Annotated in this window: 53 protein-coding genes and 1 pseudogene; 29 read left to right on the forward strand and 25 right to left on the reverse strand. The window is 71.1% G+C overall.

Annotated features, from left to right (window positions below; all coding sequences use genetic code 11):
- Positions 1 to 117: 117 nt before the first annotated feature.
- The 4 genes from ACFXBC_RS18970 to ACFXBC_RS18985 all read right to left on the reverse strand — a co-directional run bounded on the left by ACFXBC_RS18970 (position 118) and on the right by ACFXBC_RS18985 (position 2,999).
- Positions 118 to 273 (reverse strand): DUF6131 family protein, encoded by a 156-nt coding sequence (locus tag ACFXBC_RS18970; RefSeq protein WP_385025283.1) that lies wholly within the window; start codon positions 271 to 273, stop codon positions 118 to 120.
- Positions 274 to 533: 260 nt separating this feature from the next.
- Positions 534 to 884 carry an STAS domain-containing protein gene (locus ACFXBC_RS18975; RefSeq protein ID WP_385025286.1) on the reverse strand — a complete coding sequence of 117 codons (351 nt, stop codon included), beginning with the start codon at positions 882 to 884 and terminating at the stop codon, positions 534 to 536.
- Position 885: 1 nt separating this feature from the next.
- Positions 886 to 2,196, reverse strand: coding sequence for a PP2C family protein-serine/threonine phosphatase (locus ACFXBC_RS18980; RefSeq protein WP_385025138.1), 1,311 nt, complete (start codon positions 2,194 to 2,196; stop codon positions 886 to 888).
- Complete coding sequence (locus tag ACFXBC_RS18985; RefSeq protein WP_385025141.1) at positions 2,196 to 2,999, reverse strand: alpha/beta fold hydrolase; 804 nt, start codon at positions 2,997 to 2,999, stop codon at positions 2,196 to 2,198. Before ACFXBC_RS18985 ends, ACFXBC_RS18980 begins: the two co-directional genes overlap by 1 nt.
- Positions 3,000 to 3,166: 167 nt before the next feature.
- Between ACFXBC_RS18985 and ACFXBC_RS18990 the strand changes: the two genes are divergently transcribed.
- On the forward strand, positions 3,167 to 3,409 hold the full coding sequence (locus tag ACFXBC_RS18990) for a DUF5133 domain-containing protein (protein ID WP_385025144.1): 243 nt from the start codon (positions 3,167 to 3,169) through the stop codon (positions 3,407 to 3,409).
- 118 nt (positions 3,410 to 3,527) lie between these two features.
- Here ACFXBC_RS18990 and ACFXBC_RS18995 read toward each other — a convergent pair whose 3' ends face one another.
- Positions 3,528 to 4,106 carry a GNAT family N-acetyltransferase gene (locus ACFXBC_RS18995; RefSeq protein WP_385025147.1) on the reverse strand — a complete coding sequence of 193 codons (579 nt, stop codon included), beginning with the start codon at positions 4,104 to 4,106 and terminating at the stop codon, positions 3,528 to 3,530.
- 355 nt (positions 4,107 to 4,461) lie between these two features.
- Between ACFXBC_RS18995 and ACFXBC_RS19000 the strand changes: the two genes are divergently transcribed.
- The 4 genes from ACFXBC_RS19000 to leuE all read left to right on the forward strand — a co-directional run bounded on the left by ACFXBC_RS19000 (position 4,462) and on the right by leuE (position 9,364).
- Positions 4,462 to 5,967 carry an ATP-binding protein gene (locus tag ACFXBC_RS19000; RefSeq protein WP_385025150.1) on the forward strand — a complete coding sequence of 502 codons (1,506 nt, stop codon included), beginning with the start codon at positions 4,462 to 4,464 and terminating at the stop codon, positions 5,965 to 5,967.
- 476 nt (positions 5,968 to 6,443) lie between these two features.
- Positions 6,444 to 7,100: an RNA polymerase sigma factor gene (locus tag ACFXBC_RS19005; RefSeq protein ID WP_385025153.1), complete on the forward strand. Its 657-nt coding sequence runs from the start codon at positions 6,444 to 6,446 to the stop codon at positions 7,098 to 7,100.
- Positions 7,100 to 8,275 carry a hypothetical protein gene (locus ACFXBC_RS19010; protein ID WP_385025156.1) on the forward strand — a complete coding sequence of 392 codons (1,176 nt, stop codon included), beginning with the start codon at positions 7,100 to 7,102 and terminating at the stop codon, positions 8,273 to 8,275. The genes ACFXBC_RS19005 and ACFXBC_RS19010 overlap by 1 nt, the downstream gene beginning before the upstream one ends.
- Before the next feature lie 366 nt (positions 8,276 to 8,641).
- Positions 8,642 to 9,364 (forward strand): leucine efflux protein LeuE, encoded by a 723-nt coding sequence (gene leuE, locus ACFXBC_RS19015; protein ID WP_385025158.1) that lies wholly within the window; start codon positions 8,642 to 8,644, stop codon positions 9,362 to 9,364.
- On the opposite strand, the gene ACFXBC_RS19020 is transcribed toward leuE, so the two are convergent.
- Entirely contained in the window at positions 9,351 to 10,820 is a 1,470-nt protein-coding gene (locus ACFXBC_RS19020) for an FAD-dependent oxidoreductase (protein WP_385025161.1), read from the reverse strand. The genes leuE and ACFXBC_RS19020 overlap by 14 nt on opposite strands.
- 38 nt (positions 10,821 to 10,858) lie before the next feature.
- On the opposite strand from ACFXBC_RS19020, the gene ACFXBC_RS19025 reads away from it, so the two are divergent.
- Positions 10,859 to 11,521, forward strand: a complete 663-nt coding sequence (locus tag ACFXBC_RS19025; RefSeq protein ID WP_385025164.1) for a TetR/AcrR family transcriptional regulator C-terminal domain-containing protein — start codon at positions 10,859 to 10,861, stop codon at positions 11,519 to 11,521.
- 336 nt (positions 11,522 to 11,857) lie between these two features.
- Here ACFXBC_RS19025 and ACFXBC_RS19030 read toward each other — a convergent pair whose 3' ends face one another.
- The 4 genes from ACFXBC_RS19030 to ACFXBC_RS19045 all read right to left on the reverse strand — a co-directional run bounded on the left by ACFXBC_RS19030 (position 11,858) and on the right by ACFXBC_RS19045 (position 16,974).
- Positions 11,858 to 12,976 carry a hypothetical protein gene (locus tag ACFXBC_RS19030; protein WP_385025168.1) on the reverse strand — a complete coding sequence of 373 codons (1,119 nt, stop codon included), beginning with the start codon at positions 12,974 to 12,976 and terminating at the stop codon, positions 11,858 to 11,860.
- A 289-nt stretch (positions 12,977 to 13,265) separates the two neighbouring features.
- Complete coding sequence (locus tag ACFXBC_RS19035) at positions 13,266 to 14,609, reverse strand: acyltransferase family protein (protein WP_385025171.1); 1,344 nt, start codon at positions 14,607 to 14,609, stop codon at positions 13,266 to 13,268.
- Entirely contained in the window at positions 14,606 to 15,994 is a 1,389-nt protein-coding gene (locus ACFXBC_RS19040) for an alpha-2,8-polysialyltransferase family protein (protein WP_385025174.1), read from the reverse strand. Before ACFXBC_RS19040 ends, ACFXBC_RS19035 begins: the two co-directional genes overlap by 4 nt.
- Positions 15,991 to 16,974: a glycosyltransferase family 2 protein gene (locus tag ACFXBC_RS19045; protein ID WP_385025177.1), complete on the reverse strand. Its 984-nt coding sequence runs from the start codon at positions 16,972 to 16,974 to the stop codon at positions 15,991 to 15,993. Before ACFXBC_RS19045 ends, ACFXBC_RS19040 begins: the two co-directional genes overlap by 4 nt.
- 187 nt (positions 16,975 to 17,161) lie before the next feature.
- Between ACFXBC_RS19045 and ACFXBC_RS19050 the strand changes: the two genes are divergently transcribed.
- The 6 genes from ACFXBC_RS19050 (at position 17,162) to ACFXBC_RS19075 (ending at position 24,863) form a co-directional block, all read left to right on the forward strand.
- Positions 17,162 to 18,508 carry a DUF6716 putative glycosyltransferase gene (locus ACFXBC_RS19050; RefSeq protein ID WP_385025180.1) on the forward strand — a complete coding sequence of 449 codons (1,347 nt, stop codon included), beginning with the start codon at positions 17,162 to 17,164 and terminating at the stop codon, positions 18,506 to 18,508.
- Complete coding sequence (locus ACFXBC_RS19055; RefSeq protein ID WP_385025183.1) at positions 18,508 to 19,800, forward strand: cytidylyltransferase domain-containing protein; 1,293 nt, start codon at positions 18,508 to 18,510, stop codon at positions 19,798 to 19,800. Before ACFXBC_RS19050 ends, ACFXBC_RS19055 begins: the two co-directional genes overlap by 1 nt.
- Before the next feature lie 11 nt (positions 19,801 to 19,811).
- A complete protein-coding gene (locus ACFXBC_RS19060) occupies positions 19,812 to 20,735 on the forward strand; it encodes an N-acetylneuraminate synthase family protein (RefSeq protein WP_385025186.1) in 924 nt (307 codons plus the stop codon).
- A 192-nt stretch (positions 20,736 to 20,927) separates the two neighbouring features.
- Positions 20,928 to 21,962: a hypothetical protein gene (locus ACFXBC_RS19065; protein ID WP_385025188.1), complete on the forward strand. Its 1,035-nt coding sequence runs from the start codon at positions 20,928 to 20,930 to the stop codon at positions 21,960 to 21,962.
- 233 nt (positions 21,963 to 22,195) lie between these two features.
- Positions 22,196 to 24,007, forward strand: a complete 1,812-nt coding sequence (locus ACFXBC_RS19070; protein ID WP_385025191.1) for a LamG domain-containing protein — start codon at positions 22,196 to 22,198, stop codon at positions 24,005 to 24,007.
- Positions 24,008 to 24,263: 256 nt separating this feature from the next.
- Positions 24,264 to 24,863, forward strand: a complete 600-nt coding sequence (locus tag ACFXBC_RS19075) for an RDD family protein (RefSeq protein WP_385025194.1) — start codon at positions 24,264 to 24,266, stop codon at positions 24,861 to 24,863.
- Between the two features lie 109 nt (positions 24,864 to 24,972).
- Here ACFXBC_RS19075 and lspA read toward each other — a convergent pair whose 3' ends face one another.
- From lspA to ACFXBC_RS19090, 3 genes are all read right to left on the reverse strand, one after another.
- Positions 24,973 to 25,584 carry a signal peptidase II gene (gene lspA, locus ACFXBC_RS19080; RefSeq protein ID WP_385025197.1) on the reverse strand — a complete coding sequence of 204 codons (612 nt, stop codon included), beginning with the start codon at positions 25,582 to 25,584 and terminating at the stop codon, positions 24,973 to 24,975.
- 70 nt (positions 25,585 to 25,654) lie between these two features.
- Entirely contained in the window at positions 25,655 to 25,960 is a 306-nt protein-coding gene (locus tag ACFXBC_RS19085; RefSeq protein WP_385025200.1) for a helix-turn-helix domain-containing protein, read from the reverse strand.
- Entirely contained in the window at positions 25,957 to 26,310 is a 354-nt protein-coding gene (locus ACFXBC_RS19090; RefSeq protein WP_385025203.1) for a type II toxin-antitoxin system RelE/ParE family toxin, read from the reverse strand. The genes ACFXBC_RS19085 and ACFXBC_RS19090 overlap by 4 nt, the downstream gene beginning before the upstream one ends.
- Before the next feature lie 277 nt (positions 26,311 to 26,587).
- Here ACFXBC_RS19090 and ACFXBC_RS19095 point away from each other — a divergent pair, with 277 nt between their 5' ends.
- The 9 genes and pseudogenes from ACFXBC_RS19095 (at position 26,588) to ACFXBC_RS19135 (ending at position 36,723) form a co-directional block, all read left to right on the forward strand.
- On the forward strand, positions 26,588 to 27,910 hold the full coding sequence (locus tag ACFXBC_RS19095) for an amidohydrolase (protein ID WP_385025289.1): 1,323 nt from the start codon (positions 26,588 to 26,590) through the stop codon (positions 27,908 to 27,910).
- 151 nt (positions 27,911 to 28,061) lie between these two features.
- A complete protein-coding gene (locus tag ACFXBC_RS19100; protein ID WP_385025206.1) occupies positions 28,062 to 29,120 on the forward strand; it encodes a BMP family protein in 1,059 nt (352 codons plus the stop codon).
- Between the two features lie 221 nt (positions 29,121 to 29,341).
- Positions 29,342 to 30,904, forward strand: a pseudogene (locus tag ACFXBC_RS19105) (ABC transporter ATP-binding protein); the annotation flags it as partial.
- A gap of 293 nt (positions 30,905 to 31,197) precedes the next feature.
- A complete protein-coding gene (locus ACFXBC_RS19110; protein ID WP_385025209.1) occupies positions 31,198 to 32,328 on the forward strand; it encodes an ABC transporter permease in 1,131 nt (376 codons plus the stop codon).
- Positions 32,325 to 33,614 carry an ABC transporter permease gene (locus ACFXBC_RS19115; RefSeq protein ID WP_385025213.1) on the forward strand — a complete coding sequence of 430 codons (1,290 nt, stop codon included), beginning with the start codon at positions 32,325 to 32,327 and terminating at the stop codon, positions 33,612 to 33,614. The genes ACFXBC_RS19110 and ACFXBC_RS19115 overlap by 4 nt, the downstream gene beginning before the upstream one ends.
- A complete protein-coding gene (locus ACFXBC_RS19120) occupies positions 33,611 to 34,000 on the forward strand; it encodes a cytidine deaminase (protein WP_385025217.1) in 390 nt (129 codons plus the stop codon). Before ACFXBC_RS19115 ends, ACFXBC_RS19120 begins: the two co-directional genes overlap by 4 nt.
- A gap of 124 nt (positions 34,001 to 34,124) precedes the next feature.
- Positions 34,125 to 35,402 (forward strand): thymidine phosphorylase, encoded by a 1,278-nt coding sequence (locus tag ACFXBC_RS19125; RefSeq protein WP_385025220.1) that lies wholly within the window; start codon positions 34,125 to 34,127, stop codon positions 35,400 to 35,402.
- A 201-nt stretch (positions 35,403 to 35,603) separates the two neighbouring features.
- The gene (locus ACFXBC_RS19130; protein ID WP_385025223.1) at positions 35,604 to 35,930 is read left to right on the forward strand and encodes an STAS domain-containing protein; all 327 of its coding nucleotides are present in this window, start codon (positions 35,604 to 35,606) and stop codon (positions 35,928 to 35,930) included.
- Positions 35,931 to 36,087: 157 nt separating this feature from the next.
- On the forward strand, positions 36,088 to 36,723 hold the full coding sequence (locus ACFXBC_RS19135; protein ID WP_385025226.1) for a hypothetical protein: 636 nt from the start codon (positions 36,088 to 36,090) through the stop codon (positions 36,721 to 36,723).
- A 74-nt stretch (positions 36,724 to 36,797) separates the two neighbouring features.
- Here ACFXBC_RS19135 and ACFXBC_RS19140 read toward each other — a convergent pair whose 3' ends face one another.
- Both ACFXBC_RS19140 and ACFXBC_RS19145 read right to left on the reverse strand, forming a co-directional pair.
- Positions 36,798 to 37,838, reverse strand: coding sequence for a sigma-70 family RNA polymerase sigma factor (locus ACFXBC_RS19140; RefSeq protein WP_385025292.1), 1,041 nt, complete (start codon positions 37,836 to 37,838; stop codon positions 36,798 to 36,800).
- A gap of 180 nt (positions 37,839 to 38,018) precedes the next feature.
- The gene (locus tag ACFXBC_RS19145) at positions 38,019 to 39,290 is read right to left on the reverse strand and encodes an MFS transporter (RefSeq protein ID WP_385025229.1); all 1,272 of its coding nucleotides are present in this window, start codon (positions 39,288 to 39,290) and stop codon (positions 38,019 to 38,021) included.
- Positions 39,291 to 39,352: 62 nt separating this feature from the next.
- Here ACFXBC_RS19145 and ACFXBC_RS19150 point away from each other — a divergent pair, with 62 nt between their 5' ends.
- On the forward strand, positions 39,353 to 40,306 hold the full coding sequence (locus ACFXBC_RS19150; RefSeq protein WP_385025232.1) for a LysR family transcriptional regulator: 954 nt from the start codon (positions 39,353 to 39,355) through the stop codon (positions 40,304 to 40,306).
- Positions 40,307 to 40,530: 224 nt separating this feature from the next.
- On the opposite strand, the gene ACFXBC_RS19155 is transcribed toward ACFXBC_RS19150, so the two are convergent.
- Positions 40,531 to 41,373 (reverse strand): NAD(P)H-binding protein, encoded by an 843-nt coding sequence (locus ACFXBC_RS19155; protein WP_385025235.1) that lies wholly within the window; start codon positions 41,371 to 41,373, stop codon positions 40,531 to 40,533.
- A 76-nt stretch (positions 41,374 to 41,449) separates the two neighbouring features.
- Between ACFXBC_RS19155 and ACFXBC_RS19160 the strand changes: the two genes are divergently transcribed.
- The gene (locus tag ACFXBC_RS19160) at positions 41,450 to 42,190 is read left to right on the forward strand and encodes a helix-turn-helix domain-containing protein (RefSeq protein ID WP_385025295.1); all 741 of its coding nucleotides are present in this window, start codon (positions 41,450 to 41,452) and stop codon (positions 42,188 to 42,190) included.
- 43 nt (positions 42,191 to 42,233) lie between these two features.
- On the opposite strand, the gene ACFXBC_RS19165 is transcribed toward ACFXBC_RS19160, so the two are convergent.
- Complete coding sequence (locus ACFXBC_RS19165) at positions 42,234 to 43,391, reverse strand: nuclear transport factor 2 family protein (protein WP_385025238.1); 1,158 nt, start codon at positions 43,389 to 43,391, stop codon at positions 42,234 to 42,236.
- 95 nt (positions 43,392 to 43,486) lie between these two features.
- Between ACFXBC_RS19165 and ACFXBC_RS19170 the strand changes: the two genes are divergently transcribed.
- Positions 43,487 to 44,398, forward strand: coding sequence for a LysR family transcriptional regulator (locus ACFXBC_RS19170; RefSeq protein WP_385025241.1), 912 nt, complete (start codon positions 43,487 to 43,489; stop codon positions 44,396 to 44,398).
- A gap of 9 nt (positions 44,399 to 44,407) precedes the next feature.
- On the opposite strand, the gene ACFXBC_RS19175 is transcribed toward ACFXBC_RS19170, so the two are convergent.
- Entirely contained in the window at positions 44,408 to 45,169 is a 762-nt protein-coding gene (locus ACFXBC_RS19175; protein WP_385025244.1) for an alpha/beta hydrolase, read from the reverse strand.
- A 103-nt stretch (positions 45,170 to 45,272) separates the two neighbouring features.
- Here ACFXBC_RS19175 and ACFXBC_RS19180 point away from each other — a divergent pair, with 103 nt between their 5' ends.
- Complete coding sequence (locus ACFXBC_RS19180) at positions 45,273 to 46,427, forward strand: adenosine deaminase (protein WP_385025247.1); 1,155 nt, start codon at positions 45,273 to 45,275, stop codon at positions 46,425 to 46,427.
- Between the two features lie 127 nt (positions 46,428 to 46,554).
- Complete coding sequence (locus ACFXBC_RS19185) at positions 46,555 to 46,884, forward strand: ATP-binding protein (RefSeq protein WP_385025250.1); 330 nt, start codon at positions 46,555 to 46,557, stop codon at positions 46,882 to 46,884.
- 113 nt (positions 46,885 to 46,997) lie between these two features.
- On the opposite strand, the gene ACFXBC_RS19190 is transcribed toward ACFXBC_RS19185, so the two are convergent.
- The 5 genes from ACFXBC_RS19190 to afsQ1 all read right to left on the reverse strand — a co-directional run bounded on the left by ACFXBC_RS19190 (position 46,998) and on the right by afsQ1 (position 50,783).
- Positions 46,998 to 47,198 carry a PspC domain-containing protein gene (locus ACFXBC_RS19190; RefSeq protein ID WP_385025253.1) on the reverse strand — a complete coding sequence of 67 codons (201 nt, stop codon included), beginning with the start codon at positions 47,196 to 47,198 and terminating at the stop codon, positions 46,998 to 47,000.
- A gap of 58 nt (positions 47,199 to 47,256) precedes the next feature.
- Complete coding sequence (locus tag ACFXBC_RS19195) at positions 47,257 to 47,838, reverse strand: VanZ family protein (protein WP_385025256.1); 582 nt, start codon at positions 47,836 to 47,838, stop codon at positions 47,257 to 47,259.
- 163 nt (positions 47,839 to 48,001) lie between these two features.
- Entirely contained in the window at positions 48,002 to 48,613 is a 612-nt protein-coding gene (locus ACFXBC_RS19200) for a hypothetical protein (protein WP_385025258.1), read from the reverse strand.
- Positions 48,610 to 50,109, reverse strand: coding sequence for an ATP-binding protein (locus ACFXBC_RS19205; RefSeq protein WP_385025261.1), 1,500 nt, complete (start codon positions 50,107 to 50,109; stop codon positions 48,610 to 48,612). Before ACFXBC_RS19205 ends, ACFXBC_RS19200 begins: the two co-directional genes overlap by 4 nt.
- On the reverse strand, positions 50,106 to 50,783 hold the full coding sequence (gene afsQ1 / locus ACFXBC_RS19210) for a two-component system response regulator AfsQ1 (protein ID WP_385025264.1): 678 nt from the start codon (positions 50,781 to 50,783) through the stop codon (positions 50,106 to 50,108). Before afsQ1 ends, ACFXBC_RS19205 begins: the two co-directional genes overlap by 4 nt.
- Positions 50,784 to 51,045: 262 nt before the next feature.
- Between afsQ1 and ACFXBC_RS19215 the strand changes: the two genes are divergently transcribed.
- Complete coding sequence (locus tag ACFXBC_RS19215; protein ID WP_385025267.1) at positions 51,046 to 51,804, forward strand: SigE family RNA polymerase sigma factor; 759 nt, start codon at positions 51,046 to 51,048, stop codon at positions 51,802 to 51,804.
- A 219-nt stretch (positions 51,805 to 52,023) separates the two neighbouring features.
- Here ACFXBC_RS19215 and ACFXBC_RS19220 read toward each other — a convergent pair whose 3' ends face one another.
- Positions 52,024 to 52,935, reverse strand: coding sequence for a DUF5753 domain-containing protein (locus tag ACFXBC_RS19220; RefSeq protein WP_385025270.1), 912 nt, complete (start codon positions 52,933 to 52,935; stop codon positions 52,024 to 52,026).
- Between the two features lie 101 nt (positions 52,936 to 53,036).
- A complete protein-coding gene (locus ACFXBC_RS19225) occupies positions 53,037 to 53,273 on the reverse strand; it encodes a DUF397 domain-containing protein (RefSeq protein WP_385025273.1) in 237 nt (78 codons plus the stop codon).
- A gap of 191 nt (positions 53,274 to 53,464) precedes the next feature.
- Here ACFXBC_RS19225 and ACFXBC_RS19230 point away from each other — a divergent pair, with 191 nt between their 5' ends.
- Positions 53,465 to 54,085, forward strand: a complete 621-nt coding sequence (locus ACFXBC_RS19230) for an ATP-binding protein (RefSeq protein ID WP_385025276.1) — start codon at positions 53,465 to 53,467, stop codon at positions 54,083 to 54,085.
- Between the two features lie 77 nt (positions 54,086 to 54,162).
- The gene (locus tag ACFXBC_RS19235) at positions 54,163 to 55,122 is read left to right on the forward strand and encodes an SAM-dependent methyltransferase (protein ID WP_385025279.1); all 960 of its coding nucleotides are present in this window, start codon (positions 54,163 to 54,165) and stop codon (positions 55,120 to 55,122) included.
- Positions 55,123 to 55,402: the final 280 nt, after the last annotated feature.

The raw sequence follows: 55,402 nt of genomic DNA on the forward strand, positions 1-55,402 counted from the left end.
GCCGGGTCCTGCGGAGGATCATTGTCCGCAGGACCCGGCCGCAACTGGGTCGGGGGTGCGTTCGCATGGGCGAGCACGCACGTTTTTCCGCCGAATCCTGAAAGTTTCACCGACTACTCAGAAGTAGTGCTTACGTCCACCGACCGCGCGTCCACTCGCGCCGAGAATCCACAGCAGTGCGCCGACCACGAGGAGAATCCCGCCGACCGTCGACAGCAACGGGACTCCGACAAACAGTCCGATAAGGAGCAGGATGACGCCGAGGATGATCATTATGATTCCGATCTTCAAGTCTCTTCGTGCGCGCAGGATTCCCTGTATCGGACCTGCGGCACGCTTGCCGGTCTACTGCGTAATTCGGACCGGGTGAAATTCCGGCTGACCGCGCTTCCGGCGGTTTCTTGATTCCGTCTTGCACCCACCATGTGCCCCGGACTTCCCTGGGCATGCGCGTGAATCTCATCGACCTCCCGGATTCATGAGCCGGGCACGGGGATGCCCGCATTCGGGGGTCGTGCGCTTCAGGGGCCCGATCAGCAGGCGGCGTCCCGGGAGGTGGCCGCTGAGGCGTACGGGTGGATGGTGAAGACCCGGTCCAGGCCCACGACGCGCAGGACGCGGGCGGTGTTGGCGGGAATCGCGGCCAGGGCGATCTCCGCTCCCTGTTCGATGGCCAGGTTGCGGGCCGCCAGCAGAGCGGTGATGCCGCTGGAGTCGCAGAACTCCAGGCCGGCCAGATCCAGGACCAGCACCTGACCCGCGTCCAGCGTGAGGTCGTCCAGGAGCGTGCGGAGCTCGGATGCCGTCACGTGGTCGAGGTCACCGGCGATCTCCAGTACGGGTCCGGTGGCGGCGTCGCGGGAGGTGATCGTCAGCGGGGCCATCTCAGGTTTCACTCACGGGAACGGGAACGGGAACGGGAACGGGAACGGGAGCGGAGGCCGGAGGCGGGGCGGGTACGCCGAGCGCCAGCAGCGCGGTGTCGTCGTCGAGTCCGTCGCCGAACCCGGCGATCAGTGCGGTCAGGGCGGCGATCAGGGCCTGGGGCCCGGCGGGCGGCCGGCCGGCGGTGAAGGCGCGCAGGGCGTCGTCGCCGTACAGCTCGCGCTCGGGCCCGGTACGGGCTTCGGTAAGGCCGTCGGTATAGAGGAGCAGGGTGTCGCCGGGCAGCAACTGGGTGCGGGCGGCGCTGAACTCGGCCTGGGGAAGGATGCCGATGAGCATCCCGCCCGGGGTGGGGAGGTAGTCGGCGGTACCGTCCGCGCGCTGGATCAGTGCCGAGGGGTGTCCGCCGGAGGCCAGGTGTACGCCGACACCGTCGCTGCCGGGTTCCAGGACACCGAATATGGCCGTGCAGTAGCGGGGGTCGCCGCTGGTGTACCGCTCGTGCAGCACCGTGTTCAGGGTGGTCAGCACCGTGACGGGGTCGGGATCGTGCAGGGCGGCGGTGCGCAGGGTGTAGCGGGTCAGCGAGGTGACGGCGGCGGCTCGTGGGCCCTTGCCGCACACGTCGCCGAGGAAGAACGCCCATCGGTTCGCGCCCAGCGGGAACAGGTCGTAGAAGTCTCCGCCCAGCAGGTCGGGGGAGGCCGTGTGGTAGTACGAGTCGGCCTCCAGGCCCGGAATCGCGGGCAGTTCGGCGGGCAGCAGATTCTGCTGGAGGACGGCGAGGGCCTCCTGGAGCCGTTCGCGGTCGGCCTCGGCCTGCCGGCGTGCCTCCTCCGCCGCCTTGCGGCCGCGCAGCAGCTCGGCCTCGTAGGCACGGCGGTCACGGGCGTCGAAGACCGAAGTGCGGATGAGCAGCGGCTCGCCGTCCGCACTCACCTTCACCTTCGACGTGACCAGCACCGGCATGCGCTCTCCGCCGGCCCTGAGGTCCAGGGCGATACCGCTGGCCTCGCCCTTCATCTGCAGCAGCGGCGCGAAGTGGGTCTCGTGGTAGAGCCTGCCTCCCACGGTGAGCAGATCGGTGAACCGCTTTCGCCCGACCACCTGGGACCGCTCCAGGCCCAGCCAGTCCAGCAGAGTCTCGTTGATCTTCGCGATGGTGCCGTCCATCAGCGTCGACAGATAGCCGCACGGCGCCTGCTCGTACAGCTCCTCGGCGCTGTCCTCAAGGAGTGAGGTGAACGCCGCGTCCATGGCGGCCTTCCCCCGCTCCTGGCCGGGCTCGGGTGCCTGATCCGTGCGGCACATCACCGGCCTGCTCCGGTGAAGTCGATCACCGCTGCGGCGGTGGCCTGCGGTGCGCTGAGCTGCGGGCAGTGCCCCGTCGCCTCCAGAGTGACCAGCCGGCTGCCGGGGATCGCGGCGTGGACATAGGCGCCGACCTCGCGGGGTGCGATCACGTCCTGCGCGCACTCCAGCACGAGCGTCGGTACGGCCACGGTGCCGAGGTCCTCCCGGCTGTCGGACAGGAACGTCGTGCGGGCGAAGACCCGGGCCATGTCCGGGTCGGTCGCGCAGAAGGAGGCCGTCAGCTCCTCGCCGAGCTCCGGGCGGTCCGCGTTGCCCATGATGACCGGGGCCATCGCCGCCGACCAGCCCAGATAGTTCGAGTCCAGGGACTCCAGCAGCTCATCGATGTCGTCGGCGCTGAACCCGCCCCGGTACCCGTCCTCGTCGATGTACCGGGGTGACGGAGCCACCATGACCATGCGGGAGAAGCGTTCCGGCGCCCTGGCCGCCGCGAGCACCCCGACCATGGCGCTGACCGAGTGCCCCATGAAGATCACGTCCCGCAGATCCAGCTCCTCGCAGACATCCAGCACATCGCTGGCGTACCCCTCCAGCGAGCTGTAGCGCCGCTCGTTCCAGGCCGACACGTCCGAACGGCCGGATCCCACATAGTCGAAGAGAACCACCCGGAAGTGTGCGGACAGCGCCGGGACCACCAGGCGCCACATGTTCTGATCACATCCGAACCCGTGCGCCAGCAGAAGCACGGGCCCGTCCGTACGGCCCGTGACAGCGACGTTGTTCCGGCTGCGGATATCCATGTCCGGCAGTCTCCCACCACCCTCCGCCGAGCGGAGAGGGCGTCCGGCGCCCGGCCGGAGCGCCCACGGCTCCCTGTGGCTCTCGCGGGTGGCCGAATGCGGTGCGATTGGTCTACGCCTTCGGGGGCACGAGGACGGTGACACCCCATAAATCGAGAGGGACTTCTGTGTTGATCGCGCACCCCATGGTCCTGCGGAACCTCGTCGACCGGTACGAGGCGCTCCAGCTTCTTCCGTCCGAGCGGCGCACACCGCAGACGGAGCAGGAGAGGGAGGACGTGTCCTACACGCTGTGCGTGACCACCGGCACCCGCACCGTCGAGGACGCGCTCGTGGCCGCGGAGCAGCAGTTGCGCGCCTCGTCGGCCGACCCGGCTGCCACTGCCCCGGACGTACGGCTCACGGCCTGACGCCGACCGACGCGGTCCACGCGGGCGTCGGCTGACGCCTCCCGGTGGCGGGTGGCGCCGACGAGGCCGGTGACCCAGTGGACGGGAAGGCGGCTCAGCGGGTGGGAGGGAAGGCGGCTCAGCGGGCGGGAACCGGCTCGGACGACGGCTGCCACTCCCGCCCGATCAGCCCGAAGACCCATGAGTCGGAGACCTCGCCGTTCACCACACAGTCTTCCCGCAGCGTCCCTTCCCGCACGAAGCCGAGCTTCTCCAGCACGCGGGCGGAGGCCACGTTGCGTGTATCGGTCTCGGCCTGGACGCGATTGAGGTCCAGTGTGCCGAATGCCCACCGCAGCAGAGCCCGCGCGGTTTCGGTCGCGTAGCCGTGTCCCCACGCCGCGGCGTCGAAGCAGTAGCCGAGTGACGCGCTGCGGTACTCCGGATTCCATCTGCTCAGGCCGCACCAGCCGATGAACGCTCCGTCGGAGACACGATCGACGGCCAGCCGCGCCCCGGTGCCCTCCTGCGCCATCTGCCGGCAGGCCGTGATGAACCTCTCGGCGCGCACGCTTTCGGTCCACGGTGGCGCGTCCCAGTAGCGCAGCACGTGGGCGTTGCTGTGCAGGGCGAAGAGGCCGTCCGCATCCGTGTCCTCGAAGGGGCGCAGCCGAAGGCGGGCGGTGTGCAACAAGGGGGTGGGCAGCAGTGTGTTCATGTTTCCCCGGTGATCGGCGACCGGTCAATCAGACATCCGATGCGGGCCACTCGCAACGGGCTTTCCCGGCGGGCCCGCAGACGTGTCCGCTCAGCCGACGTGTCCACTGACCGGCGCGGTACCGCACCCCTCAGCAGGTGTACGAGTACCAGGGTCGCCGCCCCTGGCCGGTTCGGCCGTAAAGCTCCTCTGGCCAGGCGCTTTACGGCGTGGGTGCCAGATCTCGTCATCCTGTCTGCCAGAACATCACGCCGGATCCGCTCGCTCGGGCGCCACGGGAGCCAAATCGAGTAGGACGCATTCTGTCGAAGTAGACTTAGACACATTCCGTTGCCCACAGCACGTAGGAGCGTGAGTGGTGAAAAGCCTGCCGTCCAAGCCGGACGACGTGGTCGACCGCGACCGGGAGTGGGGTCTGCTCGCGGAGTTCCTTACGGATCCGGACCCGGCGATGCGGCTCGGCATCGTGTCGGGGCGGCGAAGGCACGGGAAGTCGTACCTTCTGCAGGCCCTTTCCGAGCAGGTCGGCGGCCTCTACGTCACAGCGGTCCGGGAGGAGGGGCGGCTGCCCGCGATCCAGCGGTTCAGTGACGCTGTCGCCGTCCACGCCGGCCTCCGGCCTGGGAGCCTGCGTCTGACCGACTGGCGTGACGTCCTGTCCAATGCCCTTGATGTGACCGCCCGTTCGGCCCGCCCGCTCCTGGTGATCGACGAGTTGCCGTACCTGCTTCAGCACTCGCCTGAAGTCCCGGGGCTACTGCAGCAGCTCTACGACGAACGTCAGCGGGGTGCCCGTTCCGGTGCCGGGCCGGGGCCGAGGCTGATCCTGTGCGGCTCCGCGATGAGTGTCATGCACGAATTGCTCTCGGGTACCAAGCCGCTGCGGGGGCGTGCGGTGGTCGATCTGCGGCTGGGTGCCTTCAACTACCGTGACAGCCGGACCTTCTGGCAGATCGCCGATCCGCTGACCGCGCTGAAGGTGCACGCCGTCCTGGGCGGAGCCCCGGGCTACCGACCGGTGGCTGCCCGGCCGCACCCGGACGACGGCTTCGACACCTGGCTCACCCGGACGCTGCTCGACCCGGGGCGAGCGGTGTACTCGCGTACCGAAACCGAGTACCTGCTGCGCGAGGACCCCAGGATCACGCAGCACACGCTGTACTACGACATCCTCACCGCGATCGCGCAGGGCGCCTCCACCCCCAGCAAGATCGGTGCCGCCCTGGAACGTCCGCGCAATGCCGTCGCCCACCCGCTCGGAGTGCTGGAATCCACTGGCTACATCCGGCGGGATCAGGACATCCTCCGCTCCCGGCACCCCGTCATCACGCTCGCCGACCCCGTGATCCGCTTCAATCAGCTCATCACTCTCCCGCAAGCCGCCGCAGTGGAGCAGGGGTTCGCCGAGCAAGTGTGGCGGCAGGCCGCTCCGACCTTCAACTCCAAGATCCTTGGACCGCACTTCGAGGATCTGGCCCGCGACTTCACCCGCCGCTACGCCCACACTCTGTTGCCTGACGGAGTGCCTGGCCCAGTCGGCACCACCGAGGTTGCCGACCAGGCTGCCCGGACCAAGCACGAGGTCGATGTCATCGCCCTGGCCGCTGGTGAGCGCCCGCAGGCTCCTCGCGCAAGGATCGCGCTGCTGGGCGAGGCCAAGGCGACGGCTGCCCGCCGCGGGACCGGCGATCTGGAGCGCTTGGAGCGTATCCGTGCTCTGCTTGCCGACCAGGGGTACGACACCGCTGCCACCACTCTGGCCCTGTACTCCCTGCACGGGTTCTACCCCGACCTGATCGATCTGGCAGATCGTCGTGATGACCTCCTTCTGGTCGATCTGGCCGCCCTCTACGGTGACTGAAACCAAGAGAGCGGCCGGTCTCCGCGGGAGGGGGGCAAGGATCACCGCAGCAGCCGGTAGGGAGGTACGCCCTGGTGGCTCGGGCGGCGTGCCCGGGGCGGGCGGGGCCTCTTCCGTACGTTGAGGGGCCGACGCGGTGCGCGCGTCGCTTCGAGCGACGCGTTGGTCATGCGGAAACCCTGTGTGCCGCGTATCGCAGGCGGAGCCAGGAGCGACGGGGCGACGACCGGGGCCGCCACCCCCCACAGGAGAGGCCCCGGTCGCCGTCCGCGGGAGCCGCGGTACGGCCCCGTATCTCTCTCAGCGCCGGGCGTGCGTTTTCTGTCACACCGCGCAGAGTCAGCGCGTTGTCGCAGGTCGTACAAGACATGGACGCGGGCGGGCGCAGGCCGTAGCGTGACGGACTGCGCACAGTGGCGCGGCAGTGGCGACCAGTTGCACAGCGGGGGTGCGGTGCGGCGGGACAGGTTAGGGAAGTGCTGGGGGACGACGCGGAGCTGACCACCGCGGTGCTCGCGGCGCAGGACGGAGACGAGGACGCCTTCCGGACTGTGTACCGCGCGGTGCACCCGCGACTGCTCGGGTATGTGCGGACGCTGGTCGGCGATCCGGACGCCGAGGACGTCACGTCCGAGGCGTGGCTGCAGATCGCCCGCGATCTCCAGCGGTTCAGCGGCGACGCGGACCGGTTCCGCGGCTGGGCGGCCCGGATCGCCCGTAACCGTGCGCTCGACCACATACGGATGCGGGGCAGGCGCCCCGCGGGCGGCGGCGACGAGTCCGAACTGGCCGCGGAGCCGGGCGAATCGGACACCGCGGGAGAAGCCATCGAGGCTCTGGCCACCGGCCGCACGATGCGGCTCATCGCCCAGCTCCCGCAGGACCAGGCCGAAGCGGTGGTGCTGCGGGTCGTCGTCGGGCTCGACGCGAAGAGCGCGGCCAGGACGCTCGGCAAGCGGCCCGGTGCGGTACGGACCGCGGCGCACCGGGGGCTGAAAAGACTCGCCGAACTGCTCGGCCCCGAAGCGGGTCCGCACGGACTCGACGCCGTCCCGTCGCAGCGCTCGCGCGAGGGGGCGGAAGCCGCGGTCGGTGTGACGCATTCGCGTCCCTCGACGCAGAAGGACATGTGATGGCCGACGAGCAGTGCGAATGGCTTGACAAGGACACCGCGGACCGGTTGCTGAGCGGTGGGCCTGTCGGTGCCGTCGACGGTCACGCGAGGGCGCAGGCTGCCCGGCTGCGCGCCGCGCTGGACGGTGCCGTCCCCTCGGCCGGCTGGTCCGATGACAGTGAACTGCCCGGCGAGAAAGCGGCGTTGGAGGCATTCCGGCTGGCCAGGGACGGCAGCGACGCCGAGCCTCTCGTGGCGGCGCTCGGTACGGAGGGGACGGCCCCGGGTGCGGAGCGGCGGGTGTTCGGTACGGGCCCTTCGGTGCGTGGTACGGGCCGGTCGGTGTTCGGTACGCGTCGGGCGGTGTTCGGTACGCGTCGGTCGGTGTTCGGTACGCGTCGGGCGGTGCGCGGTACGGAGGGGACGCCCGGCGCCGGACGGTGGGGGCGGCCGGTGCGGTTCAGCGTCGCCGCCGTGGTGGCGGGCTGTGCGCTGAGCGGGGTGGCGGTCGCCGCGGGCGCCGGCATGCTGCCCTCGCCCTTCGGCAGCAGCGAACCGATGCCCGCCTCGTCCGTGTCGTCCGCCGCGACGCCGCGTCCGCTCGCCTCCGGATCCCCCTCCGGTACGCCCGGCAGCGCCTCGCCGGGACCGGACGGCCGTACCCCCGCCGATGTGACGCCCGGCCCCGGCGCGCGCAGTCCGCGGATGTCGCCCCCGGCGAGCGAGGCCGGCGGCGACGTCGGCGACCGCGACAGCGACCGGGGGCGGAGCAGCGGGGAGGGCGGCGCGGACCGGCAGCCGACAGCGGGCGCGGGGGCCGGTGCCGGGAGCCAGGACAGGCCGACGCCGTCCGGCCACGATCGCCGCTCGGCCGCCGATGTGCTCCGCAAGGTGACCGCCGCCTGCCGTGACTACCGCGCGGGCCGGATCGTCGGTGAGCGCAGACGGAGTCTGGAGGCGAAGGCCGGAGGCGCGGAGAACATCGAGAAGTTCTGCGGCCGGGTGCTGGGCAGCAGCGGCTCCGACGGCAACCACCGCATCTCCTTCGTACCCTCGTCCCCTCTTCGCCCGGCTTCCCCCGCCGGACCCTCGCCCTCGCGGTCGGCCGGTGCCTCGCCTTCGCCGTCGCTCAACTCGCCCGCGTCGCCGTCACCGGACGCGGGGAACGGCGCCGCGACAGGTGTGGACGGCTGAGATGTCCGCCCGGATCCGGCCTCGTCCGGTGGCTGCGGCGTGGGTGTGACACTTTCCGGGGGCCCGGCGCAGTAGAGAGTGAGCCGACTGGTCATCGGCCGCGCGTGAGCCGGGGTTCCCCCCGTACCTTCGGCTCCGCGCACCGGCGCGGGTGGGTTACGTTCCCCCGGACCCACCCGCGCCCCCTTCACTTCACCCTCCCGTGGCTCTCTCCGGGGGACACCGCGTAGCCTCCGGACTCGGTCCCGGGCCGCCCCCGCGTGCTGAGGTCCGGGCACTGAGGTCTGGGCGCCGAGGTCTGGGCGCCGAGGGCGGGGTGCCCAGGGTCACCCCCTGAGTGTCGTACCCGCGTGCGAGACTCGGTCCATGCTCGGTGTCACGGATCTCCCGACCTATCTCGCCGGCCTGGTGCTGATCGTTCTGCTGCCGGGCCCCAATTCGCTGTACGTGCTCTCGGTCGCCGCCCGGCGCGGCGTACGCACCGGATACAAGGCGGCCGCCGGGGTGTTCTGCGGGGACACCGTGCTGATGACGCTCTCCGCCGCGGGGGTCGCCTCGCTGCTCCAGGCCAACCCGCTGCTGTTCGGCCTGGTGAAGTACGCGGGAGCCGGCTATCTCACCTATCTGGCGTTCGGCATGGTCCGCACCGCCCGGGCGCTCTGGCGTGACCGCAGTGACCGCAGTGACCGCAGTGACGGGGGCGAGCGTGGCGACCGGACCGCGGAGAGCACCGGCGGGGCGGCGGGCGGTGCGGTCGGCGGGGCCGCCGGAGAGCCGGCGTCGCCGCCGGAGCGGCCCTACCGACGGGCCCTGGTGGTCAGCCTGTTCAACCCGAAGGCGATCCTCTTCTTCATCTCGTTCTTCGTGCAGTTCGTCGACCCGCACTACGCCTACCCGGCGCTCTCCTTCGTGGTGCTCGGCGCGATGGCGCAGCTGCTGAGCTTCCTCTATCTCACCCTGCTGATATTCGGCGGCACCCGCCTCGCTGCCGCCTTCCGCCGCCGCAGGCGCCTCTCGGCCGGGGTGACGACAGCGGCGGGTGCGCTCTTCCTGGGCTTCGCGGTGAAGCTCTCGCTCAGCAGCGTGTGAGGTAGCCGGCCAGCCCGGTGGCGTCGTCGCCCGCCCAGCCGATGTACCCGTCCGGCCTGACGAGGAACAGCCCCTTGCCGTACGGCTCATAGGCGTCGAGCCGGTGGACGTGCACCGTACCGGCGTCCAGGGGCGGCAGTTCGGCGTCGGTGCCCACCACGAGCAGGGTGAAGTGCGGGCCCCGGAAGGCGTCGAAGAGCCGCCCGCCGTCCGGCCGCCCGCTGTCCAGCGGTCCGCCGTCCAGCGGTCCGTCGGGTGCGCGGTCGCCCGACTCCAGTGCGCCCGCCGCCCCTTCGGAGAGCGGCCCGCCGCGGTAGCCGATGCCCAGCTGCTGGGTGGCGGCGCCGCGCCGCTGCTCGCCGCGGTGGACCCGGGTGGAGAGGTTCAGCATCTCGGCCGCGTTGGGCCGCCGCTCCTCCTCGTACGAGTCGAGCAGCGCGGCGGGCGCTCCGCCGCGCAGCACCCGGCCGAGCTTCCACCCCAGGTTGTAGGCGTCCTGGATGCTGGTGTTGAGCCCCTGCCCGCCGGCCGGTGAGTGGACATGGGCGGCGTCGCCCGCCAGGAAGATCCGGCCGTCGCGGAACCGGTCGGCGAGGGCCGCGCGCGGGCGGAAGTCCGAGGCCCAGAGCACCTCGGTGACATCGGCCGCTTCGAGATGCGTGCGGGCGGCGATCAGGGCGCGTACGGCGTCGGGGGAGAGATCGGGGCGCTCCCCGTCGGGGAAGCGCGCGGCCAGCTGGAAGTCCTGGCTGCCGGGCAGCGGACAGAGCACCAGGAATCCCTCGTCGACCGGGAAGACATGCCAGTTCAGCCGGTCCAGGGCCGGGATGCGCACATCGGCGACCAGCATGGACGAGGGGTCGACGGACTCACCGGTCATGGTGATGGAGAGCGCGGCGCGGACCGTGCTGCGGCCCCCGTCGGCCGCGACCGCGTACGCCGCGCGGACGGTGGCCCCGGTGGAGAGCGTCGCGGTGACCCCGGACGCGTCCTGGGTGAGGGAGGTCAGTGCGGTGTCGAACGAGACTCCGCCGCCCAGTTCGGTCAGCCGCTCGTACAGGATCTCCTGGGTGCGCCACTGCGGGAGGATGCGCGGCAGTCCCGCGTACGGCGCCGCCGGGGTGGACTCGACCGGGTCGACCATGAGGTGCTCGCCCTGCCGCTCCCCGTCCTTCCAGATCATCTGGACCGGGATGGGCCCGCTCGCCGCGAGCACCGCGTCGATCACCCCGAGGTCGTCGAAGACCTCAAGCGTGCGGGGCTGGAGGCCCTTGCCGCGTGAGCCGCGGAAGAGCCGGTCCGTCTTCTCGACCACGACCGTGCGCACTCCGCGCCTGGCCAGATCGGTGGCCAGCGCGAGCCCGGTGGGGCCCGCGCCGACGATCAGCACATCGGTCTCCCGCACGCCGCTGGTCTCCATCACACCGCCAACTTCCTTAACGCTGTTAAGTTCCATGGTTCCGAGCCTGCCCTTAACGCTGTTAAATTGTCAAGGTGGGTACAACGAAGATCGACCGGGCGCGCGTCGCGGAGACCGCGCTGCGGCTGTTGAACGAGGTCGGGCTCGACGGGCTGTCGCTGCGCGCCATCGCCAGGGAGCTGGACGTCAAGGCGCCCGCGCTCTACTGGCACTTCAAGGACAAGCAGTCGCTGCTGGACGAGATGGCGACGCTGATGTACGGGCGGATGCTCGCCGGTCACCTGCCGGACGGCGGCGGTGAACAGGGCCGCCGGAGCTGGCAGGAGGAGCTGGTCGCCCAGCAACGGGCCCTGCGCGCCATGCTGTTGCGCCACCGCGACGGCGCCAGGGTCTACAGCGGCGCGCGGTTCACCGGTACCGACCACGCGGAATCGCTGGAACGGCATCTGGGCGGGATGACCTCACGCGGGTTCGAGCTGACGCAGGCGGTCCAGGCGGGCACCACCGCGTACGCGTACACGGTGGGGTTCGTCATCGAGGAGCAGGGCGTCCAGCCCATGCCGGGCGAACGCCGCGAGGGGTACGAGATCGAGGAGCGCGCCCGGCGGTTCGCCGACTACCCGCTCACGGCGGCGGCGGGCTGGGAGATCTTCACCGACTACGACCGGCGCTTCGACGAGGGGCTGCGGCTGATCGTCGCGGGGATCGAGGCGGTGTACGGGCCGCGCGGCGGATGAAGCGGAAGGGACCGGCCGCGAGGCGGAAGGGTCGGCCGCGAGGCGGAAGGGGCCGGCCGCGCCGGTCCGGCTGGCCCGAACCGGCCCGGCTGGCCCGAACCGGTCCGGCCAGACCGCATCGGTCCGGGATGATTCAGGCTGGTTCTGGCTGTTTCTGACTGGTTCTGGCTGGTTCGGCCCCATCCAGGCCGGCCCCATCCAGGCCGGCCCCATCCAGGCCGGCCCCCTCCAGGCCGGTCCCGGCCCGTCCGGGCCGCGCCTCCTGTTCCTCCCGGTCAACGCGTCCGCCCTGCCCGTGCGGGCGTGGGTCACCGTTCCGTACCCGCCGGCCTCCGGTCACGCGATCGACGGGTCCGACTCCTCGTTCACCGTCCAGGCAGGGCCGGTCGGGAGGGCCTGGCTCGCCACTCCGACCCCCTTCAGTGCGGACATGGCGACCGCGACCGCGGCCAGCGCGCAGAGGAGCCAGTCGAGCGCGGTCGGCAGATTCTCCTGGCCCCAGTAGAGAACGGGGGAGGCCAGCAGCGCGGCGAGCAGGGCGCCGCCGAGGATCGGACCGTGCACGGGCGCGGAGAACTTGGCGGTGCGGGGCACCCGCCGGACGGTGCGGGACCGGCGCCGGCCGCCGGAACGCAGCGGCTCGGTGCCGCTCAGATAGCGGCGTGCCTCATCCGGGTCCGAGAGCCCCAGGAACACCTCGCCGCTGTCGGCGACGAAGGCGGCAGGCAGTTCCGCCTCGATCAGCTTCCACCGCAGCGGCCAGCAGATCCATCCCTCCTGGCCCGCGAAGCGCGCCGCCGCCCGGCCCACATCGCCGGGAGGACCGGACAGCCTGATCTCGTGGTCACCGTCCCGGAGCACGAGCCAGTGGAACTGCGTGACGTCCTGCTCGCCCGGCTTGTCGCCCCGCTCCAGGAACCGCATCCGGACGGGCTCTCCCGCCACGACGCGCGCGGCGTGCAGTTCACCCCCGGCGGCATCGGCGGCCAGCACCCGCAACTTGCTGTGCGCCTCGGCCTCGCTCGCCTGCCGACGGGCGAAGAGCAGCGCTTTCAGTGTCGCCAGGATGACCAGGAGCATCACGATCCCGCCGAGCACGCCGCCGGAATCGGCGACCAGCCGGGCGAGCGACACCGGGGTCAGCAGGAGGACGACCGCCCCGATCGTACGGCCCCTGTCACGGGCCGGAAGCGGGAGCCTGCCCGGCAACGGGGGTATCGGGGAAGGCTGTTGCGCCGCAGAGGGCGATGCGAAGGGCGCCGCGGTGAGGCGGGGTGCCACGCGGCAGGCAAGTGCCCATCCTCCGGCGGCGACAGCGGCCGCCCCGAGCGCCGACAGGATGTCCCAGCGCGGGGCGGGCGCGTCGAAACGTACGAAGACCAGAGCCAGGGCCAGAGCCGCGCAGGCCAGGGCCGTGCTGCCGAGAGCACGGGTGATCAGGGTGGAGCGTCGCATGGGTGTCCTCACCGGGGCGGGGGAGCCGGGGTGGGGACCGTCTCGCGGAACGCGCCTCCGTACGGACCGGCGGCTTCCACGGTGGAACGTGGGGCGGCACACGTGCGCCGGGCCGAACAAGGCGTATCAGTTTCACCTGTGTTCCCGGATAAGTAAAGGCGCGTCTCCGGCCACCCGAGCAGCGTGCCGGTCCGCGCCCCGACAGACCGGCCGGGGTGCCCAACCAGCCTGTCGGAGAGCGCTGTTGACGGAGCGTTCGCCGTACGGCGCCCCGGGCCTCGCCGACCCGTCACCGGCTCCCGGACACCCCGGCCCTTCCGGACAGGGCGCCGCGCAGCAGAGGCGTCAGCCTGTTCTCGACGCAGCGGTTGAGCAGCTGGGCGAGGCCGAGCATCAGCACGACGGTCAGTACGAGCGTCCCGTACGAGGGGATGCCGAGCTTCCGGTGGAGCACCGCCACCACCACCCAGCCCAGATGCTCATGGACCAGATAGAACGGATACGTCAGCGCTCCGGCGACCGTCAGCCAGCGCCAGTCGGCCCAGCGGAAGAGGCCGAGTGCCACCGCGCCCACCAGGACGAAGCCCAGCGTGACCACGGCGATGATCACCGAGGTGTGCCGGTAGGAGAAGAACGCCGGATCGGCCCGGTGCCACAGGCCGGTGACCGCGTAGTGCTGCCCGATCGCCCAGCTGACCCCGACCACACCCCAGGCGGTGGCGTCGCGCCGGTCGCGGTGCAGGAGGTAGAGACCGATCCCGCCGACAAAGAACGGCGCGTACTCCGGCATCAGCACCATGCTCAGCATCGGCTGGTGCACCGCGTCGGTGATCGCGGCGGCCAGCGTCCAGACCCCGCAGAAGACCAGTACACGCTGCCGGTTGGCGCCGGGCAGGACCACACAGAGGGCGAAGAGCGCGTAGAAGCGCAACTCGGCCCAGAGGGTCCAGCACACGCCGAGGACCCGGTCGGCGCCGATCGGCTGCTGGAGCATGGTGAGGTTCACCAGCGCGTCGCTGGGCGAGACCGTCCGGTACGCGACCCAGGGCAGCGCGAACGTCACCGTGACGATCACGATGGCCGCCCAGTACGCCGGGTAGAGGCGGGAGACCCGGGACGCGAAGAAGGAGCGCAGCGGCCGGCCCCAGCCGCTCATACAGATCACGAAACCGCTGATGACGAAGAAGATCTGCACACCGAGGCAGCCGTAGGCGAACCACTCGGAGAGCGTCGGGAACTGGTGGCGGGCCGACCCGCCCCAGGCCGCGCTGATGTCGCCGCCCCGGCCGCCGTAGTGGTACGCGGCGACCATCAGGGCGGCGACCAGCCGCAGCCCGTCGAGCGCACGCAGCCGGCCGCCTGTGCGTGCCGGGCCGCCCGTATGCGCCGCGCCCCTCGCGCGTACGGGCCGTCCCGCCCCCGTACGCGCGTCGGATATCGGCAGCGGCGGTGCGTCGGCCGCCTCGGACCCGCCCGAGCCGCCCGGGGCGCCCGAGCCGCCCGGGACAGACGGGGCGCCCGGGACGGACGGGGTGAGCGGGGCAGCCGGGGCAGAAGAGACGGCCGGCGGGACAGGAGAGACGGCCGGCGGGGCCGGTGCGGTGGCCCGTGGGGTAACCCCTGGGGCGGTCATCCCAGGGCAACTCTCTTGAGGGTGCGGGCCCGCCGGGCCACCCGCCGTACCGTCGCGTTGCGCGGGATGAAGGCGAGCTGCGCGGGCAGCGCACCCGGCAGCCCCAGCACGGTCAGCCGTCGGCGCTTGAAGTAGCGCCAGGTGTGGGCGTCCAGACGGCGGGTCAGGTATGCCTCGGCCGCCGGGCGCAGATCGGCTCGCAGCTGCGGCTGCATCGCGAAGCCCACGGCGGCGACGAGCCCCGGCAGATCATCGGCGGGCGCGCTCCCGGCACCCTCCAGATCCGGCAGCAGCGCGTCTACGAGGGTGACCGGGACGCGGTTGCTGTTCTGGTACGGGGCGAGCCGGTCGAGCAGCAGCTCCGTACCGGTGCGGGCGACCGGGATCCCGTAGAAGGCGTGCGCCGTCAGCAGCGCGGTCGAGAAGCAGCCGACCACCAGCGCGGGGCGCATCCGCTCGTACAGCGTCTCGGCGAGCAACGGCTTCTCCACCACGGTCAGTTCGGCGCCCAGCGCCTCCGCCTCCCGTTCCAGCAGCCGCGACCAGCGGGCCGGGGCCGTCGGGTGCGGCTTGAACACGACCGTGCGGTGGCCGAGCGCGACCGCACCCCGCAGCATCCGCACATGCAGCTCCTCCTCTTCCTGCGGGGTGAGGATCTCCAGCGCCGAGAGGTACTGGCCGAGCAGCAGCGCCGGGGGCTCCGCACACGCGGGCAGCCCGTCCGCCGACGCGGCCACCTCGCCCAGCACCCGCCGGAAGGCGGCATCCGGCACCACCTCCGGCACGGCCCCGAACTCGGCGAGCAGCAGCGGCTTCAGCCCCGGCACCAGATCCAGATGGAGCAGCCGCCGGATCCGGGTGCCGACCAGCGGATCGATCTTGTTGCGGGTCGGGCCGTACGACATCAGCCCGTCGGCGTACACCGTGACCGGCGCGTCCTGGAAGAGCAGCGCGAGCGCCTGCGCCGGGTTGACCTGCACGGACTCGACCGCCAGCTCGATCAGGTCGTCACCGAGATCCCAGAGCAGCCGCAACTGCCGCTCCCACAGCGGGATGTCGTCGGTGCGCGGCGACCAGCCGCCCGGGTGCAGCGGGGCGATGGTGTCGTTCCACGAGAGCACTCCGTCGAACCGGTCGCGCAGCGGTGCGAAGCCCGGCATCGCGTCCAGCGCCGGGGTGGTCTCCGGGATCGCCGCGTTGTTGCTGACCAGCAGCAGCCGCCGGTCGGCCGCCCCGAAGCAGCCGCTGTCGATCGCGGCGGCCAGCGTGGCGGCCCCGTACAGCGTGGAGGCGTAGAAGATCTGCGTCGTACGGGGTGCGCTCGACGCAGTGGATGCGGCGGGCGTGAGGGGCGCAAGGGCGTCGGGGGCGGGCGGCGGTGTCACGCTGCGGCCTCCGTCGTCAGCGGGGCCGGGCGGCGGCGCAACCGCCGCAGCCGCGATGCGCGCGGGGTGTCCATCGAGTCGAGCGCGTCGCTCAGCAGATCCTGCGGCATCCGTTTCAGCGCGGCCGCGCTGAGCGTCCGCAATTTACGTGCCACGGCAGGTTCGAACCTTTCGATGGAGCCCAGATGGTGCGAAATGATCGCGCAATAGGTGCGCACGGCCTTGGGCAGAAGAAGATCGGCTTCCGGGTCTTTCGATGTCTCATCGATAACCTGGTCGAATGCGCGGATGAAATCGAGCTGGCGTACATCGCCGATCTGTGTGAGGGACGAGGCGACACCACGCCGGTAGAAAATTCCGAGCAGGCCGAGCACGGCGAAGGAATCCGCTTCCCTGTGCAGCCGCCAGATCCACGGGCGGTCCTCCGCGGTGCGCAGCCCATGGGTGAAGTGCAGCAGCCCCCGGTCCAGCAGTCTGCGGTGGTACATACCGGCCCAGGCGTACGCGTAGTCGACAGGTGTGGAGCGGTCGGCGGGCAGGATCACCTCACGCGGACGGATCACCTGGCCCCTTCTGCCGTACGGGACCCGGTGGACCGTACGGGTGCTGCCGGTGCACTGCACATGGTCGGTACGGACGAAGTCGCAGCCCAGGGCCTCCATGCCGGCGAGCAGCCGCTCGTAGTGGCCGGGGGCGAGCCAGTCGTCGCCGTCGAGGAAGGTGAGGTATTCGCCGTTCGCCGCTTCGAGCCCGGTGTTGCGGGCGGTGGCGAGTCCTCCGTTCTCCCGGTGTCTCAGCAGGACGGCCCCGGGAAGCTCGCGCGCCGCACGTTCGAGGATCTCCGGAGTCCCGTCCGTCGAACAGTCGTCGACGAGCAGGAACTCGAAGTCGTCGCGTGCGTTCGCGCGCAGGCTTCTGAGGGTGTCGGGGGCGTATGTCTGCACGTTGTAGAACGGCACGATGACGGAGAGCTTGACCACCTGCGCGACGCTAAAAGGCTCCCCGGCATTCGCCCTGAAGGGCGGTGGGATGGCAGGTGAACTGAGTATGGCGGAATGGTGAACCGGTCGGCCCCGCGTACCGCTTCTCTCTTCGTCGGCCCGCTGTTAACCCTTTGTTGCGGCTGAGTTGGGCCGCCGAACGGAATGCCTTTCTACCTTCGTCGGTGTGCCAGCAAGTACCAGCGATGTTCTCCGCGTAGCCGTGATCGCCGATTCCGACACCCGTTGGAAATGGGGCGCGCTCACCGCACGCCGTCTCTCCGTCGGGGACACCCGGCTCAGCGGCTTTCTGCTGCGAGGCCGGGCCACCCCCACCCCGCGCCAGCTCGCCGAGGCCGGGTCCGGCGTGGACCCGGGCGCCGTCCGGGAGGTGACCGGGGCGGAATTCCTGCGGGCCGTCGAGAGCGACGGTTACGACGTGGTGGTCCTCGCCCTCGTCGGCGGCGCTGTCCAGGCGATGCTGCACGGCCTCGCCGCACTGGGACAGGGTCTGTCCGGCCCGGGACGACGGCCCGTCGTCGTCACCGGCTATGTCGGCGTGGTCTACGAGAAGCTGGCCGACGGCCTCCTGCTGCGGCACGGCGCCGATGTGGTCCTCGCCAACTCGCTGCACGACGCGGAACGTTTCCGCGCGGTGTACGAGGGGGTGGGCGCCGACGCGTCCGCCGTGACCGGGGCCGCGCTGCCCTTCCTCGGCGGGGCGCCGTACGCCGGGGGAGCGCTGCGGACCGTGGTCTTCGCCGCCCAGCCCTCGGTCCCCGCATCCCGCGAGGGCCGTACCTACCTCCTGCGCCGTCTGGCCGAGCACGCCCGGCTGCACCCGGACCGCGAGGTGCTGCTCAAGCTCCGCTCGCAGCCCGGCGAGCACACCACGCACATCGAGGAGCTGCCGTACCAGAAGCTGGCCGAGAAGCTCCCCGGCGGACTGCCCGCCAACCTCCGTCTGGTGTACGGGCACATGGGCGAGGTGCTGGACCGCACGGACCTGCTGGTCACCGTCTCGTCGACGGCCGCCCTGGAGTCCCTGCACCGCCGCATCCCCACCGCCGTCCTCACCGACCTCGGCATCCGCGAGGCGCTCGGCAACCACCACTTCCTCGGCTCGGGCTGCCTCGTCTCCTGGGACCAGCTGGACTCCGGTACGAGCCCGGAGCCCGACCCCGCCTGGCTGGCCCGGCAGGGGGTGGCGGCGGGGGGCCCCGCCGCGGCGGGAGATTCGTACGGTTCCGCGGGCGCTTCGTACGACACGGCCTTCGACGCCGTACGCGAACGGGTCGCACGGCTCCTCCTGGACCCCCGGCTGCCACCGATCGAGCCCTACTACACCCTCACCACCGCGCCCGGGTACCTCCCCGGCATCCTCGCCCGCTACCGCCTGGACGCGGCCCCGGCCGCGGAGCCCGGCGGCGTGCGGCGGGTGGTGCGCGACGCCGTACGGGACGCGGCGCGCGGGGCGTACCGCCACGGCGTCCAGCGCGTGGCCCCCGTCATCCGCCGTATGGGAGAACTGTGATGCCCACCGAGGCCACCGACCGGACCACCACCACCGAAGTCACCACCGGAACCGCACCGGCCGGAGCCACCGCGACCGCCGCCGGGTCCGCCCCTGCCGGAGCCGCCCGTACCCCCCGGGTGCTGGCCGTGATCCCGGCCCGGGGCGGATCCAAGGGCGTCCCCGCCAAGAACCTCGAAGCGGTCGGCGGTGTACCGCTGGTGGCCCGTGCGGTCCGCGCCTGCCGGGGCGCGCGCCAGGTCACCGACATCGCCGTCTCCACGGACGACGAGCGGATCGCGACGGCGGCCCGCGAGGCCGGCGCCGATGTGGTGCTGCGCCCCGCCGAGATCGCCGGGGACACGGCGACCAGCGAGGCCGCCGTGCTGCACGCGCTCGACGCCTACCCCGGAACGGATGTCGTCCTCCTCGTCCAGTGCACCAGCCCCTTCCTGACCAGCGAGGAGATCGACGGCGTCGCGGACGCGGTCGCATCCGGCGGCGCCGACACCGCGCTCACCGTCGCCCCCACCCACGGCTTCGTCTGGCGCGAGGAACAGCGCGCCGACGCCGACGGCGGCGGTACGGACACCATGGGCGTCAACCACGACAAGGCGTTCCGCCCCCGCCGCCAGGACCGGCCGCAGGACTACCTGGAGACCGGCGCGGCCTACGCCATGGACGCCCGGGGCTTCCGTGCCGTCCGGCACCGCTTCTTCGGTGAGACCGCGCTGGTCCGTACCGACCCGGCCCGGGTCCTGGAGATCGACGACCCGCACGACCTGGCCCGCGCCCGCGCCCTCGCACCGCTCCTGGACGTCCGTACGCTGCCCACCCGCGACGAAGTCGACGCCGTCGTCCTCGACTTCGACGGCACCCAGACCGACGACCGTGTCCTCATCGACTCGGACGGCCGCGAACTCGTCGCCGTCCACCGCGGCGACGGCCTGGGCATCGCGGCGCTCCGCGACTCCACGGACCTGAAGCTCCTCATCCTCTCCACCGAACAGAACCCGGTCGTCGCGGCCCGCGCCCGCAAGCTGCGGATCCCCGTGCTGCACGGCATCGACCGCAAGGACCTCGCACTCAAGCAGTGGTGCGAAGAACAGGGTGTCGCGCCCGAGCGCGTGCTCTACGTCGGCAACGACGTGAACGACCTGCCGTGCTTCGGCCTCGTCGGGTGGCCCGTCGCGGTCGCCCAGGCCCACGACGCCGTACGCGGCGCCGCACGCGCGGTCACCACCACCCCCGGCGGCGAGGGCGCGATCCGCGAGATCGCCGCCTGGCTCCTGGGCCCCACCCTCAACAAGTAAGGAACCCCCTCATGAGCACCACCCGCCTCCGTACGCTCGGCGCCAAGACCGCGGGCCCCGGCCACCCCGTCTACATCACCGGCGAGATCGGCATCAACCACAACGGCGAGCTGGACAACGCGCTCGCCCTGATCGACATCGCCGCCGAAGCGGGCTGCGACGCGGTCAAGTTCCAGAAGCGCACCCCGGAGATCTGCACCCCGCGCGACCAGTGGGACATCGAGCGCGACACCCCCTGGGGCCGGATGACGTACATCGACTACCGGCACCGCGTCGAGTTCGGCGAGGACGAGTACCGGGCGATCGGCGAGCACTGCGCCCTGCGCGGCATCGACTGGTTCGCGTCGCCGTGGGACACCGAGGCCGTCGCGTTCCTGGAGAAGTTCGACGTACCGGCGCACAAGGTCGCCTCCGCCTCGCTCACCGACGACGAGCTGCTGCGCGCCCTGCGCGCCACCGGCCGTACGGTGATCCTCTCCACCGGTATGTCGACGCCGAAGCAGATCCGGCACGCGGTCGAGGTGCTCGGCAGCGACAACATCCTGCTCTGCCACGCCACTTCGACGTACCCGGCCAAGGCCGACGAGCTGAACCTGCGCGTCATCAACACGCTCCAGGGTGAGTACCCGAACGTCCCGATCGGCTACAGCGGCCACGAGACCGGCCTCCAGACCACCCTCGCCGCCGTCGCGCTCGGCGCGTCCTTCGTCGAGCGCCACATCACCCTGGACCGCGCCATGTGGGGCTCCGACCAGGCGGCGTCCGTCGAGCCGCAGGGTCTTCAGCGGCTGGTGCGAGACATCCGCACCATCGAGGCGTCGCTCGGTGACGGCGTCAAGAAGGTCTACGAGTCGGAGCTGGCCCCGATGAAGAAGCTGCGCCGGGTCGCCGGTGTCGTGGCCGAGGGCGCGGACCGCGAGCCGGCGTCCGTCTGATCCCCGCGCCCAGGACCGGGCCCAGGGCCGGAGTTCTGTGAACCGGAGTTCTGTGAAACGGAGTCCCGTGAAACGGAGTCCCGCGAAACGGAGTTCCAGCACCCCGGAGGCCCCTGACCCGGAGCCCGGCGACCGGAGTCCCGTAGCCCGGAGTCCCGTAGCCCGGAGAACCGAGACCGGAGAACCGCCACTGTGAAGAGCGCCCCCACCACGCTCGCCTTCGTGGAGAGCCCCGTCCAGCTGCTCAACCTGCTGGAGTGGGCCCACACGACGACCATGGACCTGACCGTGGTCGTCCTCTCACCGCTCGACCCCATGTCCCGCGGCCAGCTGCGCCGGATGGCCGAACTGGCCCGGGGCGAGGGCGTCACGGTGCGCTGGGAGGAGGCGCGTGGCGGGATGGCGGCGCCGTTCCAGACCATCGGCGGCCTCGCACCCCTGCTGCGCAGGGCGGACCGGATCGTCATCGGCGACCCGTTCTCACGGTACGTACAGCTCCTCCTCGCCCTGACCGGCGCCCGCGACCTGACGGTGGTGGACGACGGCACCGCCACCATGGAGTTCATCGCCCAACTCGCCTCCGGTACACCCCTGGTCCGCTGGCACCGGCGTGGCCGCCGGGGCCCCCGCGATCTGCTCTTCGCCCCCATGGCCTCCGTGGCCCGCCGCCGCCTCACCCCGTCCGGCCGGCGCGCGGTCGAGGTCTTCAGCTCGATGCCGGTGACGGACGCGCCGCCCGGACTGACCGTCACCGCCAACGACTTCGCCTGGACCCGCGCCCGCTTCGGCCCGCCGAGGATCACCCGCACATCGGACCTGGTGGGCACCTCACTCGTGGAGACGGGGGTGGTGGACCAGGACCGCTATATCGCGGCGGTGGCAGGGCTGGCCCGTACCCACCAGGTCACGCGGTACTTCGCCCACCGCCGCGAGTCCACCGAGAAGCTCCACCGCCTGCACGCGGAGACGGGCCTGGAGATCGTCCGCCCCGACCTCCCCCTGGAACTGATCGCCCGCCGCGGCCCGATCGGCCGCACGATCGTGAGCTTCCCGTCCACGGTCGTCCACACCCTCCCGCTCGCCCTGACGGGTACGGAGGTCCGCGTCGCGGTCTGCGACATCGACCCGGCCTGGCTCACGGAGACGGCGTCCCCGCGGGCGCAGGGATTCCTGGCGGGGGTGACGGGGACGGCACGTGACGTGCAGCGGCTGGCGCCCGGAGTGTGAGCGTCCTGCGCACACCGCGCACCAGATGTGAAGTCCGGTCACATTCAGACCTTATTACCTTCACATGATCTTTTCTTGGTCATTTCCTTGCCCTGCCACTGACGAAGCCCTGACAAGATCCAGAGGCGATAGCTGTGGGGGCCAACTAGCTTGGCGTACAGGGGTGGAGCGGGGCTGTGGGGAAATCCGGACGCGATGACAGACAGGGGTCCGCACGGACCAGATGCGCGTGGTTGCTGAGTGCCGCACTGCTGGTGAGCGGCCTCGGGGCCACACCGGCGTTCGCGGGCACGGGAGGCACCGCGCACGCGTCCCACCCCACCGTGACCGCACGAAAGGGCCGAGCCGGTGTCACGCTCGACACCCCGAGGGTCACGTCCACCGACTACCCGGAGTGCGGGGCCGACGACTGCACCGCACACGGGAGCGTCGGCGCACCCGGTGTGTTCACCGTGACGACCACGTCCGCTGACGTCGTGAAGCTCACCTATACGCTCAACTCCGGTACGCAGCACACCAGAACGGTTCCGCCCGGGGCCACCGCCACCGACCTCTCGCTCGTACCGGACGGGCGCGGTGTCAACCATCTGGTGGTGACGGCATGGGATGCGGCGGGCCACACGTCGGCCGGCGCGACCTACAACTTCAACGTCGCGCCACCCAGCCCGCCGACCGGCGTCTGGTCGTTCGACGAGGGCAAGGGCAACGCGGCGGCGGACAGCGCGGGTTCGCACCCCGCGACCCTCCTCGGCGGAGCAGGCTGGTCCAGCCGTGCCCGGCTCGGCAAGGCGCTGGACACGGATGGCGCGAAGGGCTACGCCTCGGTTGCCGGAGCCGGCCCCGACACCTCCGCCTCCTTCACCGTCTCGGGCTGGGCGCGTCTGACCGGTACCTCTCACAACGCGGTGGTGGCGGCCCAGGCAGGCACAGCGGGTTCGGCGTTCGCGCTGTACTACTCGGCCTCCTCCAAAGCGTGGGTCTTCAACCGGTACGCATCGGACTCGGCCTCACCCACCATCGTCCGCTCCGTCTCGAAGGCGACCCCCGTCGCGGGGGTGTGGACCCATCTGACCGGCGTGTACGACGCGAGCGCACGCACCATTCAGCTGTACGTCAACGGCGTACCCCAGGGGCACGCGGTCGCTTTCACGACGCCGTGGAAGGCGACCGGAGACCTGCAGATCGGACGGGGGCAGTACGGCTCCGCGTACACCGACTACTTCCCGGGGCAACTCGACGAGATCCAGACCTGGAGCCGGGCGCTCAGGCCGGACGAGGCCGCCGGCCTGGAGGCCGAGGAGGACCCGGCCACCGGAAACCCGCGTCCCGCCCTCGCGGCGGACTGGGAGATGGACGAGCCCTCGGGCCGCACTGCCGCTGATGCCTCCGGCTACGGGCACCCCGCGACCCTGTCCACCGGTGCCGCCTTCGCCACCGACGACGACGGAGGCAAGGGAGGGGTCCTCTCCCTGAACGGCACGACCGGGCACGCCACGGCGCACGGCCCGCTCGTCGACGCGCAGGGCGACTTCACCATCGCCGCCTGGGTGAAACTCGATCCGTCGGCGCTGAGTGACACGAGCAGGGCCCACACGATGCGGATCGCCGGGCAGGGCGGCGCCCACAGCGATTCCTGGGGCCTCTGGTACACCCAGAGCGCCGGTGTGTCGGAGGGCATGTGGACGTTCGGGCGTACCAGCGAGGACGCCGCCGACGCCACCACGGTGACGGATCCGACGAGTACGGCAGCAGCGCAGTTGGTCACTCCCGGGGAGTGGACTCTGCTCACGGGGGTCTACGACAGCGCGCACCGTCAGCTGCAGCTGTATGTGGACGGAGTCCGTCAGGGTGGGGAGGACGGTGTCACCTTCGACTCACCGTGGCAGGCCACCGGCGACTTCGCCATCGGCCGGGGACACGTGCCGGGTGGCGGTTATGGCGACGCGACGGCAGGTCTGGTGGACGGTGTACGGGTCTGGACCGGAGTGATGGGCGCGCCTGACATCAGCCAGATGTATGTGAACGAGCTTCCGGTCCCTCTGTAGAACGGATGGGGGTCCGGAGCGTATGGGGCCCCGCGGAGTGCAGATGGGCGCCCCGGAGTGGACGGGACGCCCCGCCCGGCGCCTGACGGCGATGACCGGGGCGAGTCGGCGCCTCTGGGCTATGGGCGCGGCCATATTTCGCGCCCCGTAACGTGCGAACAGTGCCCTTCATGGCAATGCAGGACGAAGGTCCGGCCGATTTCGATGTGTGGACGAATCCGCCATTGAATCGGTCGACCGAAATAGGGGAAATGTGATGGATCAGGTGCTCTTTGGTGCGCCTCCGGAAGCGGCAACTGTCCACTACGTCGCGGTCGGTGAAGCGGCTGGTCCGGGCACGTTGGCGCTGGCGGGCCCGCTTCGGCGGATCGTGGCGCGGTTGGTCGACTTCGTCGTGCTGACGGTGTTCGCCGGTGCCTTGTGTGTCGTGGCGGCTGTCGTCTTCGACAGCATCTCTCCGGATGCTTCGGACGGTGCGGCGTTCCTGCTCTGTGTTCTTCTGCTCGTGGGTGTTCCCCTCGTGACGATCCGGGTGCATGTACGCGTGGTGCAGCGGTGGGGCCGTTCGCTGGGCAAGCGGTTGTGCGGGCTGAGGGTCGTCCCGCTGTGGACCGATGGAACGGTGCCACTCACCCGTCGGGAGGCCGCGGTCAGGGAGGCTGCGCTCTGTCTGGCCACGGTGGTCCCGGTCGCCAATGTCCTGATCGGGGCGGCCCTTCTCGTACAGCTGCTCTCGAACCGGCCGTACTGGCAGAGCAAGTTCGACCGGGCGGCGGGAACGGTGGTGGTGCGGTGGCCCGGCGGTGCGGGGGCTCCGGCCGCCAGTTCGGGTGAGCCCAGCCCGGTCGCGCAGTAGCCATCCTCTGTCGGCGGGGCGGAGGGTTTGCCGGACTTCGAAAGCTGGGGGGGGTGCACTCAAGCCCGGCTGGAGCCGGTCGGCGATGGGCCGGCCAGGCACAGGCCCGTCAGCCGGCCTCGTCCTCCGGGGCCGGCCGCTCGCTGCCGCTGACCGACCCGTCCAGTCCCCGCCCCCGGAACGCCAGAACCACCATCAGGGCGCCCCCGCAGGAGATCGCCCAGTCGGCCAGGTTCATCACGCTGAAGTCGCGGACCGCGATGAAGTCGACCACGGCCCCCTGCAGGCCGCCCGGGGAGCGGAAGAGGCGGTCGGTCAGATTGCCGAGGGCGCCGCCGAGGAGCAGGCCCAGGGCGATCGCCCACGGGCCGCTGTACAGGCGGCGCGCCATCCGGATGATCACCAGGGCGATGGCCACCGCGATCACCGTGAACAGAATGGTCGTCGCCCCGCCGATCCCGAACGCCGCACCGGGATTGCGGATCGCGCTCAGCTCCAGCCAGCCGCCGATCACCTTCACGGGGGCGTGGTGCTCCAGCTTCGCGACCACGGCCAGTTTGCTGCCCAGGTCGAGCGCGTACGCGATGCCCGCGACGACCAGCAGGAGCGTCGTCCGCCGTCTGCCGCGTGCGCCCTGTCCTGGTCCTTCCTGGACTTCCCGCTCTGCTTCCGCCTGCTCTTCCGCGCCCGGCACCGGATTCGTCACGCTCAGCCACCTCATGTCTGCCACCCGGTCGTGTCCCGGCTCGCGGTTGCGGGTCCTGTGTACGGGGCCCTGTGTTCCCTGGTGATCAGAGTCGCACCGAGACGTTACCCACGGTCGCCAGTATCGTCAGTTCGCCCCCGATGGCCTGCAGGTATGCCGCCATGGTCGACGTATCGAGGCGGACACCACCCCGTTCGATCTGACTGATCCTGCCCTGCGTCAAGCCCATCGCTGCCGCGACCTGTACCTGTGTCATTCCCTGTGCTTTGCGGAGCGCCGAGAGTTCATGACCGCGCTCGGCGTCGACCATGTCCTGCTTGATGGCCTCGATACGGGCGCGCTTCTCAGGACCGATGTCGGCGGTGAGATCCGCCATGCTGCCGAGCTTCATCCCTCGTTCTCCTCCTTCAGTGCTTCCAGATAAGAGGTGTACTTGGCGTCCGCTTCTCTGATCACCTTGGGGTACCAGGTTGCCCACTGGCGTCTGCTCGCCTTGTTGCCCGCGACAAGGAAGACCGCTCTGCGCACGGGGTCGAAGACGAACAGCATGCGGATGCTGATGGTGCCGCCATTGCGCGGGCGTAACTCGCGCATGTTGCGGAACTGGCTTTTCTCGACAGCTCCCACGGTGGGGCGCCGAAGTGCTGGGCCCGACTCCTGGAGCCGTTCGAGTGCGGCGATGACGTGGTCGTGGCTATCAGGATCCTCCTTGGCGAGACCCTGGATCCAGTCCCAGGACATCGGCAAAAAATCTCAGTTCGTACGGTCCGTCCACTGCTTGATATTAGCACGAGCTAATATTTGGGTGATGGTTGCAGTGGGTGGCATCCGGGAGGGGGGGGAACAGGTTTCGTTCCCCCTGCGCCTCGGCTCCCGCGCGCAGCACACTGCTATACCCACCAAACCTTCACCTGAAGCCCGTGCCGCCATGATTTTTTCGCCTAAGCGGCTGAAGTTTTGTTGATCGATGGTTAGTTGAGCAGTGAAGGGGCCTAACCTTGAACGGGTGAACCAGTTGATGTCCCGTGAGTCCGATGCCGACCAGCCCGGTCCCTCCGACGGTGCCGGTGAGGCCCCCGACGGCGGTCGTCCCGGTGCCGCCGGTGCGGCCCTGCCCGGTGTGCTGCCCGCCGATCTCCGTGCCGAGCTGATCGCCTTCCGGCGTGACCTGCACCGCCACCCGGAGCTGGGGAATCACGAGTTCCGTACCACCGCCGCCCTCAAGGCGCGGCTGGAGCTGGCCGGGCTCGCGCCCCGTGTGCTCAATACCGGGACCGGCCTGGTCTGTGACATCGGTGTCGACGGGACCGTGGAGGCCGGTGGCACCGGGAGGGGCGGAGAGGCCGACGCTCCCGCCCCCCGCCCCATGCTCGCCCTCCGCGCCGACATCGACGCGCTGCCCATCCCGGACACCAAGGTCGACTGCGACTACCGCTCCACCGTGCCCGGTATGGCGCACGCCTGCGGGCACGACGTGCACACCACCGCCGTCCTCGGGGCAGGTCTGGTGCTCGCCCGGCTGCACCGGGCCGGGCAGCTGCCGTATCCCGTACGGCTGATCTTCCAGCCAGCCGAGGAGGTGCTGCCGGGCGGCGCCCCCGACGCCATCGAGTCCGGGGTGCTCGAAGGGGTCGGCCGGATCATCGGTGTGCACTGCGACCCCAAGGTCGACGCCGGGCGGATCGGGCTGCGTACCGGGCCCATCACCTCCGCCTGCGACCGGCTCGAAGTCAGCCTCGACGGACCCGGCGGGCACACCGCGCGCCCCCACCTCACCACCGATCTGGTGACCGCGGCCGCCAAGGTCGTCTCCGATGTGCCCGCGCTGCTGGCCCGGCGGATCGACGCCAGGGCCGGGCTCGCCGTGACCTGGGGGCGGATCGAGGCCGGCCACGCCTGCAACGTCATCCCGCAGCACGCCGAACTCTCCGGCACCGTGCGCTGCCTGGACCTGGACGCCTGGCGGGCCGCCCCCGACCTGGTGCACGCGGCCATCGCCGAGGTGGCCGACCTGCACCGGGCCAAGTCGGTGATCAACTACGTACGCGGGGTGCCGCCGGTCGTCAACGACGGTGCCGTGGCCGAGCTGTTGCGGGACGCGATGACCGCGCGCCGCGGGCCGTACGCGATCGAGGACACCGAGCAGAGCCTCGGCGGCGAGGACTTCTCCTGGTATCTGGAGCAGGTGCCGGGCGCGATGGCCAGGCTCGGGGTGCGGACGCCCGGCGACAGCGCCCGGGGCGACCTGCACCGGGGGGACTTCGACCCGGACGAGGCGTCGATCGAGGTGGGTGTGGAGCTGTTCACCGCGGCCGCGTTGCTGGATGGACACCGGATGTAGGGGGACGGGTCACCGGGCGGGCCCGCCCCGTTCGCGTCGATCCGATAACAGGTTCCGAACAGGCCTTTACCTGACATCTACGCGCGTTACGATCCTCGCGAAAACCAGCGCCGGAAGAGGCGCTCCAGGTTTGGTTTGAAGGGACCTCCTCTTGCGCCGGGTAACCAAGATCGCTGCGTCTGGCATAGCCACCGCGGCCCTCGCTCTCTCCGTATCCGCCTGTGGCAGCACGTCGACCCAGCAGGAAGACTCCAAGTCTTCGTCGTCCGGGTCCTCCAAGGGCGTCAAGGTCGGTGTCGCGTACGACGTCGGCGGCCGTGGCGACCACTCCTTCAACGACTCCGCCGCCCGCGGCATGGACAAGGCGAAGAAGGAGTTCGGGGGCAGCATCAAGGAGCTGACCGCGAAGACCACCGACACCGAGGCCGACCGCGTCCAGCGGCTCACCGACCTCGCGGACGCGGGCTACAACCCGATCGTCGGCATCGGCTACGCGTACGCGAACTCGATGAAGCAGGTCGCCGCGAAGTACCCGAAGGTCACCTTCGGCATCGTGGACTCGGTCGTCGACGCCAAGAACGTCGACAACATCGTCTTCACCGAGGAGCAGGGCTCCTACCTCGCGGGTGTCGCCGCGGCGCTGAAGTCCAAGACGCACCACGTCGGCTTCATCGGCGGTGTGGACGTCCCGCTGATCAAGAAGTTCGAGGCGGGTTACGTCCAGGGCGTCAAGGACACCAACAGCAAGATCAAGATTGACCGGCAGTACCTCAGCCACGGCTCGGACACCTCCGGCTTCGCCAGCCCCGACAAGGGCAAGGAAGCCGCGCAGGGCATGCTCGACAAGGGGGCGGACGTCGTCTACTCGGCGGCCGGCTCCTCCGGCAACGGTGCCATCGAGGCTGTCAACGGCAAGAAGGGCGCCTGGGCGATCGGCGTCGACTCGGACCAGTACAACATCGCCTCGCTGGCGAAGTACAAGTCCTCGATCCTGACCTCGGTCGTCAAGAACGTCGACATCGGCGTCTACGACCTGGTCAAGTCGGTCCGCTCCGGCAAGCCGATGACCGGTACGCACACCTACTCGCTCGCCGAGGGCGGTGTCTCGCTGGCCACCAGCGGTGGTTTCATCGACGACATCAAGTCCCAGCTCGATGCCGCGCAGAAGAAGATCGTGGACGGCAAGGTCAAGGTCAAGACGACCCCCTGACCGGCCCCGCATGGGCCCGGTGCGAGGGTGCGTACCTTCCGCCGGGCCCATAACAATGTGTCAACTCTACGCGTGTAGCGCGGAGTTGACGGGTTACCGTCTTCCGTTCGGATCAGGCCACATCCCGCGGGCCCGGCCCGGTCCGGACGAAGCCCCAGTGTCACCGCATCCTCCCGCCTCCGCCGGGACCTCCACCGCTCCTTCTCCGAGGAGAGTGCGCCATCAACGCGTCCAGCCCTCCCGCCGTCGAACTGCGCGGCATCACCAAACGATTCCCCGGTGTCGTCGCCAACCGCGATATCGACATCACCGTCCGCAAGGGCACCGTGCACGCCCTGTGCGGTGAGAACGGGGCCGGCAAGTCGACCCTGATGAAGATCCTCTACGGCATGCAGAAGCCGGACGAGGGCACCATCGCCGTCGACGGCGACCAGGCCGTGTTCGCCAGCCCCGCCGACGCCATCGCCCGCGGCATCGGCATGGTGCACCAGCACTTCATGCTCGCCGACAACCTCACGGTCCTGGAGAACGTGGTCCTCGGCGGCGAGAAGCTGTACGGGATCGGCACCAGGGCCCGTAACAAGATCAGGGAGATCTCGGACGCGTACGGCCTCGGCGTCCGCCCCGACGCCCTCGTGGAGAACCTCGGCGTCGCCGACCGCCAGCGTGTGGAGATCCTCAAGGTCCTCTACCGCGGCGCCCGCACGCTCATTCTCGACGAGCCGACCGCGGTTCTGGTCCCGCAGGAGGTCGACGCGCTCTTCGACAACCTCCGCGAGCTCAAGTCCGAGGGCCTGACGGTCATCTTCATCTCGCACAAGCTCGGTGAGGTGCTCTCCGTCGCCGACGAGATCACCGTCATCCGGCGCGGTACGACCGTGGGCACCGCCGACCCGGCGACCACCACGTCCAAGCAGCTCGCCGAGCTGATGGTGGGCAGCGAGCTGCCCTCGCCCGAGACGCGCGAGTCGACGGTCACCGACGCGCCGATGCTCACCCTCGACGATCTGCGGCTCACCGCGGTCGACGCCGACGGCGACGTACGGGAAGTGCTCTCCGGGATCTCCTTCACCATCCACCGGGGCGAAGTCCTGGGCATCGCGGGCGTGGAGGGCAACGGCCAGGCGGAACTCGTCGAGGCGATCATGGGGATGCGCGACCCCGACGGCGGTGTCATCACGCTGGACACCACCGACATCTCGCATGTGCCCACCCGAAGGCGCCGGGAGAGCGGCGTCGGTTACATCCCCGAGGACCGCCACCGGCACGGCCTGCTCCTGGAGGCTCCGCTCTGGGAGAACCGGATACTCGGCCATGTCACCGAGCGGCCCAACTCCCGTCGCGGGCTGATCGACGCGAAGGCGGCGCGCGCGGACACCGAGCGGATCGTCGCCGACTACGACGTGCGTACGCCCGGTATCGACGTCACCGCGGCCTCACTCTCCGGCGGCAACCAGCAGAAGCTGATCGTCGGGCGCGAGATGAGCCACCGGCCCAAGCTGCTGATCGCCGCGCATCCCACCCGGGGCGTGGACGTCGGCGCGCAGGCGCAGATCTGGGACCAGATCAAGGAGGCCCGTCGTGAAGGGCTGGCGGTCCTGCTGATCTCCGCGGACCTGGACGAGCTGATCGGCCTGTCCGACACCCTGCGGGTGATGTACCGCGGCCGGCTCGTCGCCGACGCGGACCCCGCCACGATCACCCCCGAGGAACTCGGCTCCGCGATGACGGGAGCCGCGACCGGCCACCTGGAACACGACGAGAGCGCTGCGGTGGACGGGGCTGCCGCTTCGGGTGGCGCCGCTGCTGATGGGACCGCCGAGACGGCTGGGACCACCGCTGTGGATGGAACCGCGGACACGGACGGGACCGCGGACACGGACGGGACCACCGCTGTGGCGGGGACCGCTGCTACGGACGGCACCACCGCCGCCCACGACACCACCCTCCCGAAGACCTCGGGCAGCAGCAGGAAGCCGGGGGTCCCGAAGCCCCGCAAGACCCCGGACACCCCGGAGGCCCCGAAGACTTCGGACACCCCGGACACCGCCGGCGGCGAAGCCGGGGGAGAGGACCGATGAAGAAGTACACCGCACGCATCGACCGGGAGCGGCTGCTCCTCGGCATAGCGGCCCCCCTGCTCGCCGTGGTGGCGGCCCTCGTCGTCACCATGCTGGTCATCCTCGCCACCGGCAAGGACCCCTTCTCCGCGTTCAGCGACATGCTGACGTACGGATCGGCCAGCGACAGCCAGATCTACATCCTCAACAAGGCGACGACGTACTACCTCGCGGGTATCGCGGTGGCCGTCGGCTTCCGGATGAACCTGTTCAACATCGGGGTCGACGGCCAGTACCGCATGGCCGCCTTCTTCGCCGCCGTCGTCGGCGGCGCGCTGACGCTGCCGGGCGCCGTCCAGATCCCGCTGATGATCGTCACCGCCATGCTGGTCGGCGCGATGTGGGCCGGGATCGCCGGTGTGCTGAAGGTGACCCGGGGCGTCAGCGAGGTCATCTCGACGATCATGCTGAACTCGATCGCCACCGCTGTCATCGCCTATCTGATGCAGCCGGGCCGGCTCGGCCAGCTCGACGACGCGGGCACGCTGGTCTCCACCAAGCCGCTCCCGCAGTCCTCCTGGTTCTTCTCCATCAACACCGGCCCGGCCGGAGAGCTCTGGGGCTTCATCTTCATCGCGGCGCTGGCCGGTGTGGCGTACTGGTTCGTACTCGGCCGCACCCGCTTCGGGTTCGACCTGCGGGCCGTCGGCCAGTCCGAGTCCGCGGCCTCCGCGAGCGGGGTCAGCGTCAAGAAAATGGTCGCGACCAGCATGATCATCTCGGGTGCGATGGCCGGTCTGATCGGGATGCCGACGCTGCTCAACGACAGCCACATGTACAGCAACGACTTCCCGCTGGGCGTCGGCTTCACCGGTATCGCCATCGCGCTGCTCGGCCGCAACCACCCGGTGGGTATCGCCCTCGGCGCACTCCTCTGGGGCTTCCTGGAGCGCACCACCAACCACCTTGAGTTCAAGGGGTACGACAAGGAGATCCTCGGCGTCATCCAGGGCGTCATCGTCCTGTGCGTGGTCATCGCCTACGAAGTCGTACGCCGTTACGGACTCAAGCGCCAGCAGCGAAAGGTCGGCGCCGAACTCGCCGCGCAGGCCGCCGCCCACTCGAACCAGCAGGAGGTGACGGCATGACCGCGACCATGACCAAGACCCCGCCGCCAGCGGCTCCCAAGGCGGCGAACGCCAGGTCCGGCCGTGCCGGGCTCTCGCTCCCCAAGATCCTGCTGATCGTCGCCGTCGGCCTGGTCCTGCTCTCGCTGGTCCGGATCGTGACCGGCGCCGAGCAGCTGACATCCGAAGGGCAGATCAGCGCCTCGCTCGGTCTTGCCGTGCCGATCGGGCTCGCCGGTCTCGGCGGGCTCTGGTCCGAGCGGGCCGGTGTGGTCAACATCGGCCTCGAAGGCATGATGATCCTCGGCACCTTCGGGGCCGGCTGGATCGGCTGGCAGTCCAGCCCCTGGCTCGGGCTGCTCGCCGGTATCACCTTCGGCATGCTCGGCGGGCTGATCCACGGGATCGTCACCATCGCCTTCGGCGTCGACCACATCGTCTCCGGTGTGGCGGTCAACCTGCTCGCCCTGGGCGCCACCCAGTACCTCGCGAAGATCTTCTTCAACCACGGCGCTGCCGAGACCGCGGGCGGCAACCCGAAGCAGTCGCCGCCCATCGACTCGATGCCCGACTTCACCGTGCCTGGTCTCTCGGACGGGCTGGCGTCCGTCGAGAAGCACCACTGGTTCTTCGTCTCCGACCTGGCCGGGGTACTCGGCGGTCTGGTCACCGATGTGTCGGTGCTGACGATCATCGCCGTGCTGCTCTTCATCGGCACCTGGTGGGTGCTGTGGAAGACCGCGTTCGGTCTGCGGCTGCGCTCCTGCGGCGAGAACCCGATCGCCGCCGAGTCGCTGGGCGTCAACGTCTACACGTACAAGTACGCGGCGGTCGCCGTCTCCGGCGGTCTGGCCGGGCTCGGCGGGGCCTTCCTCGCGATGGTCCCCACACACATCTATCTGGAGAACCAGACCGGCGGGCGCGGCTACATCGGTCTCGCCGCGATGATCTTCGGTAACTGGCGGCCCGGCGGACTCGCCATGGGCGCGGGCCTGTTCGGCTTCTCCGACGCGCTCCAGCTGCGCAACGGCGGCGAGACCGTCCATGCGCTGCTGCTGCTCATCGTGGTGCTGCTCGTGCTGCTCGCGGTCTGGAAGCTCTACCGCAAGGCGGTGCTCCAGGGCACGATCAGCGCGGTCATGGCCGTACTCATCCTGGTCTGGTACCTGTTGACCGACGATGTCCCGTCCGACTTCGTGGGCGCCACCCCGTATGTGGTCACCCTGCTGGTGCTCTCGCTCTCCGCGCAGCGGCTGCGGATGCCCAAGGCGGACGGTATGCGCTACCGGAAGGGCCAGGGCAAGTGACAGAGGTCGACTGGGACGTGCTGCGGGAGGCCGCGCGCGGCGCGATGGCCCATGCGTACGCGCCGTACTCGAAGTACCCGGTCGGCGTCGCGGCCCTGGTGGACGACGGACGCACAGTCGTCGGGTGCAATGTCGAGAACGCCTCGTACGGCATCGGGCTGTGCGCCGAGTGCGGTCTGGTCTCGCAGCTCCAGGCGACCGGCGGCGGCCGGCTGACCCACTTCACCTGTGTCGACGGCGCGGGCGCGGTGCTCGTCCCGTGCGGGCGCTGCCGGCAGCTGCTGTACGAGTTCGGCGGGCCCGAGCTGCTGCTCGAAACCCCGGACGGGGTGCTGCCGCTCTCCGCGATGCTGCCGCAGGCGTTCGGCCCGCAGCATCTGAACTGAGCCGCGCCGGGGCCCACCCGCACCCGCGGGCGGGCCCCGGCCCTTCTCTCCGATTCCTCTATGCGCGTAGAGTCGCGCGTTACGCATCACCTCACCAACCCCTGCCGGAAGGAACGCCAACTCCATGGACGTCATCTCTGTCATCCGCACCAAGCGGGACCGGGGCGAGCTGAGCCCCGAGCAGATCGACTGGGTGATCGACGCCTACACCCGCGGCGCGGTCGCCGATGAGCAGATGTCGGCGCTGGCGATGGCGATCCTGCTCAACGGCATGAACCGCACCGAGATCGCCCGCTGGACCGCCGCGATGATCAACTCCGGTGAGCGGATGGACTTCTCGGCGCTCTCCCGGCCGACCGCCGACAAGCACTCCACGGGCGGCGTCGGCGACAAGATCACGCTGCCGCTCGCTCCGCTGGTCGCCGCCTGCGGGGCCGTCGTACCGCAGCTCTCCGGCCGGGGCCTCGGCCACACCGGGGGCACGCTCGACAAGCTGGAGTCCGTCCCCGGCTGGCGGGCGCTGCTCTCCAACGCCGAGATGATGGACGTCCTGGAGTCGGTCGGCGCGGTCGTCTGCGCGGCGGGCGACGGTCTCGCCCCCGCGGACAAGAAGCTGTACGCGCTGCGCGATGTCACCGGCACCGTCGAGGCCATTCCGCTGATCGCCTCCTCGATCATGTCCAAGAAGATCGCCGAGGGCACGGGCTCACTCGTCCTGGACGTCAAGGTCGGCTCCGGCGCCTTCATGAAGAACCTGGACGACGCCCGCGAACTCGCCTCCACCATGGTCGGCCTCGGCACCGACCACGGGGTCCGTACGGTCGCGCTGCTCACCAATATGGCCACCCCGCTCGGCCTGACCGCGGGCAACGCACTCGAAGTACGCGAGTCCGTCGAGGTGCTCGCGGGCGGCGGCCCCGCGGACGTCGTCGAGCTGACCCTCGCGCTGGCCCGCGAGATGCTGGACGCGGCCGGTCTGAAGGACGCCGACCCGGCGAAGGCGCTCGCGGACGGCTCCGCGATGGACCACTGGCGCCGGATGATCGCGGCGCAGGGCGGCGACCCGGACGCGGCGCTTCCGGTCGCCCGCGAGCAGCATGTCGTCACCGCCCCGTCGAGCGGGGTGCTGACCCGGCTGGACGCGTACGACATCGGGGTGGCCGCCTGGCGCCTCGGCGCGGGCCGCGCCCGCAAGGAGGACCCGGTGCAGGCGGGCGCGGGTGTCGAGCTGCACGCCAAGCCCGGTGACACGGTGACCGAGGGGCAGCCGCTGCTCACCCTGCACACGGACACCCCGGAGAAGTTCGCGTACGCGCTGGAGTCGCTGCCCGCCGCGTACGACATCGCCCCGGCGGGCACCGCGTTCACCCCGGACCCGATCGTCCTGGACCGCATCGCCTGATCTGCCTGAGCTGCCTCCGCTTGTCCTGCCTGACCTGCCTGACCTGCCTGACCTGCCTGACCCGCCTGACCTGTCTGACCCGCCTGATCTGCCTGGCCCGCTCGGCCGGACGGGCCCGGCGGGCCCGACGGTCCGGCCGGGGAGAACCGGGGCGGGCCGGTGGCGGCGATGAGTTCCGGGTGCCGCGCCGGTCTCCCTGGTGTGGATGTCACCGAGCCGCTCGTCCTGGTGGTCACCGGCCCGGTCGGCCGGGCCGACGTCCCGCGCCTGTGCGAGGAGCTACGGCTGCTGCTGCACGGCGCCGGGGCGGCGGGCCGGGCGGCCCGTGCCGGGGTGCCCGTCGTCGACTGCGACGTGGGCGGTGTCGTCCGCCCCGGCCTGGCCGCGGTGGAGGCGCTCGCGGGGCTCCGGCTCACCGCTCTGCGGTACGGCAGCCGGCTACGGCTCCGCAACGTGGGGCCCGAACTCACCGAGCTGCTCGCCCTGACCGGTCTGACCGGCCTCGCGGAGTCCCCCGAGGAGCCATGAGCCCCCGGCTCCCCGGCGGTGATCCGGCCCTGGTGGCTGCCTTCACATTCACATGCGGAGGAAGTCGTTCACACATGTGAAGGACCCCGTCGGGTACACGACATCGGCGATGACCGGGAGAGACCGGTCTGTCACCGAGCGTCCTTCAGGGGAGACAATGAGCGAGGACACAAGCGGGGGTCGGGAGCGGGGTACGGCGCCCAGAGGTTCCGGCGGGGATGATCCGGTCGACTGGCAGGCCGAGCGACGCTGGAACGACCGGCCATGGGTGCAGGTGACGCTCATACTGGCGATCGCGGTCGGAGCGGTCGTCGTCGTGAATCTCTCGTTGTATGCCGTGTGGGGACATGCCAACCCAGGGGGAGTGGCCGGTGGAATCGGCGGGTTGACTGTCGCGCTGTGGAGGTCCCGGCGTGTCCGGCGGCAGGTTGCCGAGGAGTCGGGGCTGAGCCCCTGGCAGGTGATGGTCGTCGGCCGGTGGCTGCGCAAGGGCCGCGTTCCCGCGGACCCGAAGGCCCGGCGGGCGATGACCGCCCTCGTACGGGAACAGCAGCGGGCGTTGCAGCAGAACCGCTGGGCGATGCCCGTCATGATGACCCTTTTCGCCGTAGGGGGCGCCGTCCTCCTGGTGGTGGGGAACTTCGCGCTCGGTGGGCTGCTGGTGGTGGTCGTCGTGCTGCTGGTGCCCGCACTCGTCCGGCAGCGACGCGACATGAAGCAACTGCCCCGCATCGAGAAGCAGCTCGCGGCGTCCCGGGACGCGGCTTCGCTGCGCCCGGCCGCCGACGCCTGACGCCCGCACCCCGGGGTTCACCGGCCCCGGAGCCCCTGCGTACCCGCATATCCCCCGGCGGGCGGCCAACGCCCTCACCCCTCCAAGGACTTGGGCAGTCCGAAGAGCGGGAACCAGCGCTCGGTGTCCAGGAACGAGGTGATCCCGGCGACCCGGCCGTCCCTGGTCTCGATGACCATCAGCGCCCAGGGAGTGAACCCCTCGCCCGACTCGCTCGGGTGGTAATGCCCGAAGGCCGGGGTGCCGTTGGCCACCGTCGGGACCAGCCGGGAGCCACGGCAGACCGAGCCGACGCCCAGCATCCAGCCGACGATGTCGTCGTGGCCGCGCAGCCACAGGTCGTACGGCGGCATCGAGAGTGTGGCGTCCTCGTGGAGGAGGGCGGTCAGCGCCTCCATGTCGTACCCCTCGAAGGCGGCGACATAGCGGGCCAGCAGCTTCTGCTGCTGCTCGTCCAGGGGATCGGCCGCGTCGGTCGGTGCGGGCGCGCACTCGGCGAGGGTCGAACGGGCCCGCTGCAGCGCGCTGTTGACCGAGGCGACCGTGGTCTCCAGAAGCGTGGCGACCTCGCTCGCCTTCCAGGCGAGCACCTCGCGGAGGATCAGCACGGCCCGCTGCTTGGGCGGCAGATGCTGGAGCGCGGCGACGAAGGCCAGCCGGATCGTGTCCCGCTCGACCGCCTTCTCGGCCGGGTCCGCGAGCGACGGCAGTACCCGGCCGTCCGGCACCGGCTCAAGCCAGACGGCCTCGGGCCGGGCGTGCAGCGCGGCGGCGGCCACCGGGGTGGCCTCGGTCAGATCCATCGGGCGGGCCCGTCTGTTGTCCGCTTTCAGCATGTCCAGGCAGACGTTGGTCGCGATCCGGTAGAGCCACGAGCGCAGGGACGAGCGGCCCTCGAACCGGTCGAAACTCCGCCAGGCCCGGACCATGGTGTCCTGTACGGCGTCCTCCGCCTCGAAGGCCGAACCGAGCATCCGGTAGCAGTAACCGGCCAGCTCCGTCCGGTGTGCCTCCAGACGCACGTCGAGGTCTGTTGTCGCCAGGTCGCTCATAGGGTGCCCCCTGCTTGTTTCCCGGGCTTGATCCCCGGGCTCGTCCCGAACCGCACCAGCGATTCCGAAGCTACAGGGGGGCACTGACAACGGCACTCGGATCAGCCTGCCGACCGCCGTTCCGGGCGTGGGCAAGGCACCGGCCAGGCGCGGATCGTGGCAGGTCAGGCAGGGATCGGGGCGCGGATCGGGAATCTGCCGGGCGGGAATGGGGCACCCGGCCGGGCGCGGACGGGGCGTCGGTCAGGCGCCGGTCACCGGTGTCCGCCCCGCCGCCCGCGCGCTGTGCGACCCGTACAGCGTGATCGACAGGACACCGAGCACCGCGAGCAGTCCCAGCCCCACCGTCCCCGCCCAGCCCCCGGCGTGGAAGGCCGCAGCTCCGAGCACGCCGCCCGCGCTGCTGCCCAGGTAGTACGCGGACTGGTACAGCGCCGACGCCTGCGCGCGGCCCTTCTTCGCCGTGTGGCTCACGGACGAGGAGGCGACGGCGTGCCCGGCGAAGAACCCGGCGGTGATCAGGACGAGGCCCAGGAGGACCGCCGCGATCGCGTCGGCCAGCGAGAGCAGCAGCCCCGCCGCGGTCGTCGACACCGCGAGGTAGAGCGCGCCCCTGCGGCCCAGCCGGCCGACGAGGCGGCCGGCCGTGGCGGAGGAGACCGTACCGACGAGATAGACCAGGAAGACCGAGCCGACCAGACCCTGCGGCAGGCTGAACGGCGCCCCCACCAGCCGGTAGCCGATCACCGTGTAGACCGCCCCGAACACCGTCATGAAGAGCGCGCCGATCGCGTACAGCCTGCGCAGCAGTGGGTCGCCGACGTGGGACGCGACGATACGGCCGAGGGCGCGCGGGTCGAGCGGGACCGCGGTGAAGTTCCGGGCCCGGGGGAGCATCAGCCGGAAGACGACCGCGCAGACGACCGACAGCACACCGATCGCGCCGAGCGCCATGCGCCAGCCCGCGGCCTGGGCTACCCAGCCGGCCAGGATGCGGCCGCTCATACCGCCGATGGAGTTCCCCGCGACGAACAGCCCGATCGCGGCGACCAGCGCCCTCGGCCGCACCTCCTCGGCGAGGAAGGCCATCGCCGACGCCGGAAGCCCGGCGAGCGCCGCGCCCTGCAGCGCCCGCAGCGCGATCAGGGAGCCCACATCCGGTACGAACGGCACCAGCAGGCCGATGGCGACCGCGACCGTGAGGGACGCCGTCATCATCGTGCGCCGCCCGAACCGTTCGGACAGCGCGCTCAGCGGCAGCACGAACACGGCGAGTCCGCCGGTGGCCGCCGAGACCGTCCAGCTGGCCTGTCCGGCCGTGGCGCCGAGGCCGGAGCTGATCGCGGGCAGCAGGGCCTGGGTGGAGTAGAGCAGGGCGAAGGTCGCCATGCCCGCGGAGAAGAGCGCGAAGCTCATGCGGCGGTAGCCGGGGCGCCCTGGTGCGAGCTGCTCGGGCTGGGACGGCGCGGCGGAGGCACCCACGGTGGTGAGTGCCCCGGTACTGGCAGGAGGCATGCTCCGAACGTAGGTCCGGGCCTTTGATGCGTCCAATGCACGGACTGGCCATAATCGTTCCCATGGCGCATCAGCACAGCTCACAGCCGCGGCTGTCATCCAGGAGTTACGAAGAAGACATCCGGCTGCTGCTCGCGCCCCGGCTGGCGTACTTCGAGGCGGTCGCGCGCCACGAGCATGTCACCCGGGCCGCACACGAGTTGGCGGTGCCGCAGTCGACCCTCTCGCGCGCGATGGTCAGGCTCGAAGCGGACCTGGGGGTGGCGCTGTTCGCCCGCAGGGGCCGCTCCGTCTCGCTGACGCCCGCGGGCCGGACGCTCCTGCCGACGGTGGAGCGGGCGCTCACCGAGGTCGAGCGGGCCGCGGAATCCGTACGGGCGGACGCCGATCCCGCGTCGGGCCGGATCACCTTCGGCTTTCTGCACACCCTGGGCCCCGAGACGGTGCCCGGACTGATCCGCGCCTTCCGGGCCGACCACCCGCGGGTGCGGTTCCAGCTCGTGCAGAACTACGGCGAGGCGATGATCAAACGGCTGCGCGCCGGGGAACTCGACCTCTGCCTGACCTCCCCGGTGCCGGACGCGCCCGGTCTGGTCGCCCGGCGCCTGGACGAACAGCGGCTGCGGCTGGTGGTGCCGGACGACCACCGGCTCGCGCGCCGCAGGCGGGTCAGGCTTGCCGAGGCCGCCGACGAGAGCTTTGTGACGCTGGAACCGGGGTTCGGGCTGCGCCGTATCACCGACGACCTGTGCGCGGAGGCCGGTTTCACCCCGCGGATCGCCTTCGAGGGCGAGGAGGCGGAGACGCTGCGCGGGCTGGTCGCGGCGGGGCTCGGGGTGGCGCTGCTGCCGCCGCCCGCGGTGGCCAGGCCGGGGGTGGTGGAGCTGGCGGTGACCGCGCCGCGTGCGGTGCGGGAGATCGGGGTGGCCTGGCTCGACGGCCACCCGGACACGGTCCCGGTGGCCGCGTTCAAACAGTTCCTGCTGGCCCGGCGGGGGCGGCTGCTGCCGGATTAGCGGCACGGACGCGCCCGCCCGTGCCGCCGGTGGATGCCGGTGGATGTCGCTGGATGCGGTTGGCCGTCTGACACCGGCTGACCGCGGGACCCCCGTAGCTGTCTGGCACCGGATCGCCGCAGAGCACCGGCCACCGTCCGGCACCGGATCGCCGCAGAGCACCGGCCACCGTCCGACACCGTCCGCGACCGCCCGGTCGGCCTGATCCGGACGGAAGACAGCCCTTAGTCGAACGCGGCCCGGTGATCGGCGGCCCAGGCCGCGTAGGTGCGGGCCCGGCGGCCCAGGACCGCCGTCACCTCGTCGGTCAGCCGGGCGTTGCCGCCCGAGGCGATGAACTGCTGGCCGAGTATCGCGCCTTCGGCGAATTCAGGGTCCCGCCCGGCGGCGATCATCTGCTCCTTCGCCACGTCCAGCGGTACGTCGACGGTCTCGACCGGGCGGCCGAGCGCCGTCCGCAGGATCTCCGCCTGGTCGGGTGTGCTCAGCAGCTCCGGTCCGGTCAGTGTGTAGGTCCTGCCCGAGTGGCCGGACGTGGTCAGCGCGGCGACCGCCACCTCGGCCACGTCCCGGGGGTCGATCACCCCCTGGGCGCCCTTCCCGGTCAGATTGGCGATGGGCTGTCCCGCCCTGATGGTCGCGGCCCAGTGCAGGCTGTTGGTGGCGAAGCTGCTCGGCCTGAGGATGGTCCAGGCCGCGTCGCCCGCCCGGAGCGCGTGTTCGCCGGGGCCGTGCCAGACGCTCGTCCTGAGTGCGGTGTGCTCGCCGGTTCCGATGGCCGACAGCTTGACCACTCGCCCGACGCCATGGGCCCGTACGGCGTCGAGTACCGCCAGGTCGTGCCGCTCGATCCACGGCCCCGGCGCGTCGAGGAGGAAGACGGCGTCGGCCCCGGCCACCGCGCTGTCGAGGGAGTCACGGTCGTCGAAGTCCCCCCGTACGACCTCGGCCGGCAGCTTCGCGCCTTCCGGCTTCCGTGTCATGGCCCGTACCCGCTCGCCGCGCTCGGCCAGCAGCCGGACCACTTCGGTACCTATGGTGCCCGTCGCACCCGTAACAAGGATCATGACGAGCACTCTGCCGCCGTACCGCCGGGCGGATATAGGAAAAACCGGCGGTCGTAGAGTGGCCGGTGTGGACACGATGATCCCGGCACCCGCGCTCCGCCCCTGGATCGCGGACGTGACGCTGCCGCGGCCCGACCGGGCTCTGCCGCTGGTGCATCTGCCCGACGCCGCCACCGCGCTGGTCTACCGCCGTACCGGCCCCGGGACCGGCGAGCTGCGTGTGGTCGGCCCGCGCAGCCGCGCTTCGTACCATCCGGGCAAGGAGCTGCCGATGTGCGTGCGCGCCCGGCTGCGGGCCGGCGCCGCCAGGTCGCTCTTCGGGGTCCCGGTCAGCGAACTGCGGGACAGGGCCGTGCCGCTCACCGATCTGTGGGGCGGCCGAGCCGCCGTACTCGAACGCCGGCTCGGCGAACTGACCGGTGCCGAACCGGTCCTGCGGTGCATCGAGGCCGCGCTGCTCGAAAGCCTGCACGGCGGTACGGACCCACGCGCCCCACTCATCAGGGAAGCCGTCGATGCGCTGTCGGGTACCGGCGAACGGGTCGCCGCGCTGGCCCGGCGGCTGTCGGTCAGCGAACGCCATCTGCGCGAACTGTTCACCGACCGGATCGGCCTGGCGCCCAAGCGGTTCGCCCGTATCCAGCGGGTCCGTACCGTGCTGGCCGGGGCGGGCTCGGCGCAGTGGGCCGGCCTCGCCTCCGACACCGGGTACTACGACCAGTCCCACATGGCGGGCGACTTCCGGACCCTGATGGGAGTGTCACCGGCCGCCTTCCGCTCGGGCCGGCTTCCCGAAGCGACGCCCTGCGCCACCTGACGCGGGGCCCGGCGGCCGGGTCCCCACGTCAGGTGACGCGCACTCAGAAGTGCCTGCGATACGCCTTGTTGGCGATCCGCCAGCCGCTGTCGGCGTGGACCAGCAGGAAGACGTCGGTGAATGTGTCCGGGCCGTGCGAGAGCGTCATGGTCGCGGTCGCGACGGTGCCGTGGACGTCGACGGCATCGATCCGGCGCCGGCGGGCCGCCTCGTCCGGGGCGGGCCGGCCGTGGAAGAGGCCGCAGTACTCGTCCAGGCGCCACGACACGAACGCGCCGTCCCTGAGCCCCTCGATATGGGCGGTGGGAAGGAACGCGGCACGGAAGTGCGCCGGGTCGCCGGTCGCGTGGCCGCGGATGTAGGCGCGCAGCGGTTCGAGTACCGCCTCCTCCACCGCGGGGGCCGTGGCGGCGACGGCGATGTCGGCTTCGGGGGCGGCGGGAGTGCCTTCCAGGCCGGCCGCGCCGCGCAGCGGGGTGTCCGACGCGGCGGCCAGCAGCGCCATGTCCTTGGCCAGCGCGCCGATCGTGAAGTCGGCCGTCCCGGTGGCGGGAGGGGCGGTGAGGAAGGTGCGCTTACGGGCCACGAGCCCGCCGAGCTGGCCGAGTTCGAGTACGTCCAGCACCCGGGTGCGGGGCAGCGCGAGAGCATCGGCCTGCCGCAGTGAGTCGCGCAGCGCGAGGACGGCGCCGGCCAGGCTGTTGTTGGCGACCAGCTTGAGCGCGGCGGCAGTCGGGGCGTCATCGACGTGCAGTACGGTGCCCAGCGCTTCCAGGACCGGCCGGGCCCGGTCGAGTGTGTCCTGGTCGGCGGCGGCGAGTATCCGCAGGGTGCCGGAGGCGACGGCCGGCACCGAGCCGAGCACGGGCGCGTGGACGTAGGGCCGGCCGATCCGCCGGGCCAGCGCCGACGCTTCGGCGGGGGCGATGGTGCTGGTGTTCAGCACGACCGCGTCCGGTCGCAGCGAGTCATGGACGGCGTCGAGGACCTCCAGACAGGCCGGGCCGTCGAACAGCGCCAGGAGTACGAGATCGGCCTTCGCCACGGCTTCGTCCGGATCACGGGTCGTCCTGACCGCGTCGGAGGCACGCCCGGAGCGGGTCCAGCCGACGACGTCCAGGCCCTGGGCCGCCAGTCGTGTCGCGATCGTGTCGCCCATGCGCCCCAGGCCGAGTACAGCAACGGTGTGCGGTGTGGTCATGAGTGCAAGACTCGTGCACCGCCACAGCTGCGACAAGCGCATATTCGGCAGGGAAGCCCTGCGGAGACCGCATACCTCTCCGCCATACTGGAGTGATGGAACTGACCGTCTGGCGGACCTTTGTGACCGTGTGCCGACTCGGGTCGCTCTCGGCGGCGGCCGCCGAGCTCCACCACACCCAGTCGGCCGTCTCCCGGCAGATCGCCGGGCTTGAGCAGCAGCTCGGCGTGGCCCTGCTGGAGCGTCATGCGCGCGGGGTGCGCCCCACACCCGCCGGTGAGGTGTTCCACCGGCACGCCCGGACCGTGCTCGACGAGGCCCGACGCGCCGTCCGCGCCGCACGGGAGACGGGCGACGGCACGTCCGGCCGGCCGCTGGCCGTCGGCGCGACACCCTCGCTCGCCGCGGGGATCGTGCCCGAGGCAGTCCGGGGCCTGCTGGAGCGGGCCGGGTCCGTCCGGTGGAGTCTGCTGCCCGGCCTGAGCGCAGAGCTGCACCACCGGGTGAGCGCCGGCGATCTCGACCTGGCCGTCGTCACCGACGCCCCGCCGGGACTGCCCCAGGACCCGCGGGTCGCCCGCGGGTTCCTCGGGCTGGACGAGATGGTCGTCGTCCTGCCCGCCGGCCATCCGCAGGCCGGGCCGGGCCCGGTGCCCATGCGGGCGCTGGCCGACCAGATCTGGGTCGAGGACAACGACGGCTCGGAGGCCCTGCTGCGCCGGCACGCCGCCCGCGCCGGAGTCAGCCCGCGCATCGACCTCGCCGCGGCCGATCTGCCCGGCAAGCTGGCCCTGGTCGCGACCGGTCACGCCATCGCGCTGATACCCGGGGTGCTGAGGCGCGCGCTGCGGGCCGACGTCACGACGGTGGCCCTGGCCGATCCCCCGACCCGCGGCATCTACACGCTCACCCCGCGCCGGGACCCGCACCCCTGGGCCGCGCCCCTGCTCGACCAGCTCGCGGCGGCCTTCGCACCGGGCGGCCGGGCGGGTCCTCAGAGCACCTGACCCGGGTCGCTACCCCAGCGTCCTGCCGAACCCGGCGGCCAGCGGCATCCGCAGCCCCAGCGGCGGCGGCGCGGCGAACGCGTCCACCACCGGCCGTGCGTACGCGTGCGAGAACAGCGCGCCCCGTACGAAGTCCGATGCCAGCGCCACCACTTCGGACCGGTGCTGGCGCAACGAGTGCCCGTCGGAGTGGACTTCGAAGCGGCAGGTGTCGCGGTTGGTCTTCTTGGCGCGTTCCGCGAGCCGGTAGGAGAGTTCGGGGTCGCAGCGTGCGTCCGTGGTGCCGTGGACGAGGAGGACCTGGCGGCCCACCAGCTGCTTCACCGGTTCGGGTTCGGCGGCCACGGCGTCGTCGGGCAGCCACGGGGCGACCGCCAGGACCGAGGTGACCGCGGAGTGGCCCGCCGCGTGCAGGGCCGCCCGGCCGCCCATCCCGTGGCCCGCCAGACAGACCGGGACGTCGCCGTACCGCCGCAGCGCCTCGTCCACGGCCCAGGACGCGTCCTCGGCGAGGTGCGCGTCCGTGCCGTTCCAGCCGCGGAAGCGGTAGCGGACGACATGGGCCGCGAGCCCGTCGCCGCGGCCCGCGCGGGCCAGTCTGCGGGCGGGCGGGCGCAGGGAGACGTACGGGAGGGGCGAGGAGCGGCGCGTGGAGACCGGGTCGCCGTCGGGGAGCAGCAGGACCACACCGCTGACCGCGGACGGTGTCCCGCCTGCCCCAACTGCCGGTCCCAGCCTGGCCTCCGGCGGGGCGGGTGCTTGCTGTGCCATAACGGAACAGTCTCAGAAGCGGAGGTGTACTCCACCCTTCCGAACGGTCACTGTTACATATCGGCGGGGAGCGTTCTACGCGCGTAGGGGCTAAAGTGCCCAGATGACGAGCCAGACCACACAATCGCCCACCACGGATCAGATCGGCCGAGCCCCGAAGGTGCTCCTCCACGATCACCTCGACGGGGGCCTGCGCCCCGGCACGATCATCGAGCTCGCCCGCGCGACCGGCTACACGGCCCTCCCCGAGACGGACGCCGACAAGCTCGGCATCTGGTTCCGCGAAGCGGCCGACTCCGGTTCCCTGGAGCGCTATCTGGAGACCTTCGCGCACACCTGCGCCGTCATGCAGACCCGCGAGGCGCTGGTGCGGGTCGCCGCCGAGTGCGCCGAGGACCTCGCCAAGGACGGCGTCGTGTACGCCGAGATCAGGTACGCCCCCGAGCAGCACCTGGAAGGCGGTCTCACCCTCGAAGAGGTCGTGGAGGCCGTCAACGAGGGGTTCCGCGAGGGCGAGCGGCTGGCCAGGGAGAACGGCGACCGGATCCGGGTCGGCGCCCTGCTCACCGCGATGCGGCACGCGGCCCGTGCCCTGGAGATCGCCGAACTCGCCAACAGCTACCGGGACCTGGGCGTCGTCGGCTTCGACATCGCGGGCGCGGAGGCGGGCTTCCCGCCCACCCGGCACCTGGACGCCTTCGAGTATCTGAAGCGGGAGAACAACCACTTCACGATCCACGCCGGTGAGGCCTTCGGGCTGCCGTCGATCTGGCAGGCGCTCCAGTGGTGCGGAGCCGACCGGCTCGGGCACGGGGTGCGGATCATCGACGACATCGAGGTCGCCGACGACGGCACCGTGCAGCTGGGGCGGCTGGCCTCCTACGTACGGGACAAGCGGATCCCGCTGGAGATGTGCCCCACGTCGAACCTGCAGACCGGGGCCGCCGACTCGTACGCCGGGCACCCCATCGGGCTGCTGCGGAAGCTGCACTTCCGGGCGACGGTCAACACGGACAACCGGCTGATGTCGGGCACCACCATGAGCCGCGAGTTCGAGCACCTGGTCGACGCGTTCGGCTACACGCTCGACGACATGCAGTGGTTCACAGTCAATGCGATGAAATCCGCATTCATTCCTTTCGATGAACGTCTCGCCATGATCAACGACGTCATCAAGCCGGGATACGCGGAGTTGAAGGCCGAGTGGCTCTTCCGTCAGACCGCTGTGACCAGTGGTTCCGCGGCCGGGGCGCGCTGACCCTCCCCTCGCGGGGCGGCCGGGATGAACCCTTTCCGGCCGCCCCGCCGCGTTTGCGGGCGGCGGTGACGGCTGGCTACCTTGCGTAGCCGCTCAATTCCCCTCCCCCCGCAAGGACGTTTTCCTCATGAAGCAGTCTGCCGCCAAGACCCTCGGTGTCGCCGTTCTCGGTGCCGCCTTCGCCGCGGTCGCCGCAGGTTCCGCCTCCGCCGCCGTCGTCCCGGCCACCCCGGACGTCACGGGCACGCTCGGTACGGTCACCAGCACACTCCCGCTGAACGCCGTCACCTCGAAGATCCCGGCCGGCAAGAACAACTCCGTACAGTCCGGGCGGCACGCGGTCGGCGGTGCGAAGCGCGCGCTCAAGGGCGGCAGCGGGGCCCAGGGCAACAAGGGCCTGCTCGGTGGCCTGCCGACCGGGACCGTGACGGACGCGGTGAGCGGCATCGGCCAGTGATCTCCGGCTGACTTTCCCGGCGCGGCCGGGGACGGTCCGCGCGAAGACGGGGCGCACACCCCTCCCCAGGGTGCGCGCCCCGTCCGTCGTGTGCGGGTGGGCGGTGTGCCGTACTACCAGGCGGCCGACGGCGACTTCTCGCCCGGCACCAGGATCCACAGCGCCAGATAGAGCAGGAACTGCGGCCCCGGCAGCAGACAGGAGACCAGGAAGATCACACGCATCGTGGTCGCAGAGGTACCAAAGCGCCGTGCCAGCGCTGCGCACACTCCGCCGAGGACGCGGCCTTCACGGGGGCGGACAAGTGCGGACATGTGGGGCTCCTTCGCGAAGCGTCGCGGGAGCGGTTCCGTTGCGCTCCCTGTATATCCATCATGACGCGCGGCGGTGGTACAGAGCATCGCTCCACGGGGCGATCCCGACCCTGGGAATCGTCGGGGTAGCCCCCTGGAGGGTGTCATCCCGGAGGACGGCGGTCCGCTCCGCCCGCTCCGCCCCCCTGCGCCGCAGCCGGTACCGCACGGCGGGCACCACGAGCACATGCGCCACCGCGACCCCCACCGTGTTCAGCAGCACCGAGTCCACATCGACCACCTGGCCGGGCACCCCGGTCTGCAACAGCTCGATGGCCAGCGAGATCAGCGCACCCGCCGCGACCGTACGGGCCAGCGAGGCCCAGGGCGAGACCCGCAGCCGCCCGCCGGCCAGCGGCAGCAGCACCCCCAGCGGGGCGAGCAGCAGCAGCGCCTCACCGATCCGGCGGGTGGCCTCCAGGGCGCCCAGGTCCAGATCCGCCCTGATCCCGGCGAACGGGGTGAAGTTCGAAGCGGTCACCCACATCACATCCAGCGGGCGCAGGGTCAGCCAGCCGACAACGAGAAGATGCGCGGCGAGGAGCAGAACCCCCACGACGCGAGAACGGATGACGGAGCGACCGCCCCTACCTTGACCCACGCCCCACAAGACGCGGTGAGCGGTGGCATCGGTTCCGCCGACTTTGTCACCGTGCCGTCACCGAATTTCCACCAGGCCCCCACGACAGCCCGCCCTTCCGGTCATCCGGCTCCAGAGCCGCCGCCCTTCCGGCCATCCGCCCTTCCGGTCGGGGCGGGGCGCACTACCGGCGTACGTCCCCCAGCTCCGGGTCGGCGTCCGGCCGGGTCTTCAGCTGCTGGGTGCAGGAGTACGCGCGCGGCGGGTCGCCCTCCGGGCCGCCGAGCACCACCGAGCCGTCCGTCTCGGCCGCCGCGCTCTCCGCGTACGTACACACGATCTGGGCCAGCGCGTTGGCCGGCAGGTCCGCGGGCTCGCGGCTCAGCCGCAGTGTGCCGGCGGGGTCGCCCTTGCGTCCCGCACCCACCGAGAGGGAGCCCCGCACATCGGTGCTGAACCCGGCCGCCCGCTCGGACGCGCTGGGCTTCGCGCGCAGTTCGTCGAGGAGCTTTCCGGCCACCCGTACCCCGTCCGAGAGCGTGCGTCCCTCGGCTATCTGCACCGTACGGTCGACGGGGACCAGCCGGCTCCCGCAGACCAGGTAGACCCGGACCGGGATGCCCTGGGGCTCCTGGGAGGCGCCGTCGTCCGCGGGGAGGTCGCACGGCACCCGCGACGGCGCGGCCCCTGCGTCCACCGGTACGGAAGTGTTCCGGATGCCGCACCCGGCCGCCAGCGCGCACAGTGCGGCGAGGCCCACCGCTGTCGCCGCGGCTCTCGAAGGCCCGGCCCTCATGAGTCGCCGCCTTCCTGACCGTCCCCGGCCGGGTCCACCGGCTCGCGCGGCAGCCGCAGCGCGAACACCGCGCCGCCGTCCGGTGCGTTCGCCGCGGTGATGTCACCGCCGTGGATGTGCGCGTTCTCCATCGCGATGGAGAGGCCGAGACCGCTGCCCTCGGAGCGGGGCCGGGACGCGCTCGCCTTGTAGAAGCGGTCGAAGACGTGCGGGAGCACCTCTTCGGGGATGCCGGGGCCGTTGTCCCGTACCGCGATGACCAGTTCGCCGCCCTCGATCCGTACCGAGACCCGGACCGGCGAGCCGCCGTGCTTCAGCGCGTTACCGATCAGGTTCGCCAGGATCACGTCGAGGCGGCGCGGGTCGAGCCGCACCATGATGCCGCGGTCCGCGTCCAGCTCCACCGCGTCGAGCCAGGCGCGGGCATCGATGCAGGCGGTGATCTGGTCGGCGATGTCGACATCGTCCAGCACCAGCCGGGCCGTGCCCGCGTCGAAGCGGGTGACCTCCATCAGGTTCTCCACCAGCGTGTTCAGCCTGCGGGTCTCGCTCACCACCAGCTGCACGGCGGGCGCGATCATCGGATCGAGGCTCTCCGCCTCCTCCTCCAGGACCTCCGATACCGCGGTGATCGCGGTCAGCGGGGTCCGCAGCTCGTGCGACATGTCGGCGACGAAGCGGCGGCTCGCCTCCTCCCGCTCGCTCATGTTGCTGACCTTCTTCTCCAGCGCCGCCGCCGTCTTGTTGAAGGTCCTGGACAGCTCGGCCAGCTCATCGGTGCCGGAGACCCTGAGCCGGGTGTCGAGCTTGCCCTCGCCGAGCCGCCGCGCCGCCTCGCCGAGGCGCTGCACGGGCCGCAGCACCGTCGTCGCTGCGGCCTGGGCGAGCAGCGCCGAGCCGATCAGCGCCAGCGCGGTGGCGATCGCCAGCGACCAGGCGAGCGAGCTGAGGTCCTGCCGCTCCTGGTCGAGCGAGGTGAGCATGTAGCCGGTGGGGCCGCCTCCGGTGACCTTCGCGCCACCGACCAGGTACGGCGTCCCGTGCAGCGTGACGCGCTGCCAGAAGAGGTGGTAGGCGGAGTGCTGGTCCGAGCCGACCTTCTGCTGCTTGGCCACCGCCTCCTGGAGCCGGTGCGGTACGTCGGAGAGCGTGAAGGCGTCCAGGTCGGAGTAGCCGATGACGGGTTTGCCCTTGGCCCGCTCGCCGACGAGCAGCACGCTGTAGCCGGGGTTGCTGGACGCGGCCATCCGCGCCGCCGTCGTCTGCAGCTCGTTCTGCGTCGGCTGCACCGGCAGCGAGGCGGCCCGGTTCTGCATCTCCTGCCGGAAGTCCTTGAGCGCCGAGTCCTGCGTACGCGTCAGCACCGCCTCGCGGTTGAGCCAGTACGCGATACCGGAGGCGGAGACGGCGGCCGTGAGGGCCACCAGGGCGAAGACGACGACGAGGCGCAGCCGCAGGCTGGTCAGGCGCAGCCCGTGGAAGGACAGACGGGTCACTGAGGCGTGTCCAGCCGGTAGCCGACACCGCGGACCGTACGGATCAGGGTCGGCGAGGACGGCACGTCCTCCACCTTCGCCCGCAGCCGCTGCACACAGGCGTCGACCAGCCGGGAGTCCCCGAGGTAGTCGTGCTCCCAGACCAGCCGCAGCAGCTGCTGGCGGGAGAGCGCCTGTCCTGGCCTGCGGCTCAGTTCGAGGAGCAGCCGCAGCTCGGTCGGGGTGAGCTGGAGATCCTCGCCGTTCTTCGTCACGGTCATCGCCGAGCGGTCGATGACGAGACTCCCGAACGCGGCGGAGTCGGTGGACTCGCGCTCCCCGCGGCGCAGCACGGCACGGATCCGGGCGTCGAGCACCCGGCCCTGCACCGGTTTGACCACGTAGTCGTCGGCCCCGGACTCAAGCCCGACGACCACGTCGATGTCGTCGTTGCGCGCGGTCAGCAGGATGATCGGCAACTGGTCGGTGCGTCTGATCCGCCGGCACACCTCGAATCCGTCGATTCCGGGCAGCATCACATCCAGCACGATCAGATCGGGCCGCTGGTCACGCAGCAGCTGGAGACCGTCCTCGCCGGTGGCGGCTGTGGCCACCCGGTGCCCCTGGCGTGACAGAGACAGCTCAAGAGCCGTACGGATGGCGTCGTCGTCCTCGATCAGCAACAGGAAAGGCACGGAGGTCATTCTGGCCCATGGGACAGGGGAGTTCGACCTCCGGAGGGGTTGCGGGCGCTCCTGTGACTCTGTGTGGAGGTTCCCGTCACCGGGCGGCAGGCGGTACGGGACCGGCCTTCCGTCGCCTCTGCTGTCACTCGGATCACGTCCTGCCCCACCCCTTGTAACGCGCCTGTGACAGTCGGCAGACACCGCCATGAAACTGCGGAGGCAAGCTCTTCACCAACAGACCGAAGCACGACTCCACGGCGGGGGGCGCGAGATGAACACACTGCACAGCAACAACTCCGGCGCAGTAATCACGCGGCTCCACGACGTGGTGACCGCACGCAACACCGAGAAGTCCGGTGCCGCGGGAGGGCGGGGGTGCTCTCGTGGCACCGGGCGTCAGCATCCGTCGTACATGACGGTCGTTGACGCACCGGCGGCGGTCGCCAAGGCGGCCGTACCGAACCAGGCGGCGGCGCACGGGGAGACAGCGGGGGAGCGGCCCTCCGCGTCGGAGGCGGAGTTCACCGCCTACGTGCAGGAACGCCGCGCCTCCCTGTACGCCACCGCCTATCACCTGACAGGTGACCGCTTCGAGGCCGAGGACCTGCTCCAGAGCGCGCTCTTCTCCACGTACCGCGCCTGGGACCGGATCAGCGACAAGGCGGCGGTCGGCGGGTATCTGCGCCGGACCATGACCAATCTGCACATCAGCGCCTGGCGCCGGCGCAAGCTCAACGAGTACCCGACCGAGCAGCTCCCGGAGACGGTGGGCGACACGGACGCGATGCGCGGCACCGAGCTGCGCGCGGTGCTCTGGCAGGCGCTGGCCGGGCTGCCCGAGACGCAGCGCACGATGCTGGTGCTGCGTTACTACGAGGGCCGTACGGATCCCGAGATCGCGGAGATTCTCGACATCAGTGTCGGCACGGTGAAGTCCAGCATCTGGCGCTCCCTGCGCCGGCTGCGCGAGGACGACGTCCTCAGCTTCGGCCGTGACGAGCAGGAGTCCTTCGGCGAGCTCGTCGCCTGAAGGGCCGGGGGGCCGGGGGAGGGACCGCTGTTCCGGGGGGAGACAGCGGGTACGACGGGGGCGGGGGCCCCGGGGGAGAGCACGGGGGGCAACGGGGGTACGGGGGAAGACACGGGGGAGCACGGGGGAAGCGGAACGGGGCTGGACAGGCCGGGGGGGGCTTGTCCAGCCCCGCTCCCGTGTCCGCGGTGTCCGTGTCCGGTGTCCGTGTCCGCGGAGCTACATCTGATCGAGGAGCTTCTTGATGAATCTGCCGGCGTCCTGCGGCGGGTCCGCCTCGGTGACCAGGCGGTCCATGATGAGCGAGTACTGGTCGATCTCCTCCTGCTTGTCGAGGTAGACCGCGCCCGTCAGCTGTTCCAGATAGACCTTGTCCGGCAGGTCCGGTTCGTTGAACCGCAGGATGGTGATGGGGGTGCCGGCCGCCGCCATCGCGCCCACGCTGAACGGGGCGATCTGCAGCGTGACATTGGGCAGTTCGGCCACCTCCATGAGGTATTCGAGCTGCCCGCGCACCACTTCGGCCCCGCCGAAGGGGCGGCGCAGGACGGCCTCGTCCACGACCGCCCACAGAGTGGGAGCCTCCGGCCGGGTGAGCAGCTTCTGGCGCTCCATGCGCAGTTCGACCAGCCGGTCCACCCTGGATTCCGGCGCGCTCGGGTAGCCGAGGCGGGTGACGACCCGGGCGTACGCGGGTGTCTGGAGCAGGCCGGGCAGGAACTGGACCTCGTAGGTACGGATGAGGGACGCGGCCTCCTCCAGGCCGACGTGCATCTCGAACCAGCTCTCCAGCACGTCGTTGTACCGGTGCCACCAGCCCGGCAGGTTGGCCTGCCGCGTCATCTCCAGGTAGTCGGCCCGCGATTCCTCGTCCAGTACCCGGTAGAGGGTCAGCAGGTCGATGACATCGCGCTGTTTGAAGCCGACCTGACCGCGTTCGAGCCGGGTGATCTTGGCGTCCGACGCCCGGATCGCCCGGCCCGCGTCCACCCGCGAGACATCGCGGTCCTGCCGGAGCCTGCGCAGCCGCGCCCCCAGCAGGATGCGCAGCGCCGTCGGCCCGATGTGCTGGTGGTCCAGGTACCGCCTTATGGAAAGCTGTTCACTGCTCGGCCGCTGTATGGCGGTCATGCCAACTCCCGTGAGGCGACTGGACGGACACGAAGAGTGCCAGTGTTCCATCCGACCCCGGGGTGCGTACAGCAGGACGGTGCCCGGCGCTACCGGGGGCCTCAGGCGGAGAGGCCGTCGAACTCCCCGTCCTTGGCCCCGGCGAGGAACGCGGCGATCTCCGCACGCGTGTAGACCAGCGCCGGACCCTGCGGATGGCGGGAGTTGCGCATCGCGACGCTGCCGTCGGGGAGGGCGGCGACCTCCACGCAGTTGCCTCCGGGGGCGCTGTGCCGACTCTTCCTCCAGTTTGCATTTTTGATCAGGTCGGACCGGGTTCCGTTCTCGATCTGTCGCATTTTGACCACTCCTCGTTACGGTGCGCACGTCTGACCAGGCATCATGCATATGCAATTGCAGCTGCACTTGCCGGAGCAATTGCGTCAGCCGGAACTGTAATTGCAGATGCAGTTGCGGCACCATCCCTCGGGGAGGGATAGTGGGCGGCGATCAACCGCTCGTGACGTCTGGCTGCTCCTCGGAGATCGCGATGACATCCCGCTCGACCGGACCAACAGGTGCCTTACCCGGGCCCACCGTCCACCGACTGCTGGGCCGTGCGTTGCGCGACGCCTTCCGGCACGAGGAGACGGATGCCACATCCGTCCGCTTCACGGCCTGCGCGCTGCCGGCCGGCGGCCAGGCGGTCGGCGAGGGCCGCCGGTTCACCGGATCCCTGCTCCACGACTGGGCGTTGAGCCCGCTCGTCGACAACGCGGCGCTCATCGTCTCCGAACTCCTCAGCAACGCACTGCGGTACGGAATGGGGGCACTCCCGGCCTGGTCCGCACCCGGCCAGGCGGTCTGGCTGGGCATGCTGCGCAGGCGCGGGACGGTGCTGTTCGCGGTCTGCGACCCGAGCACGGCCGTTCCGCGGCTCAAGGAGCCGGACTTCCTGGCCCAGTCGGGCCGTGGTCTGCACATCATCGACTGCCTCAGCGAGACCTGGGGCTGGACCACCCCCGACATCGACGGGAAGGCGGTCTGGGCCGCGGTCTCGTGCCCGGCCGGGTCCAGAGGTCCCGACAGCAGGTCGGCCGACATGTACGCGGCGGCCGACCCGTGGCCGGTACCCGCCGCGGTACCCGTCGCCGTACGGCGAACCGTCTAGGCTCGGGCGGGAGTTGGCTTCGCGGCAGCGGGAGCTTCGCCGTACAAGAGCTTCGCAGTACGAGAGTGGGGAACCCGATGGGTGATGTGCCGGGGTGGATCACGGAGGCGGACGGACGGGCGCCCGTCGACCTGCGGACGGACCGGCCGCACCCCGCGCGCGTCTACGACGTCCTGCTGGGCGGCAAGACCAACTACGCGGCGGACCGTGCCATGGCCGACCAGGTGCTCGTGAACCTGCCGTCCGCGCGGCCGACGGCCCTGGCCAACCGGACCTTCATGCACCGGGCGACGCGGTATCTGGCCGCGGAGGCCGGTGTCCGGCAGTTCCTGGACATCGGCACCGGCATACCCACGTCACCCAATCTGCACGAGGTCGCACAGGGCGTGGCCCCGGACAGCCGGGTGGTGTACGTGGACAACGACCCGATCGTGCTGGCGCATTCACGGGCGCTGCACGTCGGCCACCCCTCTGGGCGCACGGCCTATCTGGACGCCGACGCGGCCGACCCGGAGGCCGTACTCGCCTCCCCCGCGCTGCACGAGACGCTGGACCTCGGCAGGCCGGTGGCGCTGAGCATGTGTCTGCTGCTGCACTGGCTGCCCGCGGACTCCGACCCGTACGCGGTGGTGCGGCGGCTGACCCGGGAGCTGGCGCCGGGCAGTCATGTGGTGATCACCCATCTCGCGCGCGACCTCGACCGGGCCGGATCCGGCGCTCTTGAGGCGGACTTCAGGGCGTCGGGGTCGCATCTGAAGGCCCGTACCAAGGACGAGGTGGCCCGCTTCTTCGACGGCATGACCCTGGTCGAGCCGGGCATTGTCGTGCCGGACCAGTGGCGGCCGGAACCGGAGGAGGAAGGGGAAGGGGGCGGCGGCCCGGGCGCGGAGACCGGCACGGCGGATCGCCTCCTGACCGTGGTCGGCACGTCCGACGGCGGAGGTGCCGGTGGCGGGGCGGCCGGTGGGGTCGACGGTGCCGCGGGCGATTACGGCAAGGTCCCGGTCTGGGTGGGCGTCGCCATCAAGGAGAGCTGACCGCAGGGCTGTTACGGGTCCGGGCGGGCCGGAGGGGGCCGCGCTGGTTCACAGCCGGGCCACGCGGGTCGGCGGGGGAGCGCAGCCCGGACCGCAGCCGGGCCGGACCGGCCGGTGGCAGAACCGGCCGGTGGGGAAACTGGCCGATGTGGGATTCGGCCGGTGGGGGATCCGGTCGGCTGGGAGCGCCGCTCGGACCTGCCGGTCCCCGGGCGCTGAGTCGAGGCGGGGGGGCGGGGCAGGGCCGGGCGCGTGTCCGGGGCGGGGTGCCGGTGCGGGG

Origin of the sequence: Streptomyces sp. NPDC059398 (assembly GCF_042751845.1) — a bacterium.
In the GTDB taxonomy this organism is placed as follows: domain Bacteria; phylum Actinomycetota; class Actinomycetes; order Streptomycetales; family Streptomycetaceae; genus Streptomyces.

Coding starts and splice junctions, on each gene's coding strand:
- ACFXBC_RS19180 (WP_385025247.1), top strand. CDS start 45,273: ATGACGAGCCAGACCACACAATCGCCCACCACGGATCAGATCGGCCGA.
- ACFXBC_RS19055 (WP_385025183.1), top strand. CDS start 18,508: ATGCCCACCGAGGCCACCGACCGGACCACCACCACCGAAGTCACCACC.
- ACFXBC_RS19185 (WP_385025250.1), top strand. CDS start 46,555: ATGAAGCAGTCTGCCGCCAAGACCCTCGGTGTCGCCGTTCTCGGTGCC.
- ACFXBC_RS19125 (WP_385025220.1), top strand. CDS start 34,125: ATGGACGTCATCTCTGTCATCCGCACCAAGCGGGACCGGGGCGAGCTG.
- ACFXBC_RS19010 (WP_385025156.1), top strand. CDS start 7,100: ATGGCCGACGAGCAGTGCGAATGGCTTGACAAGGACACCGCGGACCGG.
- ACFXBC_RS19150 (WP_385025232.1), top strand. CDS start 39,353: ATGGCGCATCAGCACAGCTCACAGCCGCGGCTGTCATCCAGGAGTTAC.
- ACFXBC_RS19075 (WP_385025194.1), top strand. CDS start 24,264: ATGGATCAGGTGCTCTTTGGTGCGCCTCCGGAAGCGGCAACTGTCCAC.
- ACFXBC_RS19135 (WP_385025226.1), top strand. CDS start 36,088: ATGAGCGAGGACACAAGCGGGGGTCGGGAGCGGGGTACGGCGCCCAGA.
- ACFXBC_RS18985 (WP_385025141.1), bottom strand. CDS start 2,999: ATGGATATCCGCAGCCGGAACAACGTCGCTGTCACGGGCCGTACGGAC.
- leuE (WP_385025158.1), top strand. CDS start 8,642: ATGCTCGGTGTCACGGATCTCCCGACCTATCTCGCCGGCCTGGTGCTG.
- ACFXBC_RS19030 (WP_385025168.1), bottom strand. CDS start 12,976: ATGCGACGCTCCACCCTGATCACCCGTGCTCTCGGCAGCACGGCCCTG.
- ACFXBC_RS18995 (WP_385025147.1), bottom strand. CDS start 4,106: ATGAACACACTGCTGCCCACCCCCTTGTTGCACACCGCCCGCCTTCGG.
- ACFXBC_RS18970 (WP_385025283.1), bottom strand. CDS start 273: ATGATCATCCTCGGCGTCATCCTGCTCCTTATCGGACTGTTTGTCGGA.
- ACFXBC_RS19230 (WP_385025276.1), top strand. CDS start 53,465: ATGACATCCCGCTCGACCGGACCAACAGGTGCCTTACCCGGGCCCACC.
- ACFXBC_RS19085 (WP_385025200.1), bottom strand. CDS start 25,960: ATGAAGCTCGGCAGCATGGCGGATCTCACCGCCGACATCGGTCCTGAG.
- ACFXBC_RS19220 (WP_385025270.1), bottom strand. CDS start 52,935: ATGACCGCCATACAGCGGCCGAGCAGTGAACAGCTTTCCATAAGGCGG.
- ACFXBC_RS19165 (WP_385025238.1), bottom strand. CDS start 43,391: ATGACCACACCGCACACCGTTGCTGTACTCGGCCTGGGGCGCATGGGC.
- ACFXBC_RS19155 (WP_385025235.1), bottom strand. CDS start 41,373: ATGATCCTTGTTACGGGTGCGACGGGCACCATAGGTACCGAAGTGGTC.
- ACFXBC_RS19095 (WP_385025289.1), top strand. CDS start 26,588: ATGTCCCGTGAGTCCGATGCCGACCAGCCCGGTCCCTCCGACGGTGCC.
- ACFXBC_RS19235 (WP_385025279.1), top strand. CDS start 54,163: ATGGGTGATGTGCCGGGGTGGATCACGGAGGCGGACGGACGGGCGCCC.
- ACFXBC_RS19160 (WP_385025295.1), top strand. CDS start 41,450: ATGATCCCGGCACCCGCGCTCCGCCCCTGGATCGCGGACGTGACGCTG.
- ACFXBC_RS19020 (WP_385025161.1), bottom strand. CDS start 10,820: ATGGAACTTAACAGCGTTAAGGAAGTTGGCGGTGTGATGGAGACCAGC.
- ACFXBC_RS19200 (WP_385025258.1), bottom strand. CDS start 48,613: ATGAGGGCCGGGCCTTCGAGAGCCGCGGCGACAGCGGTGGGCCTCGCC.
- ACFXBC_RS18980 (WP_385025138.1), bottom strand. CDS start 2,196: ATGTGCCGCACGGATCAGGCACCCGAGCCCGGCCAGGAGCGGGGGAAG.
- ACFXBC_RS19090 (WP_385025203.1), bottom strand. CDS start 26,310: ATGTCCTGGGACTGGATCCAGGGTCTCGCCAAGGAGGATCCTGATAGC.
- ACFXBC_RS19035 (WP_385025171.1), bottom strand. CDS start 14,609: ATGACCGCCCCAGGGGTTACCCCACGGGCCACCGCACCGGCCCCGCCG.
- ACFXBC_RS19215 (WP_385025267.1), top strand. CDS start 51,046: ATGAACACACTGCACAGCAACAACTCCGGCGCAGTAATCACGCGGCTC.
- ACFXBC_RS19110 (WP_385025209.1), top strand. CDS start 31,198: ATGAAGAAGTACACCGCACGCATCGACCGGGAGCGGCTGCTCCTCGGC.
- ACFXBC_RS18975 (WP_385025286.1), bottom strand. CDS start 884: ATGGCCCCGCTGACGATCACCTCCCGCGACGCCGCCACCGGACCCGTA.
- ACFXBC_RS19115 (WP_385025213.1), top strand. CDS start 32,325: ATGACCGCGACCATGACCAAGACCCCGCCGCCAGCGGCTCCCAAGGCG.
- ACFXBC_RS19170 (WP_385025241.1), top strand. CDS start 43,487: ATGGAACTGACCGTCTGGCGGACCTTTGTGACCGTGTGCCGACTCGGG.
- lspA (WP_385025197.1), bottom strand. CDS start 25,584: ATGAGGTGGCTGAGCGTGACGAATCCGGTGCCGGGCGCGGAAGAGCAG.
- ACFXBC_RS19190 (WP_385025253.1), bottom strand. CDS start 47,198: ATGTCCGCACTTGTCCGCCCCCGTGAAGGCCGCGTCCTCGGCGGAGTG.
- ACFXBC_RS19145 (WP_385025229.1), bottom strand. CDS start 39,290: ATGCCTCCTGCCAGTACCGGGGCACTCACCACCGTGGGTGCCTCCGCC.
- ACFXBC_RS19175 (WP_385025244.1), bottom strand. CDS start 45,169: ATGGCACAGCAAGCACCCGCCCCGCCGGAGGCCAGGCTGGGACCGGCA.
- ACFXBC_RS19060 (WP_385025186.1), top strand. CDS start 19,812: ATGAGCACCACCCGCCTCCGTACGCTCGGCGCCAAGACCGCGGGCCCC.
- ACFXBC_RS19225 (WP_385025273.1), bottom strand. CDS start 53,273: ATGCGACAGATCGAGAACGGAACCCGGTCCGACCTGATCAAAAATGCA.